A 55,455-nucleotide genomic window follows, 5' to 3' on the forward strand; every position below is an offset into this window, starting at 1 on the left:
GCTTCAGGTGCTCGGTTTTTGCGTACTAATGCACACCGATCCGACACTCAGTGATGCGACAGATCAGCTGGGAACGCTGGGGCTCAACCGTGCAATAAAAGTGCTGTCCGTACTATTGGGTCTGCCCCTGCCGGAGGTCGAGGCTTGCCTGGCGCATAACAGCGCACTGATGCGCACCGGACTGCTGGAAATAAGCAATAACCACCGTTCTGTCATGGCGTTGAGTTCGATGTTGTCGGTTAGCAACCCGGATCTGCCTGGCCTCCTGCGCTTCAGCAAAGGCACGCCACTGGAGCTGTTCGCCTATGCGTTCCGTTTGAGTCCACCCGGCAGCTTGAGCTGGGAACATTACAGTCATGTCCGACAGCCACTGATGATCGCCGAGCGTTACCTGAGCAAATCCTTGGCCCAGGGGCGTCAAGGCGTGAACATTCTGCTGTATGGACCGCCCGGTACCGGCAAGACTCAACTCAGTCGTCTGATCGCTAAAAACCTCGGCAGTGCTCTGTACGAAGTCGCCTGCACTGACAGCTATGGTGACCCGGTGTCCGCCAAGCAACGCCTGTGCTCACTGCGGGCGACCAACAGCGTGCTGCATTCTCAACGCGCCTTGCTCGTACTTGATGAGATCGAAGACATTTTTCAGACCGCCAGCGCAGACGCCGATAGTCGCTCGCAGAAAGGTTGGATCAATCGCATGCTGGAAGAAAATAAACTGCCGTGTTTCTGGCTGAGCAACAGCATAGAGGCTATCGACGCAGCCCATATCCGACGCTTCGATATGGTGATCGAGGTCCCCAACCCGCCACAGGCACAACGCAAGCGGATGCTGCGCGAGTGTGGCGGTGGCAAATTGAGCGATCAGTTGATCGAACATCTCAGCGCACACGAACGAATGACGCCTGCCGTGCTGGAGCGAGCAGTGCGGGTAGGACGCAGCGTGTCGCAGCGCGCCAGCAAGGCGTTGGATAACACCATTCGCTGCATCGTCGACGGCACTCTGAAAGCTCAAGGCTTCGAAAAACTTCAGCACACCGACAGCGCCTTGCCAGCTCTCTACTCTCCCGAGTGGATCAACGCCGACCTCCCATTGGTGGGACTGGTTGACGGTTTGCGCACTCATCCTCAGGCACGGTTGTGTTTCTATGGACCACCGGGCACGGGCAAAACCGCATTTGGCCACTGGCTGGCGCAAGAGTTGGGCAAGCCTTTGATGGTCAAGCGAGTCTCCGACCTCGTTTCCCCTTACATGGGAATGACTGAGCAGAACCTGGCGGGCGCCTTCGAGCTCGCGCAACGAGAAGACGCCATACTCCTGCTGGATGAGGTCGACAGTTTTTTGCAGGACCGGCGTAAGGCGCGGCAAAGCTGGGAGATCACAACCGTCAATGAAATGCTCACACAAATGGAGAGCTACCGAGGGTTGTTCATCGCCTCCACTAACCTGATCCGCGATCTGGATGAAGCCTCTCTGCGGCGCTTCGACCTGAAGGTGCACTTCGGCTACCTGGCAGCCACTCAGGTTCAGGCATTGTTTGCCGCACACCTGAAGGCACTGTCGCTCAAGGATCCACAAAACAAGGCTGCGACTCGCTTGCGGACCGAGGCATACCTGACTCCCGGTGACTTCGCAGCGGTTGCGCGCCGGGGGCGTTTCAAGCCATTCGCCAGTGCTGATGAGTTGGCAGGGGCACTGCTTGCCGAGTGTCGATTGAAGTCCACCGGGCAGCAGCGCCCCATCGGTTTCATACATTAACCAAACTAAAGGTTGCCGGGTTGTCGCCGATAGGCAGACAACCGGCTTACTAGAAAGCCAAAGGTCAGTTTCAACACTACAAGGATGAACCTCTTGCCTTCAGCCAAGACCCATACCGCGTTGAGTCGTCAATGGGAGCTGCTGCAACAGCTGCCCAAACGCGCCCCTGGTATCACCGTGAGTGAGTTGCTGACCCGCCTGACGGCCGCAGGCTACTCCATCAGCCGCCGCAGCATCGAGCGCGACCTGCGTGACCTGTCTCTGGTGTTTCCATTGCAGTGCAACGATGGTGGAACACCATTCGGTTGGTATTGGAAACCTGGCGTGAGCGTCGAATTGCAGGGCATAACTCTGACTGAAGCCGTCAGTCTGGCGCTGGTCGAAGATGCCGTGCGCCCGCTGCTTCCGGGCAGCATGTTGAGCGTGCTGGAACCGCGCTTCGAGCATGCCCGGCAAAAACTCAAGGGCCTCGAAGACGGTAACCCCGCCGCCCGCTGGCCCGACAAAGTTGCGAGCGTTCGGCCGGATTTCAATCTTCAGGCGCCGGAAATCCAGGCAGAAATCCTGGAGGCACTGCAACACGCCCTGATCAGCGAGCAGCAAGTTCACTGTCAGTATTACTCGGCACACACCGACAAGCTCAGTGAGCTGACTCTCAACCCCCTGGCGATTGTCCAGCGAGGGCTGATCACCTATCTGATCGCCACTGCCGCGCCGTATACAGATGTCCGTCAGTTCGCGGTTCATCGCTTTCGGGCGGTAACGGTGCTCGACACGCCATGCCAGGGGCTGGAGACGTTTGAACTGCAAACCTACCTGGCCACCGATGCCTTGCAGTTTGGCAAACCGGAGAAGATCCGACTCAAGGCTTGGGTAAGCGAACACCAGGCGAGGTTGATTCGAGAGACGCCGTTGAGCACGGACATGGCGCTGGAAGAAATGTCGGATGGTTTTCAGGTGCAGGCGACCGTCAACAATACGTGGCAATTGCACTGGTGGATTTTGTCGTTGGGCGACTCGTTGGTCGTGCAGGAACCAGCAGCACTGCGTCAGCAGGTAGGCGATACATTGCGCCGCGCCGCTGCGGCGTATGAGCCAGAAATTTAGCGTGCTACAAGCAACCGACGCGACCGGCCAATTTTTTGCTCGACTGCTCAACAAGGTAGAAACACATGCTCACACCCTCCACCCTGACCGACATCGCCAGCCATCTGCGTGATCTGGCCAGCTACGTCGAACGCACACCTATCGATAGCCTCCATGAGGTGTGCATTCCTTTCAGTGAAATCCGCAAAGACTATCCCGCTCAAGCGTTGGGAGCTCTGAAGACCTGGTCCTCTTCCAAAGCGCGCTACATCTATCAGTTTTCAGTCGAAGACGATGTATGCGAAGACCTCTATCTGGCATTTGCAGAGGCCAAGGACGCCCGGAAGAATGGTCGGGCCTATTGCCGCCTGAATCCTGTATCACGTCTGCTGTATGTCGGAAGCTCCGCCAATCTGGATGCGCGGATCAAGCAGCACTTGGGCTTCGGCAATAAAGGCACCTACGCCATGCAGCTGTGCCACTGGCTGCCAGAACGCGAGGGAATGTTGCGCATTCAAGCCTGGCGATTCAGCAAAGAGATCGACGGTGCCGTCGTCCAGGCGATAGAAGATGGTTTGTGGGCCTCGAACCGCCCCATGTTCGGCAGACAGGGCGCTCGTTAAGCCGTTCGCTGACCGTTGAAGACGCCCGCTACTCGTTAGCCTGAGCAAGCAATCGCGGCAGTATTTCTGCCGCTTTGCCGACGAGACTGAACTCCCTTTCTCCCTGGACCGATTCTCGCTGCAGGTTGACATGCACAACGACAGCGCCATGTTCCCTGGCGATCCGAGGAATTTCCGCCGCAGGCTGTACCCGTCCCGAAGTCCCCACCGAAAGCAGCAGATCGCAATCTCTGACAGCCGCCAGCGCTTCACGCCATGCCTGCTCCGGTAGCGACTCACCGAACCAGACCACACCCGGCCGGACCTTGCCGTTGCAATGTCGACAGCGAGGAGGCTCGATCCGCGTCCGTCTTCAGGTTCATTCATTTGATCCGTGGCCTGCTCATATGGCCGGGCACACGCAAAGCAGCGCGGCGAGTGAAGGCTACCGTGCAAATGAATCACTCCATGACAACCCGCACGCTCGTGCAGATCGTCGACATTCTGGGTAATGACCGTCAGCCTGGTGACTAGCCGGGCGAGCTCGGCAATAGCCAAATGGCCGGGATTCGGTTTGGCGGCAAGTACCTTGGAGCGTCGCCATTCATACCATCCCCACACCAGCGCCGGGTCGTTGCGGAAGGCATTCGCAGTAGCCAACGCAGCAGGATCAAAACGTTCCCACAAACCGGTCATGGCGTCGCGGAACGTCGGGATGCCGCTCTCTGCGGAAACGCCCGCGCCAGTAAATACGACCACATGGGACGCATCACGCAACCGTTGCCCCTGAAACCCGATCATGACTTGCTCCTATCTGCGTAACCGGGCAAACCATTCAGCCAACGTACGATCGATCAGATTGGCCGGTTGCAAGGTTAGCGCTTCGTTTCCACATTTCTCACATCGATCGCACCAGTCCCCCGGTCCAAGGGCATCGCTTGGGGGGGCGACCGTTTTCTTCCAGCCACATTTGCCACAGACAAATGTGAAGGGTCTTGGTCTTATGGGCATGTCACTACTCCTCTGTTACGGGCGCTTTACGCCACAGGCAGCAAGGCCTGCAGAATTTCCACCTTGCGCTGTAGCTGTTCCACATGAGCCTTTTCCGCTCGCAGCGCCGATTTGAGCTCGCGATTTTCCTCGGCATGCCAATTCGCGCGCGTTTGACGCTCCTGCGTCGTGACATGCCAATAGCTGAGTAAACGCCAGGTTTTGCCGCAGCGCGTGTACAGCGCAACCAGCACTGAAAGGATCAGCCCCAGCATCACCATCGATGCCCAACTCTCAAAACCCATGGCATTTTTCTCCTGTCGCAAATGCAGTTCCAGCAGCCAGCCGGTACCAGTGCGTGGCCTTGGCAAAGTCTGGCGCCTGGCCATCCATTCCTTTTTCATGCAAACGCCCAAGCGCTCGCGCCGCGCACATGACGCCGCGTTCATAGGCCTGTTCGTAGTAACTGGCCGCAAGGTCCTGGTTAACGCACATGCCCCGGCCGTACCAGGCTTGCTCGCCAAGATTGAATGCTGCCTCACCCGATCCCAGCACATACGCAAGCTTGAACAACCGCCGGGTGAGGACGCTATCGAAAGGGACGCGACGACCATTGATCCATAGCCAGCCGAGATCATTGAGCGCATTTGGGTTTGAGGCGAGCGCGTCATCGCGTAGCGAACGATACAGAATGCGCAGCAAAGCGGGATCGGCCATGGTGGCCAGGGGGCTCGCGGCCTTGATCGTGAGATAGGCAAGCTTGCCGTCGACAGGCGCTTTCAACACTCTCAAGGACGGCATGCCAATGTCTGCATCCGCAACGCAAGGCGATCGCGACTCGACAAACCGCATGCTCTCGGCATCGGGCAACAGGGCATCCAGAAACTGGAATACTTTTTCATCAGGGCTCATTCGGACAGCCTTCTGGTTGATCATTCGATAGGGCTCATTATCGAAATGACAACGACATTTTGTGTCGTACACGCATCTCGACACATCCTGTCGCGACTGATCACAACACTGAAGGCTCATCAACACTATCCAGAGCCAGCCCTCATGAAAACCTACAGCGCCTTCATGCAACGATCCATCGCCACTGCAGGCCCTCAGGCCAATTTCACCATCACCGTACAAGCCGTGAGTTCGGCCATGGCCAAGATCACTGCCGAGGCCCAGTATCCCGGTTACAAGTGCTTGAATGCTCCTACTCAGGTTCGCTGACGCTTCTCCATCTCGGCTTGCAATTGCAGCGTCAGCTCGCCGGGGCGCTGCACATGAGGACTCATGCCCCCCATTAATGCACCCAGCCTGGCCCCTACGGGCTGAACCAGAACCTGTCACGTGCGTATGGAAACTCCCTGGTCCGCGCGGGATTCAGCGCATCAGAAAATGCCCGTGCGGTCGATGTCGACGCATAGCCAAACGTACGAAAACCTCCTGGCGTGCCCTCCTGTGGATCCCTCCCCTCACAAGTGATAGCTTATCGCCACACCGTGCGAGAAAGCGCTGGACTGAGTATCCCCGAATGCTCAAGCCAAAGCCTAAGCCGCCGATACCGCCTCGATAGTCAAGGCCAAGCGGACATCCACTGCCCCAAGGAAACTCCTGGAATGGATTACCAGTCGCTCAAGACTCGCCACCGCAATGAACGCGACGCCCACCACCCCAACCTCGCCTTACGAATTCATCGAGCCCTGAGTTGGCTCAATCGCGCCGAGCAGGCGCAAGACGTCGACGGTTGTTTCATCTTCCTGTGGATCGCCTTCAACGCGGCCTATGCAACCGATATCGATGAACAGCATCGACTGTCCGAACAGGAAGCATTCAAGGCTTTTCTACAAAAACTCTGCGCTCTGGATAAAGAGCACTTGATCGAGAAGCTGGTGTGGTCGGAGTTTCCCGGCAGCATCCGCGCCTTACTGGATAACCCTTACGTCTTTCAGAGCTTTTGGGACTTCCAGAACGGCAAGATCACTGAAGCCATGTGGGAAGAGCGCCTGCGCAGCGGCAAACGCAGTGCACAGGCTGCATTGGCCAACCGCGATACAGCGAAAGTGTTGGGGGTAATGTTCAACCGCATCTATACCCTGCGTAACCAACTGATGCACGGTGGCGCCACTTGGGACGGTAGCGTCAATCGCAGCCAGTTGCGCGATTGCGCCAAATTGCTCGGCAAGCTGGTGCCGCTGGTGATCCTGCTCATGCTCGATAATCCGAAAACACTTTGGGGCGATGCCTGCTACCCGGTGGTCAAGACGTAGTGCGCTTTTTTGTCCTCCACGTTCCTGCTACACCATGACAACTTCGTACCCACAGCCAGAAGTCGCAAATATGGCGAGAACAGCGCCTTCGCTGACGCAAGTGTCGACCACGACGCAATCCGTCGCACCTCGTTTGTACGGTAGCTGCCAGCCGCTAAATGAGTTCCGTCTTTAGGTCGCTACAACGACTCACCAATAGCGGTGTGTTGAACCCTCATCGTTCACAAGGAGCGTCAACGTGTCTGAAATGCTCATCACGTTCGGTATGCAACTCGATGGTCAACGGGCAACCCGGGCGAGCAATCAACTGGGCGCTTTGACGGTCGGACCACAGGGGTTTCTGGATGTTCTGGAAACTCAATTGGGCCTGACAGCACACCGGCCTTGCGCAGCGCAGCGTACAGCGGCGTATCGGGATTGCCTGGCACACTGCAACAACGCACAGCGTTTCTACAACGCCAGTTTTTCCACCGATGAGCTGGGTGTTTCCGCTGCATTGCTGGCTTGGCGAGATTACTTGTATCTGTACGGTTGGGGTGGGCGCGTGGAGGCAGATGCCAGCCAGCGCCTAAAGGACCTTACCGAGGTAGAGATGAAAGCCCGCGAGGTAGTCGCGCCTTCGATTGGGCAACGCCTGCACAATGTTGCCGCGGCTCTGGCTGTGCGGCGACCACCGATCAAGAATGTGCTGCTGACTGACGATTGGGAGGTATACCCACTTGGTTGGCAAGCGGTGCTGCATCACCTCCCACACGAACGCCTCGAGGTGCCCTTGGGCACGGCGCAAGGCTTCCTGGGCCAGTTGCAGACGCAACTGCGCAAGAGCATTGCCGGTGAGCGCGTGACACCAATGCCGTGGCAAGAGGACGGCACGGTAAAGGTCGTTCAGGCACAGACTCGAGTGTTGGCGGCGAGCTGGTTGAGCCGCTCGCTGGATGAACGCGTGCAGACCTTGCTGGTAGCCGGTGCTGAAGGCGGCTGCCTTGATGGTTATTTGGTCGGTGCAAACCAGGCTCGCCATGGCCTAAATGGCAGCAGCGATTTGCGGCCGGCCCTGCAGGTATTGCCTTTAGCAATGGAGTTGATTTGGGCGCCAATGAATTACCCGGCGCTATTACAGTTTCTGACCCATCCGATATGCCCGATTCGACTGTTTGCCCGTCGACAGTTGGCGACCAAGGTATCGAGTATGCCGGGTATTGTCGGAGCCGAATGGGAGGCAGTCCTGGAGCGCATCGCAGAACACTACGGTGCCGAAGCGCCTCGTGTTCGGACATCCATTGGCGACTGGCTCGAAGCTTCCACGTTCAGTGTTGATGAAGGCGCGCCGCTGAGCGAAGTGCTGGTGCGTGTCCAGCGCTTGATGGCGTTCTTTCAACCGCGCCTGGGCCACGAAGAACCCGCACACAGTCTGGCTGCCCGGGCGGGTTATGCGCAGTGCGAAGCTGCTTTGGAAACACTAGAGACGCTTCAACTTCAAGGCGTCGAGCGGTTGCGTGCGCGGCAGTTGCAGCAGGTGATCGAACAGGCCACTGCGAGTGGCACGGATAATCCGTTACTGGCCGCCCAGGTTGGCGCTCATTTGACCGTTTCCCGCCCGGGGGCCGCCATTGAGAACTCGGACACAGTAGTGTGGTGGAATCTGGCCATGCCGGCACTGCCTGCCATTTCGCCGTGGTCCAAGGCGGAACTGCTGCAACTCGCAAATGCAGGAGTGGCGCTGCCCGACGGTGGAACGCTGCTGGCTCAAGCGGCCCAAGACTGGCTACGGCCTTTGCTGGTCGCGAACCGCAATCTAACGCTGGTGCTGGCGCCGCCACACGAGGAAAGTCATCCACTTTGGCAGATGATCGAAGCGGTTGTGCAGTATCCAAAGGTACACGTGCTGGAGGACCTTCTGCTTGCGCCAAGCCCACTCTGCCACCCTCGACTGTCGAGCCCCCTACCGGTGCGCAAGCGCTGGTGGAAGCTGCCCGCAGACGTGCCACTGACTCTACCGGAAAAAGCCTCTTTCTCGAGTCTCAACCTGCTGCTGTTCAACCCTTACCAATGGTTGCTGCAATACGGAGCCAAGATTCAGACCTCCAAGAGTCTCAGCCTGAGCGACAGTTTTCTTCTGAACGGTTCGCTTGCTCACCGTTTGGCTGAACACTTTTTCAGCAGAACCGACGCGTTGACCATGGACGCAGCAGACTTCGCCGCATGGTTCTCGATTCATTTCCCGCGCGTGGTGCGTGAAGAAGGGGCAGTGCTGTTGATGGAGGGGCGCGGTGCCGATCTGTCGACCCTGCGCCACCGAGTGTTGCGTGCAATGACCCAGCTGCGAGTGCACTTTGCCAATGCCAATGTCCATGCCGTAACCGCAGAGCAGGTGTTGGATGGGCAATTCGCTGGAGGCGCTCTGGCGGGCTCTGCCGACCTGGTGCTGACCACAGAAGACGGGCATCGAGCCATCGTCGACATGAAGTGGGCCGGGGGCAAAAAATACCCCGAACAACTCAAGGCGAACCGCCATTTGCAACTGGCGATTTATGCCGAGTTGCTTCGTCAGGAGACCGGCTCATTGCCGTCGGTGGCGTACTTCATTCTGGAGTCCGCCCGCCTGCTGACACCAGATGACCGCGTATTTGCCGACTCTGAGCGGGTGCCCGCCAATCCACCAAGCACCACGCCCGAACTTTGGCTGAGCTTTATCGAGGCCTGGAAATGGCGACAGGCGCAAATCACTGCGGGCCTCTATGAAGTGGCGCTGGAAAGCATTGAAGAGGATGAGGCTTCGACACCGCCCGAGAAAGCAATGCCAATGGAATACCTCAAGGAAGCCTACAACGACTACCTGGCCCTGGCCGGATGGGAGCAATGACAATGCCTAAGAACGCGCACATCACTTTTATCAGCGCAGGCGCCGGCAGCGGAAAAACTCACCGGCTCACAGAGATTCTGCACCAGGAATTGCTCAGTCAGCAGGTCCAACCTGCAGGCGTTATTGCCACCACCTTCACACGAAAAGCGGCGGCCGAACTTCGCGAGCGAGTACGCAGCCATTTGCTCAAAAAAGGTGAGATTGGCTTGGCGACCTCTATGGGGCAGGCCCGGATAGGCACCGTCAACAGCGTTTGCGGCCAATTGCTTGAGCGCTTCGCATTTGAAGCAGGCATGCCACCACAACAGCGAGTACTGGAAGAGAATCAGGCGAAAGTGCTGCTCAATCAGGCGGTAGACCGGGTCCTGCATGGTGAAAGCATGGACACGTTCCTTGCCATCGCACGCCGCCTGGGCTTGGAAGTCACCCATCAACAGGGCGACTATGCGAGCAATAACTGGCTCGATGAACTGCGCCGACTGTTAGATCAACTACGCACCAACGACATCGACCTCGATCTGGCTCGTGGCTTTGCTGTCCGCAATGCCGAGGACATGCTTGAGCATTTCCCCACCGCAACCAAAACCGACTTGAGTGGTCAGCTCCTAGGTATTATTCCCGATGCGCTCGCTCAACTGGTCGCCGCTGATAGCGACAAAAAAGTAACGGCTGACTATGTATCCCTGCTCATGGATTTCCACCGTGAGCTACTGCAAGGCAACGCGCGCTGGAGTGCCTGGGCAAAGTTGGCCAAATCAGCCCCGGAAGCCAAGCTCAAGCCTTTGGTTGCAAGCCTGACCGAAACGGTCGAGCGCTACACCGAACACCCAGACTTGCATCGCGATATCACGGTGTATCTGGAACAGGTGTTCACCTTGGCCATTGATGCATTGCACGTGTACGGCCAGAGCAAACTTGAGCTCGGCGTGCTGGACTTTGCCGACCAGGAACACGCATTGCTGAAACTGCTGGACAACCCCGCCGTGATTCAGGTGCTGGAGCATGAACTTGACCTGGTCATGGTTGACGAGTTCCAGGACACCAGTCCTATGCAGTTGGCGATTTTCCTGAAGCTTTCTCGCCTTGCTAAACGAGTTTACTGGGTAGGCGATATCAAGCAGGCCATTTATGGCTTTCGTGGTAGCGATTGTGCATTGATGCAGGCCATCCTGAACGCCTTGCCCGAACTGGGTGGAGAGAAACAGGTGTTGCCCAACTCATGGCGCTCACGACCGGAGTTGGTCGAACTGGCCAACGAAGTATTCAGTCAGGCGTTCGCCAACAACTTGCCGCCCGAGGAAGTCCGGCTGTTACCCACCCGCGAAGATCAGTTGCCTGGGCCCGCCTTCACCAACTGGTTACTCGATGGCAGCAACGCCGAGCAGCAGGTGAGTGCGTTGGCTGAAGGGATTGACCAACTGGTGAACAGTCGGCATCAGATATTCGATAAAGCCACCAAAGAAATCCGTGACGTCCGGTTGGGCGATATCACTGTACTTTGCTACTCCCACAGCAACGTCGCGAAAGTGGCTGCCGCCCTTGCCGCCGCAGGCATGCCCTGCTCCACCGCTCAGCCGGGATTGCTGTCTACCGCAGAAGCAACCCTGGCGCTAGCGTGCTTGCGTCGCTTGAATGATCCCTCCGATACACTGGCTACCGCGCAGATTGTCTCGCTGGCTGAGGCCGAAGAGCCAGAGAGTTGGGTTGCGGAACGCCTGCGTTACTTGAATGCGGGTCATCCAAAAGCGATGTGGCGCGAGCAAGACGTCGACGATTATCGGGCGCACCCCTTGGTTGCGGCAGTGGCGCGGCTGCGCGCTGACCTACCATTGCTGACGCCTGTGGAAGCGTTGCAGCGTTTAATCGCTGAGTGTGACTTACCCTCGCGCGTCACGAGTTGGTCGACCTCGCCAGCACAGGCTCAAAAGCGCATGGCCAACCTCGACGCAATAATCGACTTGGCGCAGCAATATGAGGACCTCTGCCGAAATGGGCTGGGAGCTGCATCTATCTCCGGGCTGGTGCTCTGGTTGGGCGAAACGGCCAGCGCCAACAATGATGCATTGGCCACACCGGCTTTGGACGCCGTTCAGGTGATGACCCACCACGCCAGCAAAGGTCTCGAATGGCCGGTCGTCATCCTGATGGATTTGGCTCGCGATATTGGCGACCGGTTATGGTCGGTCTCGGCGCACTCCAATAGCGCGTTCGATCCGCACAAACCATTGCACGACCGCTTCATCCGCTACTGGCCTTGGCCTCTAGGCAAACAGCAGAAGGTCCCGCTGGCCGAAAAGTTCGAGCAAACCAGCCTGGCCCAAACGTGCCGAGAAGAAGCTGTTGAAGAAGCAAAACGCCTGCTCTACGTGAGCATGACCCGTGCCCGCGACCTGCTGGTGATTGCACGCTCCGGCAAAAAAATAACCGGACAGTGGCTCGACTGCGTCCAGGCTCCATGGCTGATGACAATCCCAGGCGAGCAGGTTCTACGCTTACCCAGCGGAAAAACGCTGCCGGCCGACTGTCGAACACTGACCGCCGGCAATGCGTCAGAACCTATCGCAGTTGTCGTGCAAAATCTGCATTGGTTTTCCCCACTGATAGTTGCCGAGCCCCGTATGCAACTGAGCTTTCATCCGTCCAGTAGCGTCATCCGATCGGTGACAGGCGCCGGCGAAAAATGCCAAATCGGCACCCGCATTGCCTTGCAGGGCAGCCCGGAAATGAGCGCATTGGGAAACGCGATTCACGCCAGCTTGTGCCTTTCGTTTACAGATCCAAAACGTCCCATCGTCCTGGACGAAGTGCAGAGCTTGTTGCTCGGGCACGGAGTGCACGAGCATGTAAGCGCCAGCCAAGTTATGAGCCAGCTGTTTGCGTTGCATTCCTGGATCGAGTCCCGGTGGCCGCAGGCTAAAGCCATGGCCGAGTACCCGGTGCAACAGTTACTCACCTCGGGGCAGGTACTGAATGGACGCGTCGACCTGCTGCTGGATACAAAAGAGGGATGGGTACTGATTGACCATAAATCCAATCCTTCTCCCGAGGCACAGTGGGAGCGGCTGGCCGAGGAGCATGCAGGCCAACTTGACGCGTATGCCCAAGCGATTGAGGCGGCATCTGGTCGGCCGGTAAATGAAGCGTGGATCTTCCTGCCTACGGCGGCCGGCTCCGTTCGGGTTTTCTAGCTGTAAGAGTGTTTGCGCACTTGTGTTAAACGATCAATCACGGCGGCCGGGTTTCTCTTCGGCCGCTGACATTCTAAGGAAAAATGCATGACGTTGTATGAGTCAATCTTGTTGGAAGTGCGCAATGGCGTACTGAGCAACCCCTTTGAAGTTCAGGAACTGACCTCGGAGCGTCGCCAGGTGATGTGTCTTGTGAACAAGGAGCTTGTTGAAAAGTACCGGATAGGTTTCGATTTTTTCATGAAGTCGGCGATTGGTACGACCATCGCCAACAAAGCCAGTGACGGAAAGACCGGTGCAGGTGGAAACAGTGTCAGCAATGGCGCCAAGGCCCAATACCTGCGGGTAGCGCCCGGCGTCTATAAGGTACTGGAGCCTGCCCAGTAAATACCAGACAGTGCTTCAAATCCGCAAGTAGCCCAGCAATCGTATCAGTTTCGCCACGGCCATTTCCCTGGCCGTGGGTTGCTCCATGCATACAGCCTCACTTCCACAACGCGGGCAAACCGCTGGGCAGTCCTCGTACCTCAACATGTCGCTGTTCGGGATAACCGTGGCTCCATCACCTACATCTGATCTGGTGATCAAGGAGCTCGACCTGACTTAAAGGAGGCCTTAGGGGTTGCTGCTTCACTTGGATAGGGCTCGAAATATGGCAACCGTCAGTTCCGCCAACGCCACTGACCACATGCGCCAGATCATGAGTCGTCGCGAAAATTGCTGGGAGGCTCCGCTGGAGTGCGTGTTCCGGAGAATGGATACCGAACGTGGGCTACATGACGGGCTAGAATGCTGAATGGGACATCCAGCCATCAACTAATGCATCGATACAATTGGATTCGGCCCATCAATCCAATGACGGACTGACACCTGCTCCGTTAGAGAAAAAACTTAACGTCGTGTCCGAGATTAGTTGGCTACTACAGATTGAGTGAAGCTCTAAATACAAACCGATGCAGGCTAAACGTAAGGTATAATTTTGCCAAACTCATAGCTAAGACCCCCCATGAAACTCCTCAACACCTATGACGACCGTGACGACGCCGAAAGCGCTGCCGAGAAGCTAGCCGGAGACAAGCGCCTGGCTAGCGAGCGCGACTCTACCGTAGTCATCTATAACCTGTTCGGCATCCCCAACTGGAGCAATTTCTATCGTTTGGGCATGTACAACCTAGATGAGCTGAAGACGCTACTAGATCGCCGGGCTGGTTGGCAGGTTGTCGATCAAAGTAGACATGCCGAGATCATCGCCACGCTGATGATCGTGGCCAAAAACTACACGATCGAAGTACCAGGGCACTGGCTGTAGGGCCGCGTTTCAAGCACCCTCACGCAAGGCAATGAACTGGTTGTGCGGACCTTCGCTGCGCAGCTCAATGTGAGCGCTGCCGGATGCCAGAAAGGCCAGTGAGCCCTCGAGGCTGAACGGGAACAGCACAGGCAAGGTTTGCACAGAGCTCAGTGCAAGCGGTTTGCCAAGGCAACGCAAGGCAGCCTCGATCAACCAAGTAACCAGTTGTGGATCATCAACGCGGATTGCCGGTCGACGCCGCAGACGCCGCCCTTTCTCAATACGTTCAATGACGCCCCAATTCTCGTGAGTTTGCAGCACCGCTTGCCCAGCACGCCGGGTGATTTCGCGCTCACCGTAAACCTCATTCATACGGCGGTGAACCTCCGCAGTTGAGCAGTCATCCTGTAAAGCTGTCAGCCGGCCCACCTGTTCGGCGAGTTTGGCGAAGAATGGATAGCTGGCCAGCGCCATTCCCCAGGTCAGGGCAACTGCTGATGTAGCAGGAGATGCCTTGAGAATCGCGGCACCACGATCGGCAAAATCGAGCAGTACCGACCTAGGGGCAAGCCACAAGCCGTTCAGCTTGGTTTGGGTTTTACCCAGAGCTTCTTTTCCCAGGTTCTCACTGGCCAGGAGAGCATTCAACTCATCAATGCTGGTCAAGCCAGCACGCACCTTTAAGGCGGTCGCTGCCCATTCGAGCTTAATATAGCGATCAAAACCAATGTGAGGTAAAGATGTAGTCATGGAGCCCAACTTGTGCGAGATATTTTTACAAAGGGCACGATCAGCTCTTCCACCGAAATGCCGCCGTGAACTACCAGTTGCTCCCCCTGAGTGACAAACGCTGTGCGTTCAGCAGCAAACACAGGTAGGAAGCTTTCTGGCAAGCCTGGTATTTTAAGTTCAACTGCAGTCGGGCAGGTGACTAATGCCTGGTCACGAAGAATTTCATTACGATAAGCACGCGCCCGCTCACCCCGCAGGTCAGGCAACGCACCTTCATTGATGCGACCGGCACCCACCGCTTCGACGTTACCGTGATCCGCTGTCAGGTAGACATGGTAGCCATGGCTCAACAACAGCTCGAACAACTGCTCAACAAAGCCAGTCTCACACCAACTGGTGATCAGACTGGCGATACCGCGCTTGCCCAGCACTGCACCATGCACGATCTCATCCACGGTATCGATCACCAACCCTGCCACCTTGATTGCAGAGTTTGAAAGTTTGTCAGCCAGCCCCGGTAAGTCGTCCACACGCTTGATGCTCTTGTGATACATCACCTCGTTGGCGCGCAGGTTTTCCCCTTGCCAGAAAGCAGACCAGAGCACCGGCTCTTTACTAGTATGTTCAATCGACCCTTCAAATTCACGAGGGCGCAATCCGGAGAACAGCGCCTGACGCGACACTGATGTCAGCGTCGGAAGCCAGGCAAAGGTGGTGCTCTCGTCATAGCTCAATGCGGGCGCGTACTTGGTTAGGTGCTCACGAATATGCACCCACTGATCGACAGACAAACCATCAAATACCAACAACGCCACACGTACTTCGCCATTATTGCGGCACCTGGCCAGGTAATGTGGAACATGGTGAACCATCACCGGTCCTTTCACCGCAGGCAAAGACGGCAAGTCAGCGTAGTGCTGTTTTACCCAAGCCAGTAACCTCTCGTCGATCAGCTGCTGCAGCGCCACGATCTGATTGTGTATGCCATTGGCCCGCTCAATTTCCAGTCGATGGAAACGAGCCAGTAGCTCGCCGAAGCGCCGCGCAAACTGGCTCCAATCTCTGTAGCTCGCATCCAGCGCCGGCAGGGTTGTTTCCAGGCTTTTCATGCCCTCAACAATCAGGTTACGCATGGCAAAAGGATCTTCCACCACCCCAACTCGGGCCCACGCTGGGATTCCGCTAGCGCCACCACTGATCTCCAATGGATGCAGTGCGCCATCCAAAAACAGCGAGTCGATCACTGCCCGTATCTGTGGGCGGTCAAAAGGAACATCGATAATTCGCTCATATTGCACGTGCGGCTCAGCCACACCCTGGCGAATTACCCCCAGACCATGCAGGTAGCAATACCAAGCTTCCTGCAATACCCGTAGAAAATAACTGCGCGAACTGAACAGTTCCGCGAGTGGCAAATGCCGAAACGCCTGCTCTTCAGCCAAAATGTGCACCATATGCCGAACGAGATCCTGCGGTAGTTCGGTCTCGTCATAGTGCAAACGCAGCAGATTGCCCCACAGATCCTCAGCTTTTGACAGCAAATGTGGATTTATCTTGTAGATATGGGTAAGCAGAAACTCCTTGGTCAAGCGCTCCCCATGCATCTGTTTGGCAAACTTGTCCTGGGCAGCAAACAAGTTCTGGCGATGCTCGGGAGCCAACTGACGCACTACACTGTAGCTAAGCTGTGGAAACAGCTCCGCCAGGCTCAAGCGTACAACTCTCGCCTGATTCAGGTAATCCCATGGCAGCTCACTGCTGTCAGCGCGCGCCAGATGCAAGATCAACGCTTTGGCCGGGCCTCGCCCGCCGCGATCCCAATCCTCACGGTAACGCGCTTCGAACTCGGCACGGAAGACCACCGAGTCCTCGAACGGCAGCAGATCGAAACCACGCTCACGCAATTCAGCCAGCACCTGCTCATCGAGCAGGACATCATCCGGGTCAGCAGCAACCCAAAGGCGCACCATATCTGCAGGAAACTCTTTGAGAATCGACTCAATCCATGGGTTCAACTTTGGACTCCTTAGCTCAACCATTTACCCGCAATAACATCACAGCATTCAGCTCCGGCACACAGGCTCTGGCTTCATCCAACTGCGCTATGCGCGCTTGATGTTCTTGCTCCAAGCGCTTGCGCCGGTGCTCACGCACGGCAGGTAGGCCAATACGACCGATCGCCTGCAGACGTGCGTTGTAGGCATACAACACTCGCTCAGTCTCTTCCTGCAGACGCGTTAGGTAATCCTCTTTCAGTTCACTGAACAGACTGCGACCCTGTTGATAGGCGGCGGTCTCAACCTGGCTAAAACTGTTTGTTGCGTCGACGTTCACCCTGGCGGGTAGCAACTCCAGTGCCTCTGTCAGCAGCAGATCCCAAATGCGCTTGGCCGTCGGAACAAAGCTGCGCCCGTCATCGGTGACAAATACCGGCAGAAACCTGCGGCGTTGCAGACTGTTCAGTGCCGCAGCCCCACCCAGCGTCGCCAGGCCGACTTCCCAAAGAGACCAGACACCTTTCACGCTATCAGGCAGGCCATTGATGCGCAGCACCGGCAGAGGCTGCCCTGACACACAGCGCGGTAGTTCGCTGATGAGCGCCCGGGCACGCGGGTCTTCCAGGGTAATCCACTCCCAGTCTGGGTTGGCCTCAGCGCTGCGCGCATCGAAACAAACCCGCGCCGACTCACTGCCATCGCCCCAGCGAATACGCCAGGCATCACCATTCCTCTCGACGTTGCCACCAAGCGCCGGCAAGCCCTTGATGATCGCCTGCTCCAGCCAGTACTGCGCTGGGTGATCGCGCCACTTGCGCGCCTCGTCGGCATCCAGCGTGTGATCAACATTCAGCAGCTCGGTACTCTGGCGGGCTTCGGCAATCTTTTCACGCACCTGCAGTACCACCGCATCGCACTCTTGCTCGATGCGGTTGGGATCCTGCAAACCCTGGATGAACAGCTCGTCGAACAGTGGTTCGACTTCCGCCGAATCCATCACATCGGCGGCCTTGTCCACGCCAAACTCCTCGGCAATTTTTGCCAGTTTCTCTTCCAGAACCTCACGCACCCGATGCTCGACGGTATCCTCCAGAACAAAGTTGATTGCCCGCACCACGTGAGGCTGGCCGATACGATCCACCCGGCCGATACGCTGCTCGATGCGCATGGGGTTCCATGGCATGTCAAAGTTGACAATGACATGGCAGAACTGGAGGTTGAGCCCCTCACCGCCCGCATCAGTGGAAACCAGCACGCGAATTTCACCAGCAAAGGTCTGCTGAGCGCGAGTACGAGCTTCCAGATCCATGCCGCCGTTGAGCTGAGCCACGCTGAAACCACGGCGTTCGAGAAACTCGCTGAGCATTGCCTGGGTCGGCACAAACTCGGTGAAGATCAGCACCTTCAACTGCAGGTCGTTTTCTTCTTGTTGCAGCTTATAAATCAACTCAAGCAGCGCTTCGGCCTTGGCATCACTGCCTGCCGCCTCGGTCGTCTTGGCCAGTTCCAGCAGCGCCTCGACTTCCGAGCGCTCGCGCTCCAGTGCTTCACGGGTATCCGCTTCCACTTGTACCGCCAGATCGACCTGAGCCTGACCATCAAGATCAGACCAGTCTTCCTCATCCATTGCCTCGAACAGCGACTGTTGGGGCTGTGGCGTATCCAATGCCAATAGACGCCGCTCCAGGGTGGTTCGAATGGCTGCGGTACTGGACGTCACCAGACGCTGCATGAGGATCATCAAAAAGCCGATATGCCGCTGCTTGGCCGCCATGGCTTGGTTATAGCCATGGCGCACATAGTCGGTTACCGCTTCATATAGCCGGTACTGCGCATTGTGGCGCGGCTCCCAAGCGACGGCCTGCAGACGGGTCATCCGTGGTTTGAATAGTGGCTGGCCTTCAGCATTAATCGACAAGCGCTTTTCCGTGCGAATGACGAAGGGATGCACACGCTCACGAGTAACGCTGCCTTCGTGAGGAAAGGCTTCCCGGTCGAGCAACTGCATCAAGCGCATAAACTGATCGGTCTTGCCCTGGTGAGGAGTAGCAGAGAGCAACAAAAGATAGGGCGAAGCTTCAGCCAGCGCCGCGCCCAGTTTGTAACGGGCGACCTGCTCGGTGCTGCCACCCATGCGGTGCGCTTCGTCGATGATTACCAGGTCCCAGTTGGCCGAGATCAGATCTTCGAAACGCTCGCGGTTATAGTTGCGCAGCTGCTCCAGGTTCCAGCCTTTGCGTGCCTCCAGCGGCTTGACCGAATCCAGCGAGCAGATCACCTGATCGTGCTGTCGCCAGAGATTGTCATCACCATCACTCCACTGACGGAAGGCTGCCAGATCGGCGGGCTCGATGAACTTGAAGGGTTCGCCAAAGTGCAAGCGCATTTCTGCTTGCCATTGGCGAATCAGGCCCTTGGGCGCGACCACTAGAATCCGATTGATACGGCCGCGCAGTTTTAGCTCGCGCAGCACCAGCCCCGCTTCAATAGTCTTACCCAGCCCCACTTCATCGGCTAGCAGGTAACGGATACGATCACGACTGACCGCCCGATTGAGCGCATACAGCTGATGCGGCAACGGAACCACGCTGGATTGAATCGGAGCCAGCAGTAGGTTGTCTTCTAACGCGTCGAGCAGCTTGGCCGCCGCGGCAGTGTGCTGAATTTGCGGCAGCGACGGCAGCTGAGCAGCCAACGGACTCAGATCTGCCGCACGGGCGCGCACCACAGCATCTCGGGCTGGCAGCCAGACGCGGTAGCTCGTCTCGCCCCACATCTGCTGACAGTCAACTACCCGACAAGGTGAAGCCTGCCGGGTATGCCAGCACCAGTCGCCAAGGGCGAAGGTGACAGACGCAGACATCAGCTATCGCTCTCCGTACGGGTCAGCGCCATGTCATAGAGCGTTAGTAATTTTTCGTCTGTCTGGAGTGTCTCATCTGGCAGCTTGTTGGCCACGGCGATAATTGTCTGGTAGTCCTTGTTCGCCCAAGCGGCAGAGAAGCCAGTACGAAGCACCTCCAGGCGTGACTCTTTGATCTTACGACCAGCAAATATCTTGTAGCTCTCGAACTCCTTCAAAAGACCCTTCTCGCGCTTCTTATCCAGATCCTGGGCCTTATTCGGATCTGGTACGTACCAGCGCTCCTTGGCTTTACTGACAAGTGCAGGCGCATCCTTTGGCAAGCCACGCAGATCTTTGAAGTTACTAGATAAGTAGCTGTGAATCCGGCTCGGAATTTCGCCAGTTCCGTCGCACTGAAGGAAATTATCTTCGAGTAGCTCATCCAACTCGGGGATAATTTCACCCTTTTTCTTAGCTGCACCGATCTGCGGAATGTACTCCGTGTGAATCTCGGAACGAGTCGAAGGCCGTTTCCCAAGGAAATTAGTCAACCAGTCGATAGCACTACGCTCGTCGGAGACAAATAACTCGGCTTGTTTAACCTGTGGAATCCGAGCTCGCGCCATCTCGTACTCAACGAGCTGCTCCGGAAGAAACACCATTCCGCCGACTTCACGGAACCTCGTAGGCAGCTCTGCCAAGAACTCAGGGGTCGAAATTGGCACCAAAGCGCCGTGACGGATAAACCAAGATGCCATGCGGTCATATATCCGCCGAGGATCGCGTTCGACGATATTCAGTAGCTCCGGCGTATCACCCTTGGTCACTTTTGTAATTGGCAGCTGTTTCAGGTGGGTCTGAACGAAGTCCCAAGCGGACTCAACCGTCGCACCGTTGCGGTCGAAACGATCCTCCAGACCGCCGTTCGGCTTGTAGGCCGAGATCACCAAGTCCTGTTTCACCGCCGTGGTAGAGGTGACTTGGCGATAGCTGCCCTGCACTTTGTCGAGAGAGGTGACTTCTGCGACCACAAACCCAGCTTGCTGCAACGCGACTTGAATCGCGTTCCATACCGCCGCTTTGCTGTTGGAGAACACCACGGTCATCCAGCGACCCGGCTTGAGCACACGGTAGTACTCAGAAAAACATCTCTGCATCAGATGCTGATAGTCAGGCAACGCCTTTTTCTTAAAGCGATCGATGATTGCTTCGGGATTCGCATCAGTTGTTACACGATGCCAAGACTCAACCATAAAGTTCAGGTCAGCATAGTAGATATTTTCACCAAACGGTGGATCAGTAAAAACATAGTCAATTGAATTTGATTGCATAGCTATAGTGGCTGCAGTGCCGGTTGTTATAGCCGCTGTATTAGCATTTCTATTAAACTCCGAGAAGGCTTTTGCAAGGCGCTTATGCTTGCCCTCATTAACATACCAAGGTGAACACTCAGTATGCAAAGAAGCGACATAATACACTCCCTTCATAAACCTGCCAACTTGACTCGCATTTCCATCAGCACGCCCAAACTGGATTGGCTCATACTTATTCATAACGGACATTGACCATATAGATTGCTCTATCCAAAAGAGCATCATTCCCTTCAAGCGGACATCCGTTACCTCTTGGGCGTGCGCCCACATCACTCCAAGCGAAAGCAATGCTCTTCTCAAGAAAAAATGATGGATATATGTAATTCCTGAATAGTCCATCCGCGCACGCTCGTGAGTCATATGCATGGTGGGTATTTTGACTACTGGAAGTGACTCAGGAAGAGGCATCGCCTCAATTTTAGCCAGAACAGACAGATCATTTTCATCGGGAACTTTTGAATATCTTACACCTGCCACTATATAGCTAATTAAGCTAGGGAGACGCTTAGGTGTTTGAATAGCGCCCCCTGTAAGCTCATCATTTTTAGAGAGAAAAAGCCGCTCCATCCGTCTCTTAGAAATTTCAGAACTACAATGAGGACATGAAAACTCATCTTTCACCCGCTTGGTTTCTGCATCAAGCGCTTCAACTAAAAAATTCACTTCACCCGTGCAGTGAGGACATGTGTAAATTTGGCTCCAGACCGTATACTCAATTCGGCCTTTAGTCTTCCCATCTGAGTGCAAAGTCTCGTACATCCAACCAAATTTTTGCTCAAACTCCTCGAGTAGCTTTTTACCTGCCATGGCAAAAGCTTCTACATCGAACGGCAGGTTGTAGTTGGCAGCCATGAAGGTGGCAGCCGGTGACAGGTCGTTGAGAATGACTCGACGTGCCCCCCACTTAGGCGCAGCCTTACCCTCCTTCTTCCACCCCGATTCCAGTTCATGCCGGTAAGTCGCAGGGGCAGAGCCGCACCATTGCGCGGCAACACCTGTCATGCCAGACCCACCAAAGCCGTCAAGCACAATGTCGCCCGGCTCGGTGTAGTGCAGGATGGATGGCACGATTGCCAGATGAGGTACTTTGGTGTGGTACGAGTGCGCCCTATAGAGCGGATCAGTCTTACCTACCGACACATCAATGGCCAGCGGTTCGCGCGAGTACTTCTCACTCGGGTCATACGGCTTACCATAACAACGCATAAAATCGTCCAACCATGGGTTGGGGCAAGCGGTGTAATATGGCGGGTCGGACATCGCCAGGATGGCTTCATCCGTGCCAACTGGAAACCCTTCAATTTTGCGAAATACAGGATCTTTCAGCTTCTCAGCCAAAAGATTGAGATAATGTTCGCGACGCTTCTGCTCACTCGCAAATGTTTGGCCGAGGCATTCCACTGGACCACTAAAACCAATATCTTGATCGTGCAATAAGTCGTTCATAATCATCCAAATTATTTTTCAGAAGCGAGGCACTGCTGCAATCTAGGGTATGCATAACGAGCTGTCGGATCACCTAATTCAGCAATTCGCGCATCAACAAAATTTTTGCCAATACCCCTTAGTATCCGGGAGCAGATGAAAAGTACTATCAAATACAGTCTCCAATACAGCAGGGGGCCCTGCAGCCCAATAGATCTGCTCATTGCCATCTGCTGCCTCAAGTAACAAGCGAACATCGTCAGCAGTAAAATGACAAGATTTTAGGCCGATCAAGGTATTTCGCACGAATGTAAATTCCTATATCTGAAGCATTACCAGGAAATGAAGGACTCATCAGGTCAGCATCAAACCGTGCAATAGCGCTTTATCCTTGCAGCGGCGCATGAACCAGCAATTATTGGAGCGTATGCACGATGTGTGAGCGCACTGATTCAGGCGATGGCTGGTAAAGCTCATCTTCTACGACAAAAGCTGGGTGAGCACAAAGGTTCCGATCGTATTTCAAACGATCTAGCGCCATGAACTCATGAGGAGCAAGAATCTGAAGCTGCTCGTTCGCAGTGTTCAGAAGATCGCTTTCAATTCTCTGCATCTTGCCGATGTCACTGTTTACGATTGCAGAATCCAAATCCTGAACGAATGCGATCGGTGCCGCTTCCCCTTGCGACGCCAGCTCCCTAGCCTTCGCAACGATGCCAGAAGCCAAAGCGATCCAGGTTGACATGATTGCAGAGCGCAGCGCACCGCCTCGGTATGCGGCAATTGCCTCCGAGATCAAACGCTTCGACTCTTGATCGCGGATATTCAGGCACAGAGTGTCAACATCTGTGAGACTAGAATTATTCACCGGCACATCCTCATTCGACCACAAACCGCAGCTTGCTGGCATCTTTGCCCTTACAACGCTCGCTGAGCAGAACCTCAAAGCGTTTACGCAGATCATCTGGAGTCGCAGGCGAACCTCCACTGAGCAGGGCTTGCTTGATATCAGTACCGCTGACTGTGATTTTCTCCAGCCCTGACAGGGCTTCTTGCACCGCGCTGACAAAGGCCAGAGTGATTGGGTCTGACAGCGTGCGACTGACGACGAAGCTCTCAATCAATTCGCGGGCGCTGGCCTTGAGCAGTTCCAGGTTGGCCTGAATGGTCGGGTCCTCGAGGTTGTCCAGCAGCGTCTGTTGCCAGTTGGCCAGCAACTGATCCAGCTCATCATCCAGCTGAGCGAGCGCACTGGCCGCCACCCCCAATTGCAGTTGCTCATTAGCCGGCTTGAAGCTGCAATGTGGGCAGCAAGGGCTGGCGTTGAGCTCCAATTCAGTGAGCTGGTGGCAGCTCTTTAGGCTGTCGAGACGTTGATCAAAAGCACTTAGCTGGCTGGTGGGCATCAGCGAGATGCCGGCCAGTGTGCGCAGGTTCGCAAGTCGCGGATCCTTGCGCAGTGCCGCCTTGGTTTTGTCTTCCACCACGCCAAGGCGCGCTTTACTGTGCAGGCCGATGTATGCGTTGAGGTAGTCCTTTTTCAGGGTACTGAGTGCCTGGCGGTATTCACTGGCATGCTGCGCCGTCCGATTCTGGCTGAGCTTGCCCAGAATAGATGTTCGAGCAGCCTGCGCTTGTTTAACCCAGGCATGTTCACTCGGCAGCACCATTTCTGCCTGAGACAGATACGCAGCGATAGCCCCCAGCCCACTGACCAAATCGAGCAGACGCTCGACAGATTCCAGCACCAGCAGATTCTGTTGCTGGACGTTGATGTCGTCGGAGCTGATGCGCAGGTTCTTCAGCTTGCCTACCGTATTGAACGGTGAAATCCCTTCAATAAAGCCCTTCAGGGACTCCAGACGTGCGCGCCAGTCCGCTGCTTCAGCACTAGTAAGCAGCGACTGCCCCCAAAAGCTGAGGCGATTTTGCATATCGGTAGTGGCCGAAAGCAGACGATTCACCAACTCGGTTACCTTAGTTTGCAACTGATTGACCGGTTCCTCAGAGCCTTGCACGGCCATCTGCGCCAGGCCGGGAGTCAGGCCAAGCAACTGAAACAGGCTGCGTAGCACCGCGACATTGATTTCCTTGGGTGCTTCCAGATGCTTGAAGTTCTTGAGCTCGTCCTGTGAGCGCTCGGCCAACAAGTTGAGTTTGCTAGAGTCGATCTTGTCGCCGGTAATAGCCAGAATAATGTCGCCGGAATACACCAACCCGGCCAACACGATCACAAGCAGCTCGGGCTCGAGACGGAATCGGATCGGATGGAAGTATTCAACCTCGCCGCCGCCCACCAGCAATTCGCTACGGTTGAGTACTTGGCCGTGCCCCTTGTCCTTGAGGCGCTTGAGCAATTCAAGGGCATAGCGCGAACTGCCCGCCTCAATACGGTCGCCATCGAGCATTTCCAGGGCATCGAGCATGGCATTGGCATCCTTGCTACGCGCACCACCGGCCAGCGCCTTGAGTGCACTACCGACCATTTGCTTGAGGTTGGCCTTAGTTACCAGCACTGGAAAGGTTGGGTATTCCGGCGCTGTCTCAGCGAATTGCTGACTCATTGCCAATCCTGAGACCACGTTGACCACATCGCGGAAGTTGATACGCTCGTCACTGCCCAAGCGCGCCCTGTCGCGCAGAGAAATGCCTTTGACCCAGTCCTGCAAGGTCGCCTTCTTACCCTGGTAGGTAATCTCGTAGGCGCTCATCTGCTTCTCTTGCAGCCATTTGCTCATGGCTTTGAGGAAGTCTTGCGCGCGCCCCTGGTAAATGCCTTTGGCAGCTCCACTGGTTGAGTTGGCTAGCTCCAAAGCAGCAGCATAAAAAGCAAGGTGTTTGCGGATCTCGTCATCCAGTCCCTTAAGGCGGAAGAACACTTCATCAGCCTTGCTCTCATCACGGAAGCGCGGCGGCTCGAACGGCTGGACGAAATAGATGTAGAAGTCACGCTCAGGTTGGGCCGTTGGGCGATCGTTAGGGGCACCGAAGAATAGATAACCATCACGCTCGGCACGACGCTCTTGCCACTCGATCTGGTATTGCCAGATCTGATGCCCGGTCACATAGCAGTTGTCATCTGCCTGCTCCATCAGCTGCTTGATGGCACCGAAGTATGCGCGATCCAGACTGTCATCGGACAGTACGTCGGCGCGCTTCTCAATCTGCGCGTCGTAGTCAATGTCTTTTTTCAGGTCAAGGTAGTACTGCTCAGTGTCCGCGGCCTTGGAAATAAATTGACCGTTCACGGTTTTTAGGATTTCACGCAAGGCGGTTACCACAAAACTGAGCAGATCCTCAGCCGGCTCGGGCATGTCTTCCAAGCCTGGCTGGTAAAGGCACAGAGAGTCGCGCAGCTCTTGGGCCCGAGGGCCAACCGGTACATAGATGTCACCGCCAGTAGTCAGACGATGCACCGACAGGGCATGAATGATACGCAACGCCATGGCCTTGTAGGTCGGACGGGTGAAGCCTTGTTGGATACGGGATTCCAGAACATCAGAGACATTGATCACCGGCCCGACACTCGGGTCGGCCTTGAACACCGAGTTGGATTTTACGGTTTGCCAAAAAGAATCGTAGGCAACCAAGCCGGGCCGATCTTTGGGCACCACATCATTGAGGATGGCTTGAATCTGGTCGCGCAGGGTTACCAGGGCGCCACGTTTCTCGGTGAATACCAGCTGTTCGAAAGTTTTCAGGTAGTCCGGGTGTACCGGGAACAGACGCACGTACTCGTCCATACGTTCGTTCATCGAGCTGTAGAACTTGGCAAAGGGGGTCAGATATGCGCGAATCTTTTCCTGCTGATCGACGGACTTCTTCAACAGCCGCTCGGCGACTACAAAGCTGACATCCTGGCGCGCCAATTGTACCTGGGTGAAGCGATCTTTTACGCGACGCAGACTGTCGGCAACGTGCTGGAAGCGGTTGCTGTCAAAAATCGCTTCCTGCACACCAGCAACGAAACGAAAGCGCAGGTGTTTGCTGACCTCGCCGATTTCACGCAGGAAGGACAGATCCAGAACCAGATCATGGTCCTTGCGCGAACGCAGGTAGTCGAGGAACTCGTCGACTACCAGCAGCACGCCCTTGCCCGGATGGGTCTCATCAAAGGCTGCCATCATTTCTTCGAAAGATGCCTTGTTGTTGACCACCTGATCGGCCGGCGGGAAGGCGTAACTCACATCATGCTTGGCGAGGAAACGCTCCAGCTCATAGGTAATGATGTCGCGCAGGGACATCTGACTGGAGACCTCGATCCGGTGCACTTTGAACTTGCCGGCGATCGCAGCAGCAGCCTCAGCGACCTTGGGGTGGCGAATCTTCGAGGCGTAATCGGCGTTTTCCGCCACCAATGAAATCACCGACATCAAGTGAGACTTACCAGTACCGTAGTTGCCCACCACTAGCAAGCCCTTGTGGTCGACCGACTCATCGAACGACAACTGGGGAATCATCAGCGACGCAATGCGCTCAGCCATGTCATCCGAGATGACGTAAGTGGAAACCAGTTTCTGCGCCTCATCAGGACGGTTGGCGTCCAGCAGCTGGATAACTGACTCAATTGGCTCAAACTGAATGAGATCGCCATACTTCATAGCTGTCGACATGCGTTCCTCGCGTTTTTCCTAGGCATCAATCTGAAGGTGAACCAGGCCGATCGCGGCATAGTCCTGATATTCGGGGTGGCCCATATGAGCGTAGGTCAGGCGGCCATCATGCAACGCGCCGGACCAGGCGGCTACTACGGGACGGGATTGGGCCTGTCGCTTGAGCAGATCAAGAGGGTCAAGCCGTAGGTGGCGATCAAATAGCAGCTCAATATTATCGAGTAGGAGCACACTGTTGCGACTGTGCTCATCGGCCATTTCGCGCAGCAGGTGGGTAGCTTCGAGTGATCGCGCCTTACCGGGCACGGTAGCTAAACGCGTTCCGAGAGCGGAGCCGACATTTAATAGCATGACGTCGCTATTCGACCCGCCGAGCCTTTTAGCCAGACCGAGTAATGCCGCAGTCTTTCCGCTGCCAGGAGGGCCAATCAACAAAATCAGCTGATTGTGCAGAGCCGGTACGTCTGCGAGCAGTTTTTCGAGTTCTTCAACTACTTCCATTCGCCAGGATCCTTCACGGCCGATTTCCAGCGGGATAATAGTTAGTGTGAGCAAGCCAATCTCAATTGGCAACCAATTGGCAACCAAATTAGAAAAATCACAGACATGAAAAAGCCCGGTCGTTTCCGAACCGAGCCAAGTCATTGAAAAATATGGTCGGGACGGAGTGATTCGAACACTCGACCCCTAGCACCCCATGCTAGTGCGCTACCGGACTGCGCTACGCCCCGACTAGGCGTTGATTCTGTCCCTCATCTCGAGGAACGCTCAAGAATATATCGCAAGCTTTTGAAAACTGGAAGTATTTAATAGCAGGAATTTATTTCTTGAGCACCACCAGAACATCTTCGAGCTCGGCGATCATCTGGCGGATCATTTGCTTGTATTGGGTGGTGTCGTCTTTGGCCTCATCACCGGACAAACGCAGGCGCGCGCCGCCGATGGTGAACCCCTGGTCGTAAAGAAGCGCGCGGATCTGCCGGATCATCAGCACGTCCTGGCGTTGATAATACCGGCGGTTTCCGCGGCGTTTGACAGGGTTGAGTTGAGGAAACTCCTGCTCCCAGTAGCGCAGCACGTGTGGTTTGACCGCACACAGCTCGCTGACTTCACCAATGGTGAAGTAGCGTTTGCCCGGGATGACGGGGAGCTCGTCGTTATGACTTGGTTCCAGCATAAGCCTCAACTCGGGCCTTCAACTTCTGCCCTGGACGAAAGGTGACCACACGGCGAGCCGTGATCGGGATTTCTTCCCCCGTTTTCGGATTGCGGCCAGGCCGCTGGCGTTTGTCCCGAAGGTCGAAATTGCCGAAACCGGACAATTTGACTTGTTCGTTGTCTTCGAGCGCGTGCCTGATTTCTTCAAAAAACAGTTCGACCAATTCCTTGGCCTCCCGTTTGTTCAGGCCCAGCTCTTCATACAGACGTTCCGCCATTTCAGCTTTCGTCAGAGCCCCCATACGTCACTTCCTTAACGTGGCGTTCAACCTTTGTTCGAGCGAGGTGAGGATGTTTTGCGTTGCGGTATTCACCTCATCGTCATTAAGAGTGCGCGATGGATGCTGCCAGGTCAAGCCGACTGCGAGGCTTTTTCTATCAGGATCAATGCCTTTACCCTGATACACGTCAAATAGCCTGAGGTCTGTCAGCCATTCGCCTGCATTTTCACGGATTACATCCAGTACAGCCGTGGCTGCGACGTCTTTGTGTGCAATCAGTGCAAGGTCACGACGCACTTCAGGAAAGCGCGATAACTCGTGGAATTCAGGCATTTTGCCCAGCGCCACTTCCGCCAGAACCAACTCGAAGACGAAGACCGGACGGTCGAGACCGAGGTTTTTCGACAATTCAGGATGGATGGCGCCAATGAAGCCGACCAGACGACCTTCACGCTCGATGCGCGCGGTTTGACCCGGGTGCAACGCCGGGTGCTTGCCCGGTACGAAAGTGAAGGAATCCAGCGCACCGGCAAAACCCAGAACCGCTTCGACATCGGCCTTGACGTCGAAGAAGTCGACGGTATCGCGACCTTGCGCCCAGCCTTCCGGCAGACGGCTACCGCAAACAACACCCGCCAACATCGGCTCTTGCTTCAAACCTTCGAGCTGGCCAACGAAACGCAGGCCGCTTTCGAACAGGCGCACGCGATCCTGCTGACGGTTCAGGTTGTGCTGAAGCGCCTTGACCAGACCTGGCCACAAGGACGAGCGCATGGCAGCCATGTCATTGGAGATCGGGTTCGCCAGCAACAACGGCTCCACACCCGGATTAAACAGTTCGAACTGTTTCGGATCGATGAAGCTGTAGGTAATTGCTTCCTGATAACCACGGGCGACCAGCAGGCGGCGCAGTTCAGGCAGATCGCTACGCGCCTCTGCTTTGGCTTGCGGCGCCAGGCGCGCTTGCGGATAACGAACCGGCAAACGGTTGTAGCCGTACAGGCGTGCCAGCTCTTCGATCAGGTCGACTTCCAGGCTGATATCGAAGCGATGGCTCGGTACGTCTACACGCCACTGCCCCGCCCCGTCGGCGGTAATGGTCAGGCCCAAAGCGCTGAGCAGACGCTCGACTTCGGCCGAATCCATTTCCATGCCCAGCATCTGGGTGATGCGTTGGGCGCGCAGGGTGATCGGCGCGATCGATGGCAAGTGTTGTTCGCTGACGGTTTCGACGATCGGGCCCGCTTCGCCACCGGTGATTTCCAGCAGCAGGCCGGTGGCGCGCTCCATGGCTTCACGGGCCAGCTTCCAGTCCACGCCACGCTCGTAGCGATGCGACGCATCGGTGTGCAGGCCGTAGGAACGAGCCTTGCCTGCTACGGCGATCTGGTCGAAGAAGGCGCTTTCAAGGAATACATCACGCGTGGTCGCGGACACACCGCTGTGCTCGCCACCCATGACACCGGCAATGGCCAGCGCTCGGGAATGGTCAGCAATCACCAGCGTATCGCTACGCAGGCTGACTTCCTGACCGTCGAGCAACACCAGTTTCTCGCCTTCTTCGGCCATGCGCACACGGATGCCACCGTTGATTTCGGCGAGATCGAAAGCGTGCAGCGGCTGACCCAGTTCCAGCATCACGTAGTTGGTGATATCGACGGCAGCATCGATGCTGCGCACCTCTGCACGACGCAGACGCTCAACCATCCACAGCGGCGTAGGCCGGGACAGGTCGACGTTACGAATCACACGGCCCAGGTAGCGCGGGCACGCGGCGGGCGCCAGCACGTCTACCGAGCGCACTTCGTCGTGCGCGGCAGGAACCGCAGCTACGACTGGACGCACCACCGGAGCGGCGTACAGTGCACCGACTTCACGCGCCAGACCGGCCAGGGACAGGCAGTCGCCACGGTTCGGGGTCAGATCGACCTCGATGCTGGCGTCTTCCAGATCCAGGTAAACACGGAAATCCTCACCCACCGGCGCATCGGCCGGCAGTTCCATCAGACCGTCATTACCTTCACCCACCTGCAGCTCGGTTTGCGAGCACAGCATGCCGTTGGATTCAACGCCACGCAGCTTGGCCTTCTTGATCTTGAAGTCACCTGGCAGCTCGGCGCCGATCATGGCGAAAGGAATCTTCAGGCCCGGGCGCACGTTTGGCGCACCGCAAACAACCTGGAAGGTTTCCGAACCGTTGCTGACCTGACACACGCGCAGCTTGTCGGCGTCCGGGTGCTGCTCGGTGCTCAGCACCTCGCCAACCACCACGCCACTGAAAACACCGGCGGCCGGCGTAACGCTATCGACCTCAAGACCGGCCATCGACAGACGAGCAACCAGCTCGTCGCGACTTACCTGCGGGCTAACCCAGCCACGCAGCCATTGTTCACTGAATTTCATCCTGCTCTCCTAAGAATTCGTTACGACTAGCGAAATTGCGCGAGGAACCGCAAGTCGTTGTCGAAGAACAGACGCAAGTCGTTCACGCCGTAACGCAGCATGGCCAGACGCTCTACGCCCATGCCGAAGGCAAAGCCCGAGAACTCTTCCGGGTCGATACCGGACATGCGCAGCACGTTCGGGTGAACCATGCCGCAGCCCATCACTTCCAGCCAGCCGGTCTGCTTGCAGACGCGGCAGCCTTTACCGCTGCACATCACGCATTCCATGTCGACTTCAGCGGATGGCTCGGTGAACGGGAAGTAGGAAGGACGGAAACGCACCGCCAATTCCTTTTCGAAGAACACCCGCAGGAACTCTTCGATGGTGCCTTTGAGGTCGGCGAAATTGATGTCGCGATCGATCAGCAGGCCTTCGACCTGGTGGAACATCGGCGAGTGGGTGATATCGGAGTCGCTGCGGTATACACGGCCTGGGCAGACGATGCGGATCGGCGGCTGTTTCGACTCCATGGTGCGGACCTGTACCGGCGAGGTATGGGTGCGCAACAGCATGTTCGCATTGAAATAGAAGGTGTCATGCATCGACCGGGCCGGGTGATGGCCTGGGATGTTGAGCGCTTCGAAGTTGTGATAATCGTCTTCGACCTCAGGGCCTTCGGCGATGCCGTAGCCAATACGGGTGAAGAACTGTTCGACGCGTTCCAGAGTGCGGGTGACCGGATGCAGACCTCCGGAGGTCTGACCACGGCCAGGCAGGGTCACGTCAATGGACTCGGCAGAGAGTTTGGCAGCCAGGTCGGCTTCTTCAAACAATGCCTTGCGCGCATTAAGGACCTCTGTGACACGCTCCTTGGCAACGTTGATCAGCGCACCGACCTGCGGACGCTCCTCTGCCGGCAAATTCCCCAGGGTCTTCATCACCTGAGTCAATTCACCCTTCTTGCCAAGGTAGTGAACCCGGATTTGCTCCAGGGCATTGATATCTTCAGCGCTTTGCACAGCCTCTAGAGCTTGAGAGACGAGCGCATCCAGGTTTTCCATGTACAGACTCCAGATACAAAATAGGGGAAGAGCTTGAAGGCTCTTCCCCTATTTATGACGTTTAACACCTGACCCCACAGATGCGAGGCCGGGTGACTGTCGGGGGTACTTAAGCCAAGGTGGCTTTAGCTTTCTCGACAATCGCAGCAAACGCCGCTTTTTCGTTCACTGCCAGATCAGCCAGAACCTTACGGTCGATCTCGATGGACGCTTTTTTCAGGCCGGCGATGAAACGGCTGTAGGACAGACCGTTGATACGAGCACCAGCGTTGATACGAGCGATCCACAGAGCGCGGAACTGACGTTTTTTCTGACGACGGTCACGGTAGGCGTATTGGCCTGCCTTGATTACCGCTTGCTTGGCAACACGGAATACGCGGGAGCGTGCGCCGTAGTAGCCTTTAGCAAGTTTCAGAATTTTTTTGTGACGCTTACGGGCAATGACGCCACGCTTTACACGAGCCATGAGTTACTTCCTCTATTCTTGACTAAAATTAACGAAGGCGCAGCATGCGCTCGACTTTTGCCACGTCAGACGGATGCAGCAAGCTGCTACCGCGCAGTTGACGCTTACGCTTGGTCGACATTTTGGTCAGGATGTGGCTCTTGAAAGCGTGCTTGTGCTTGATACCGTTAGCAGTTTTCAGAAACCGCTTAGCAGCACCACTTTTGGTCTTCATTTTTGGCATGTTCGGATACTCCGCATTCAGTTGATAAACATAATCAGAAGGCCTGCCGTGCCCTGTTGATTACTTCTTCTTTTTCGGGGCGATGACCATGATCAGCTGGCGTCCTTCCATCTTAGGATGCTGTTCGACCGAACCGTACTCGAGCAAGTCACCTTCAACTCGCTTGAGGAGTTCCATCCCCAGCTCCTGGTGGGCCATCTCACGGCCGCGGAATCGCAAGGATACCTTGGCCCTGTCCCCGTCACTCAGGAAACGTACCAGGTTGCGCAGTTTTACCTGGTAATCCCCTTCCTCCGTCCCTGGACGAAACTTGATTTCTTTAACCTGAATCTGCTTCTGGTTTTTCTTGGCCGCAGCAATCTGCTTCTTCTTTTCGAAGATCGATTTGCCGTAGTCCATCAGTTTGCAAACAGGTGGTACTGCATCGGCGGAAATCTCCACCAGATCCAGCTTGGCCTCTTCAGCCTTAAGAAGCGCGTCTTCGATTGACACAATCCCGAGCTGTTCACCTTCAGCCCCAATTAACCGAACCTCGCGTGCCGAGATATTCTCGTTGATCGGGGCTTTCGGTGCAGTTCGTTTATCTTGTCTCATTTCACGCTTAATAATAATTACTCCGAATCTTGGCGACCACGCCGGGAAACCGCTTGGGCGAGGAACTCAGCGAACTGGGCGACGGGCATCGAGCCCAGGTCAGCACCTTCACGAGTACGCACAGCGACAGTCTGCATCTCGACTTCCCGATCTCCGATAACCAAGAGATAAGGAACCTTGAGCAAAGTATGCTCGCGGATTTTAAAGCCGATCTTTTCATTTCTCAAGTCGGACTTGGCACGAAACCCGCTTTCGTTGAGAGTTTTTTCGACTTCGGCGGCAAAATCTGCCTGTTTATCAGTGATATTCATCACCACTGCCTGAGTCGGAGCCAACCACGCCGGGAATGCGCCCTCGTAGTGCTCGATCAGAATTCCGACGAAGCGCTCGAAAGATCCCAGGATCGCCCGGTGCAACATGACCGGGTGCTTGCGACTGTTATCTTCGGAGACGTATTCGGCCCCCAGACGGACAGGCAGGTTAAAATCGAGCTGCAGGGTACCACACTGCCAGACACGACCGAGGCAATCTTTCAGCGAGAACTCGATCTTCGGACCGTAGAACGCACCCTCGCCCGGCTGCAGATCGTACGGCAGGCCCGCGCTATCAAGGGCTGCGGCCAATGCCGCTTCGGCGCGATCCCAAAGCTCGTCGGAACCGACGCGTTTTTCCGGACGAGTGGACAGCTTCATCTCGACATCTTTAAAGCCGAAATCGGCGTAGACGTCCATGGTCAGCTTGATAAACGCGGCGGACTCGGCCTGCATCTGCTCTTCGGTGCAGAAGATGTGGGCGTCGTCTTGAGTGAATGCACGCACGCGCATGATGCCGTGCAGGGCACCCGATGGCTCGTTACGGTGGCATGCACCGAACTCGGCCAGGCGCATCGGCAACTCGCGGTAGCTTTTCAGGCCCTGGTTGAACACCTGCACGTGGCAAGGGCAGTTCATTGGCTTGATCGCGTAGTCGCGGTTTTCCGACTGGGTGGTGAACATGTTGTCGGCGTAGTTGGCCCAGTGCCCGGATTTCTCCCACAGGCTGCGGTCAACGACTTGCGGCGTCTTGATTTCGAGATAGCCGTTGTCGCGCTGAACCTTGCGCATGTACTGCTCGAGCACCTGGTACAAAGTCCAGCCATTCGGGTGCCAGAACACCATGCCCGGCGACTCTTCCTGGGTGTGGAACAGGCCCAGGCGCTTGCCGATCTTGCGGTGATCGCGCTTTTCGGCTTCTTCAATGCGCTGGATGTAAGCCGCCAGTTGCTTCTTGTCCGCCCAAGCGGTGCCGTAAACGCGTTGCAACTGCTCGTTCTTGGCATCACCGCGCCAGTAGGCGCCGGACAGCTTGGTCAGCTTGAAGGATTTCAGGAAGCGGGTGTTCGGCACGTGCGGACCGCGGCACATGTCGACGTATTCTTCGTGATAGTACAGGCCCATGGCCTGTTCGTTCGGCATGTCTTCGACCAGGCGCAACTTGTAGTCTTCGCCACGGGCCTTGAACACTTCGATCACTTCGGCGCGCGGAGTGACTTTCTTGATCACGTCGTAATCTTTCTCGATCAGCTGCTGCATGCGCTGTTCGATGGCCGCCAGGTCGTCCGGAGTGAAAGGACGCTCGAAGGCGATGTCGTAATAGAAACCTTCGTCGATGACCGGACCGATGACCATTTTGGCGGTCGGGTACAACTGCTTGACCGCGTGGCCAACCAGGTGGGCGCAAGAGTGGCGAATGATCTCCAGCCCCTCTTCATCCTTTGGCGTGATGATTTGCAGCGACGCGTCGCTGTCGATGATGTCGCTGGCGTCGACCAGCTTGCCATCGACCTTGCCGGCAACGGTGGCCTTGGCCAGGCCTGCACCGATGGATGCGGCGACCTCGGCTACGGAAACCGGGTGATCGAATGAACGTTGACTGCCGTCGGGAAGAGTAATAGTTGGCATGGCGCCTCCTCTCCTAGTGGTGACCCCTACCAAAGGTCACGTGGGTTGGGATGAGCCAGTACAAGATCCGGTCCAGGCCATTCAATGACGAACGCCTGCCTTACAGCGGCAGGAGCCTTGCGGCCAACCGGAAAACCGAACCAGAGTGACTGGGATTCAAATCAGGGTTAATCGCGCATCTGCCGCTACCGGGACTGAAGGTCCGTCGGAGCCTGCAAACGCCCGAGCGGGGCATGCTAGCACAGATGAACGGTTGTCGACTTGCACGCATTCAGACCGCGAAGATTTCCTTACTCTTTTGGCGCAGAGTGAACTTGAGATGTACGAGTCGCCTCAAATTGACTGAGAATCGCCACAGATACCGACCCCAAGGAGTTCATGTCATGCGCCTTATCCGTCTTTTTGCCGTTGCCGCCCCACTCGCCCTGCTGCTGCCGCTGAGCGCCCACGCGGCCTGGCCTGCGGGCGTGAAAGCGCAATACATGGGCGATTGCACAAAAGCCGCAAGCCAAAGTATTAATCCGGCCGAAGCAAAGAAACACTGCGCATGCGGCGCCGATGTGCTGGAAAAGAAATTCACCACACAAGAGATCGCGCAACTGATGGACAAAAACAACCCGCCCAGCGCTGAACTGGGCCAGCGCGCCCTGAAAGAAATCTCGGTGTGCAGAGTCCAGAAATAGAGCTTCGCAGGACGTTTTTTGAGGAATCCGGGGGCCTAAAACAGCCAAATATCGGCTGATTCACATAATTTACGCAGCTTTTATGGGTTTTTTTAATCCCCTATTTTGCAGCGCAAACCCCCTGAAACCGGGGCTCACAGCCATTCATGACGGTGAAAGACGTGCAATATGAAAGCAAACAACGCGTCTGGGGGGCTCCCAAAGCGAACATTTCGACTATGATACCCGGGTGTGCCCAGTTGGCCTGAGCAGCACAGTACTACTGAAAATATATGTTTCTTGGAGATACACCATGTCTAATCGCCAAACCGGCACCGTTAAATGGTTCAACGATGAAAAAGGCTTCGGCTTCATCACTCCTCAAGGTGGCGGTGACGACCTGTTCGTACACTTCAAAGCTATCGAAAGCGACGGTTTCAAAAGCCTGAAAGAAGGCCAGACTGTTTCCTTCGTGGCTGAGAAAGGCCAAAAGGGTATGCAAGCTGCTCAAGTTCGCCCAGAGTAATTTCCAGGCGCACTAAAAAAACCCCGTCCATGTGACGGGGTTTTTTATGGGTGAAACAAAAGCCGAAGGATCAGCCGCAGTTGACGCGGGTGACCACCCTATTGGCATCGGTGTTCAGGTTCAGGCGATCGGAACGGTACTCCAGCGTCACCATATCGGTTGGCAGCAGGAACCGTGCGTGTTGCGCCCCTGCGCGAGTACGCGCCTGCTCAAGCAGCTGCGGCGATGCCTGTTTGCCGATGGTGAACTCGGCAGCCTTTGCCTCACAGCGACTGTGTCCCGTGTCAGTCGTCGCAACATCAGCGGTTGCCGACTCCGTAGAGGCAGTGCTGCAACCGGCCAGCGTGGCAACGGCCAGCAAAGTACCCAATGACGCGAGCTTCCAAGGCATGAAGCCTCCTTATTCAATGATTAAGCTGAGATCGTGCGACAACCAGACTGGCGTTTGGTTTCACAGGGAGCACCGGCACCCTGCCCATGATCCGGACGAGCCGCGATTCTGCCTGAGCGTCGCCCTGCCCTTGATCACTGAATCGTGACTGAATATGAACGAAGCTCAATAGACGTCGATATAGTCGTAAGGCGGATTGGGCCAGTTCTCTTTCAAGGCATTGAATATCTGCATGACCCAGACCTCATCGCTGGCCGCGACCCGCCCGACATAACCGGAACCTTTGGCCCAGGTTTCGAGACGAAACAACAACCCGTCGATATCGGTACCGCCCACGACACCCGAGGAGATATAGGCAATGCCTCCTTTGGTGACCCGCAACTGAGTATGCTCATCGTCACTGGCACCGGCCAGCAACTGACGCACGGCCTCAAGGGTCAGGCCATCAGGAGAGTTCAGATCGATCTGCACAGCGCGTTCCTTGAATATTCGTCAGAGACCAAGTGTCGCATAGCCCACCTTTGCTGCCTAAGTCGGCGTGTCAAAAGCCCCGCAAAATGGTTAACTCGGCACTCAGACTTCCCGATTTAACGAGTGCCAATATGACCACCGTAAGCATCGACGCTGACATCAAGGCCAAATGGCAGGACGGCCACAGCTCCTACAGCCCAAGCAGCACGGAAGAGCTTGCCATTATCGGTATCGACCTGCTGGTCAGGGATCTTGGAACCGAAGCCGCCCAATCGTTCATCGAGCAGATTTTCGAGAAACACCTGTCAGACCAGAAGGCCTGAGCTGTCAGCGGGCGGGAGTGAAACCCGCAGGCACGCACCTGCGGGACATGGCGCTTACTTCAGACGAGCCAGACGCTCGGTCAGCAGGTCGAAGAAGCCCTGGGCATCGCCGCTTTCAACCCAGAAGGCATTCCTTGGCGCTTTCAAGCCGTCATACCAGTCAACGATGGTTTGTCCAAAGGTCGGTCCTTCGCGGCTGTCGACAACCACGTTGACCGAACGACCGCTGAACAACTGCGGCTTGAGCAGGTAAGCGACCACCGTGGCGTCATGCACCGGGCCGCCCGGAATGCCGTAGTGCTCCATGTCGCCCTTGATGTATTCATTGAGAATGTCGCCCACCAGCCGGCCGGCATTGTTGTTCAGTGCCGCAATCTGTTTCAGGCGCGCTTCGCTGGTGAGGATCTTGTGGGTCACATCCAGCGGCAGGTAGGTCAACTTCACGCCACTCTTGAGCACCACTTCGGCGGCGTGCGGATCGGCGAACAGGTTGAACTCGGCCACCGGCGTGATGTTGCCGCCATTGAAGTGCGCACCGCCCATGACCACCACTTCCTTGATGCCCTGGACGATACCCGGCTCCTGGATCAGCGCCAGGGCCAGATTGGTCTGCGGGCCAAGCATGGCGATCGTGATGCTGTGGGGCCTGGCCGATTTAAGGGTATCAATCAGATAAGTGATGGCGCTGCCCTGGGCCAGGCCTTGCCTGGGCTCATGCACGGCAATGCCCGACAACCCTTCCTTGCCATGAATGTCCTCGGCGTAGATGGGGGAACGCATCAGGGGCTTCGGCGCCCCCGCATAGACCGGCACCTCTTCACGCCCCGCCCATTCCCGGGCCAATCGCGCATTGCGCGAAGTCTTGTCCAGGCGAACGTTGCCCGCAACGGTGGTCAATGCCCGAACATTCAGCTCGTCAGGCGATGCCAGGGCGAACAACAAGGCAACGATATCGTCAGCCCCCGGATCGGCGTCGATGATCAAATCGATCTTTTGTGCCGCCTGGGCGCTCGTAGCGGTAATCAGGGCCAAAATCAGCAGACTCCGGAGCAGTTGGTGCAGTTTCTGAGCATAGCGATACATGGCGCACTCCTTGTGCATGGAAAATCAAAAAGCAGACAGCCAGTCAAAACGTAACCCCGGCGACCAGCACAATGTTGCAATACGGCTGGCACTCGCCCGTACGAACAATCGCCCTCGCCTGCCGGCTCAGGACCTTGAACTGGTCATGGGTGAGCACCTCACGCCGCCCCAATGCGCCTTCGCCGTTCAGTTCTTCCAGCGCTATCAGGGGCGACGGTTTTTTATCGAAGATTTCCTGCGCCAGTGCGTGGCTTTCGACTTGCATCTCACTGAGCACGACCTTCAAGGTGCTGACAAAATCCGGAATGCCATGGGTCAAGGCCAGGTCGATCAATTCAACGCCCGGAGGAACCGGCAGCCCCGCATCCCCGATAACGACCTTGTCGCCATGCCCCAATGAGGCGATCAGCCGCGACAGTGCAATGTTGAGCAATGGTGTCTTTTTCATGGAGTTTTAAACGCCTTTACATCGCTCAAGGCGGGAATCGAAGGTTGCGCGCCGGCACGGGTGACCGACAGCGCCGCAGCCACCTGCCCGAAGCGAATCGCCTGTGCCTCGTCTTTACCCGCGGCCAGCGCCGCAGCGAAACCGCCCACGAACGTATCGCCCGCCGCCGTGGTATCGACAGCCTTTACGGCGGGTGCGGGGAAATGCTCGAAGCGCTGGCCATCGGTAAACAGCGAGCCTTGCGCACCGAGGGTGATGATCACCTTGCCGGCGCCCAGGGCAATCAGACAGCTTGCTGCGGCTTGCGCGGTCTCCAGGGAGTCCACCGACAGACCGCTCAGGGCCGACGCTTCGCTCTCATTAGGAATCAGGTAATCGATAGACGCGTACCAGTCCGATGGCAGCGGACGGCTGACCGGTGCCGGGTTGAGGATAACCGTCTTGCCCAGCTCGCGGCCACGCTTGAGCGCATGGCCAACAGAAGCATCGGGCACTTCCAGCTGACAGATGAGCACGTCCGCCGCCTGTATCACCGAATCAAAACGGTCAATGGCCTCAGCGGTCAATGCACCGTTGGCACCGGGAACGATCACGATGGCGTTCTGGCTGCTGTCGTCGACCACAATCAACGCCACGCCGCTGGAGCCGTCGACGGTGCTGACCGCCTGACAATCGATCCGCTCGACCAATAGCGCCTCGCGTAGCGCCTCACCATACGCGTCATTGCCCACGCACCCGATCATCGATACCTGGGCCCCCAACCGCGCGGCAGCCACGGCCTGATTGGCGCCCTTGCCGCCGGAGACGGTGGCAAAGGAATCACCAATCAGCGTTTCACCCCCCTTGGGCAAGCGCGGCGCCCGGGTCACCAGGTCCATGTTCAAACTGCCTATTACCACTACTTTTGCTGGCATACATTGCTACTCATCGATTCTGTTTCGGCGGCGCTGTTGGTTTAGCGGCTTTCTATTTTCAACGGCTCTCTGTTTTCAACGGAATTGGGCAAACACACCGGCCAGTGGCGCAGTCGATTCACGTATGACAATACTCGGCGTCACAATCCGCTGATCGGTCATCAGGTCCGGCGTGGCAATTCGCCGTAAAAGCACTTCGGCGGCCATTTCGCCGAGTTGCAGGATCGATTGCCCCACCGTGGTCAACGACGGATAGACATACCGACTCATCTGGATATCGTCGAAGCCGATCACCGACAACTCGCTCGGTACGCGAATATTGCGCTCGGCGGCGGCCCGCAGCACACCGATGCCAATCATGTCGTTGGCCGCAAAAATGGCGCTAGGCGGATTGCTTTCCAGCAAAACCGTGGCAGCACTGTAGCCGCCGGTGCTGGTGAAATCGCTTTCCAGCATGCGCCCGGGAGAGACTTCGACGCCCGCCTCTTTCAAGGCCCGGCAATAACCCGCCAGACGCATCTGCGCCACACTGGTGTTTTCCGGCCCACTGATCGTGGCGATATCCCGGTGCCCCAACTCCAGCAGGTGCCGCGTCGCCAGGTACGCGCCGTATTCATGGTCGATGCGCACCAGGTCCGCATCGACACCGTCCAGTCCGCGGTCGACGAACACCATGGGTGTGCGGACGCCTTTCAGGCCTTGCGCCAGACCACTGTCTCCGCCGGCCGAGGCGACAATCAGGCCGTCGATGCGCTTTTCCAACAGCACACGCAGGTAGCTGCGCTGCTTGTCCGGATTGTCGTCGGAGTTGCACAGGATGACGCAGTAACCATTTCGCTCGCAGTAATCCTCGATGCCCCTGGCCAGTTCGGCGAAATACGGGTTGAGGCTGTTGGGCACCAACAGACCGATGGTCGCTGTGGTTTTGGCCTTGAGTGAACGGGCCACGGCACTGGGAACGTAGTCGAGGGTCTTGATCGCCGCCTCGACCTTGATCCGCACCTCTTCACTGACCGGGCGGGTCTTGTTCACCACATGGGACACCGTGGTGTAGGAAATGCCCGCAAGAGCTGCCACATCTTTGATAGTCGCCATGACTCAGGTCCGCCGGCTTGCGCGTTGACTGCGATAAGTGTCCAGTACAACCGCCACCACAATCACCGCGCCGGTAATGATGCGCTTGGTCGGCTCGGTTGCCCCGATCTGCGCCAGCCCCGCGGCCAGTACGGAAATGATCAGGACGCCAAAAAACGTGCTGATCACCGAGCCGCGCCCGCCCATCAGGCTGGTCCCGCCGATCACCACGGCCGCAATCACTTGCAACTCAAGACCGGAACCGGCGTTCGGGTCCGCGGCTTCCAGGCGAGAAATCTGAAACAACGCGGCAATACCGGCCAGCAACCCCATCAGGCTGAAGACCAGGATCTTGTAAGGCTTCGGATTGATCCCCGCCAGCCGTACGGCCTCTTCGTTGGTGCCGATCCCTATCAGGTAGCGACCGAATACCGTGCGGGTCAACACGGCCTGAGCGATGAAAATGATCAGCAACGCGATGATGAACGACGGCGAAATGCCGAAGGCGATCGGATTGGACAGCCAGGCGAACGCATCGCCGATGTAGGCCGTACGCGAACCGGTCATCTGGTACGCCACCCCGCGAGCCATTTCCAGCACGCCCAGGGACACGATGAATGACGGTATCCGCCATGCCACAGTGATCGAACCGGTGATGGTACCGGCGAGCGCCGCGATGGCCATGCCCAGCAGCGCCGCCGGCAGAACGCCCCAGCCCCAGCCAAGAATCGCCACGCTGACGGTCGAGGCCGCCAGCGCCAGCACCGAGCCTACCGACAGGTCGATGCCACCGATGATCAACACGAAGGTCATGCCGACCGCCAGCACCATCAGGTCTGGAATCTGGTTCGCCAGGGTACTGAAAGTGTCGTACGAGAGGAAATGACTGCTCAGCACCGAGAACAGCACGATCATCGCCAACAAGGCACCCGCCAGGCCCAGATAGGTGCCCAGGCCGTAGAAGCTGGCATTGCGTTTGCCGGCGAAAGAAGCGGTATTCATGGAAGATCCCTAGGCGCGGCTTCAAAGAGCTGCGCATCACGTTTTTGGTAGCCGGCGAAAGCCGCGGCAAGCAACTCATCCTGGGTCCAGCTGTCGCGATCGAATGTATCGATCAGGCGCCCCGCCGAGAGCACACCGATCCGGTCGCAGATCAGCATCAGCTCACGCAAGTCGCTGGAGACCACCACCAGCGCCTTGCCCTGGCGGGTCAACTCACCGAGCAGGTTGTAGATATCGAACTTGGCGCCGACGTCGATGCCCCGGGTCGGCTCGTCGAACAGCAGCACCGAGCAATCACGCTCCAGCCAGCGGCCGATGACGACTTTCTGCTGATTGCCGCCGGACAGCTCGGACACCAACTGTGCCGGACCGGAGCTGCGAATGCGCATGGCGTCAATCTGACGCTGGGCCAGGGCGCTTTCCTTATCGTTGTCGACAAAGCCCGCACCGGAGATGCCGGGCATGTTGCCCAAGGCGATATTGGCGCCGATCGATTGCGTCAACAAAAGGCCTTCGCCCTTGCGATCCTCAGTGATCAACGCGATGCCATGACCAACCGCATCCACCGGCGAGCGAATGCTGACGACTTGCGCCGGCGCGCCCAGGGCGATCGTGCCGCTGTCGGCGATATCGGCACCGAAGATCAGACGCAGCAACTCGGTGCGCCCCGCGCCGATCAAACCGGAAATGCCGAAAATCTCACCGGCCCGGACTTCGAACGACACGTCGCGAACCTTGTCGGCACGGGACAGGCCCTTGACCGTCAACATCGGAGCGCCAATCTTGCGCACGCCCATATCGATGTGTTCGCCGAGCTCGCGCCCGACCATCAAGGTGACCAGTTGCTCGCTGCTGTAGTTGGCCATCGGCGCAACACAGACCAGGTTGCCATCGCGTAGCACGGCAATGCGTTGCGCGACCTGCGCCAACTCTTCGAGGCGATGGGAGATGTAGATGATCGATACGCCGCGAGCCTGCAGGCGGGTGATCTGCTCGAACAGCATTTCAACTTCGCGCGCAGTAAGCATCGCCGTCGGCTCATCGAGAATCAGCACCTGACAATCGCCAATCAGGTTGCGGGCGATCTCGACCATTTGCTGATGGCCGATGCCCAGCTCACCGACCAGGGTGTCCGGGTCAATGGCATCGAGCCCGACCTGAGCCATGGCCTCGATGGCAGCCTTGCGTAACTGCTTGCGACTGATCCAGCCACCGTTGCTGGGCAGATTGTGCAGAAACAGGTTTTCCGCCACCGACAAGGTCGGCAGCAGATTGAGTTCCTGCATGACCATGCGGATACCCAGCTCTTCAGCCTGAGCCCGGCTACCCGGACGATAGTCCTGCCCTTGGAACTGCATCTGACCGGTGGTCGGTGTGACCAGCCCGCCAATAATCTTCGAAAGCGTGCTTTTGCCTGCGCCGTTCTCGCCAGTCAACGCCAGCACTTCACCGCGCATGAGCGTCAGGTCGATGCCGGCCAGAACCGGTTGGGCGTAGGTCTTACCGATACCGCTGACCGAGAGAACAGCGCTCGGAGTGGAAGCTGACATAAAAACTCTCCATGCGCTCGTCCGGCTGGACGAACGCCATTGCGTCGCCAGAAGGCTACTTGGTGACCAGCTCTACCGGCGTTTCGATCACGCCATTGGCGCCGCCGTCGACCTTATCGCCCTTGAGAATTTTCAATGCCGTCTCGATGCCGAACACCGCTTGTCTGGCCGCAAACTGGTCCGCCGTGGCCAGCACACGACCATCCTTGAGCATTGGCTGGATCGCGTTGATGTTGTCGTAGCCGACCACTTGCACCTTGCCGGCCTTGCCAGCGGCGCGCACCGCAGACACCGCACCGACCGCCATGCTGTCGTTGCCGGCCAACAGGGCCTTGGTTTGCGGGTATTCACTGAGAATCGACGCGGCCACCTTGTTACCTTTGTCGATCTCCCAGTCACCGGATTGCAGGGACACGACCTTGATCTGTGCCGCTTCCATCGCATCCTTGAAACCCGCGGTCCGCTGCTGGGCGTTGGTGGTGGTGGACACGCCTTCGATGATGCCGACTTCGTCACCGGCCTTCAGTTGTTTGGCCAGGTAATCGCCCACCAGTCGTGCGCCCTTGCGGTTGTCCGGGCCTACGAACGGAACGTTGATGTTTTTGCTTTTGACGACGCTGGGGTCCAGCTGATTATCGATGTTGATCACGGTGATGCCGGCATCGATGGCTTTCTTGATCACCGGAACCATGGCTTTGGAATCTGCCGGCGCAATGACCAGTGCATTGACCTTGGCCAGGATCATTTGCTCGACGATGCGCGTCTGGCCTGCGGTGTCGGTTTCATCCTTGATGCCGTTGGAGATGAGGTCGAATTCGCCGGAGTGATCCTTCTGGTAGGCCTTGGCGCCGTCCTCCATCGTCAGGAAGAACTCGTTGGCCAGGGATTTCATGACCAGTGCGACTTTCGGTTTTTCAGCGCTTTCAGCAAAAGCCGAAGAGACAGGCAGTGCAGCGGATGCGGCAGCCAGCATAGCGACAGCGAGAAGACGTCCAGCGAATGGCAGCTTCATGGGTTCACTCCGATCTTATGATTATTGTGAGCAACGCTTGCGCTGGCGTGAGCTTCACGACCCACTGCGATGAATAGTCATCATTGGAGCCGCGCAAACGTTTGCGTGAACCGAACTATGCGAACCCTGCCACTATTTGTCAACGACCTGAAAAATGCTTTCAAAGATGTTCTGCGAAAAAAACCGCATTCAGCTCATGCCGTAGTGTTGACCACCGATCCCGTGCCAGAACCCTTGGTCAGCTCTTTGATCAGACTCGCACTCACTTGCAGGATGGCGCCGTTGGTTTCGGCAACCTGCCCCTGAATGGCCGCTACCGCGGTGGTCTTGGCTTGCGGAGTCGGATAGGACGCCGCCTGGGCCTGCGCCAGTTGCTGCTGTTGCTCACGCAATTGCTGCTGCAGCTCCTTCAGACGTTTAAGCAAGACCTTCACCGCAACACTGGTGTTATCGCTGGTTTCCGTTTCGGCCTGTGCGCCGGCACTTTCTCCCAGACCTGGCGGGCCCGTTTTAACCTGGGTGCCGCCTTCCTTTGCACCCAGCGCTTGAGCAGCCACATCCTCTGTCGCATCGCCCAAAGCACGAGTGGTTGTCGCAGACTTTCCCCCGATGGTGATGCCCGCGGCATTTGGGAAACCAATAGATAACGACATGCGAACTCCTGCAAAAAAAGATCCCTTGAAGGAGCATCGACCGACGCACGCATTTCTTTAGTCGTTAACGACGATTCGATGCGTTGGAGTTTTAAACAGGGCTGCCTTCAGTTTCGGAGAGCCGAACGTAAAAGCCAAACATGTTCGGCGATCCGAACATCCAGACTCGAAATCACATCGGACACAAACAGCAATACCATTACAAATCATTAAGTTACGCGTGTTTTTCGATTCAAAGTATTGCTGGTACGGATCCTGCTCTTCCCCTTGCACCCCAGCGTTCAGATTCGCCTGGGGCGTATCTAGATGAACTTGCATCAGCACCGTCTCACAACTAGAAGAGAAAAATAATGACATCTGCACTCAAGACCTTTGTTCCGGGCGCCTTGGCCCTCCTGCTGCTTCTGCCCACTGCCCTTCAGGCCAAAGAAGCCGAAACCCGACAGAAACTGGCCAACGTGGTGATCCTGGCCACCGGCGGCACCATTGCCGGCGCGGGCGCCAGCGCCGCCAACAGCGCGACCTATCAAGCGGCGAAAGTCGGCATTGAACAGTTGATCGCCGGCGTTCCCGAGCTGAGCCAATTGGCTAACGTTCGCGGCGAACAAGTCATGCAAATTGCCTCCGAAAGCATCACCAACGAAAACCTGCTGCAGCTGGGTCGCCGCGTAGCCGAGCTGGCCGACAGCAAAGACGTTGATGGCATCGTGATCACCCACGGCACCGACACCCTGGAAGAAACCGCATACTTCCTGAATCTGGTGGAAAAAACCGAGAAGCCGATCATTGTCGTGGGCTCCATGCGCCCGGGCACCGCGATGTCCGCCGATGGCATGCTGAACCTGTATAACGCTGTGGCCGTGGCCAGCAGCAAAGACGCACGGGGCAAAGGTGTGCTGGTGACCATGAACGACGAAATCCAGTCGGGTCGCGATGTCAGCAAAATGATCAACATCAAGACCGAAGCGTTTAAAAGTGCCTGGGGTCCGCTGGGCATGGTGGTAGAAGGCAAATCCTACTGGTTCCGCCTGCCGGCCAAGCGTCACACCATGGATTCCGAATTCGACATCAAGACCATCAAGAGTCTGCCTGACGTCGAGATCGCCTACTCCTATGGCAACGTCAGCGACACTGCTTACAAGTCCCTGGCTCAGTCCGGCGCCAAAGCCATCATCCACGCCGGCACCGGCAATGGCTCGGTATCGTCGCGAGTGGTCCCTACCCTGCAAGCCCTGCGCAAGGATGGCGTGCAGATCATTCGCTCCTCCCATGTCAACGCCGGCGGTTTTGTATTGCGCAACGCCGAACAGCCTGACGATAAATACGACTGGGTCGTGGCTAACGATCTGAACCCGCAAAAGGCCCGGATCCTGGCGATGGTCGCGCTGACCAAAACCAATGACAGCAAAGAGCTGCAGCGGATGTACTGGGAATACTGATTTGCTCTCGCCCGACCGGACCCGGTCGGGCACCCAGTGCGCCACTCGCCAGCCCTGGCGAGTGGCTGCCACTCGATCTGACAAAAAAACTCCCTTCGCCTTACGCCAAATGCAACAAACCGCTGTCAGAGGATTTTCTTGATTTTTAAGCAGTTGCGAAATGGCCTACAGTTAAATACTGTATGCACGTACAGCTTAATAAGGATAATTCCGTGGACACCACCTCTACCTCTCCTGACACCTATGTACGCATGGGCCTGCGCGTTCAGAAAATCATCAACTCCCCCACTGCACAAAAGGCCAGGGCAGCGCTGATCTTCCGCCTTCCCGATGAGCCGGTGGATGAATGGGAACGCTTGCTGGAGGAAATCGACGAGAACGACAACGTCACCCTCGCCTATCGCGACGATGGCGGCGTGCAGATTTTCTGGGTTGTGCCGAAGGAAGATTGAGTCGATGAGTGTCCGCTGGTTTGCTTTGTTGTTTCTGTTTCTTGCCATGGGCGCGCAAGCCGACGCTCCGCGCACCTTCACCGAAGCGAAAAAGGTGGCATGGAAGCTCTACGCCCCCCAATCCACCGAGTTTTACTGTGGCTGCAAGTACACCGGCAACCGGGTGAACCTGGCCGCCTGCGGTTATGTGCCACGTAAAAATGCCAAACGCGCATCCCGCATCGAGTGGGAGCATATCGTTCCGGCCTGGCAAATCGGTCATCAACGCCAGTGCTGGCAAGAGGGCGGTCGCAAGAACTGCACCCTCTACGACCCGGTTTACCAGAAGGCCGAGGCTGATTTGCACAACCTGGTGCCCAGCATTGGCGAGGTCAATGGCGATCGCAGCAACTTCAGTTACGGCTGGCTGCCCGAGCAGTCGGGGCAATATGGTTCCTGCCTGACCCAGATCGACTTCAAGGCCAGGAAAGTCATGCCCCGCCCTTCGGTTCGCGGCATGATCGCCCGCACCTACTTCTATATGAGCAAGCAGTATGGCTTGCGCCTGTCGAAACAGGATCGGCTACTGTACGAAGCCTGGGACAAAACCTATCCGGTACAGGCCTGGGAGCGCCAACGCAACCAGAGCGTGGCGTGCGTCATGGGGCGCGGCAACGAGTTCGTCGGCCCGGTAGACATGAAGGCCTGCAGCTGAATCCAGACTACATCTGAATCAAAAAAGGCCTCGGAGCTGAACACCCGAGGCCTTTTTTGTTACGTCAACGTCTGCGCTACACAATGTTATTGAGCAGCCGGACGCTCGAGCACCAGCAATTCGATGTTCTGTTTCTTGGAGCGAGTGAGCGCCGCACGGACTTCATCCTGCTTGGCTTCGGCCTCGGCTTTCGAATTGAACGGCCCCATCAGGATTCGCGTACTGCCATTGTCCTTGACCACGCTGGACATGAAACTGTGCTCGATCAGCCAGCCACTCAGATCGCTGACCGCCTGCGGGGTTTCACCTCGCACTTCAAGATCCCATTGCGGGCCGGACACTGGCGCAGGTACGGCAGCCATGGCCGACTTGGGCTTCGGCGCATCTACACGGCTGCCCTCGCCACATCCCGCCAGTGCCAATATCGCGATGACCAGAACCATTTTGCGCACGACGCTTCCCTCCAAATGCATAAAGCGGCGATTTTAACACCCATGAATACTTCAGGAGTGCCGTAAAATGGGCTCAAAACTACGAGAATGATGGTTGCGGCCTCTGTATAGTTACGCCTTGGGAATTAATGTCGCATCTGCGCGTCAGAAAGAGGCACCCAAACCGTGAAACTTCGCACTAATCTATACATACCACCGACCTCTGCACTGTCCGAATCAGGTGCCCCACATAGCAATCAAGGAGAAGACCATGCTGATACTCACCCGCAAAGTCGGTGAAAGCATAAATATAGGTGATGACATTACGATCACCATCCTGGGCGTAAGCGGCCAGCAAGTCAGGATCGGCATCAACGCTCCGAAGGACGTTGCAGTGCATCGTGAAGAAATTTACCAGCGCATTCAGGCCGGCCTGACCGCCCCGGAAAAGCCGCAATCCTGAATTCTGTTGCAGTCAGTAGCCAGCCCGTTCAGTCCGGAATCACGGCTGGCTAAAGATTCAGCATCGCTTCGCTTTCCCACACATGCTTCCAGGGGTCGATACTAGCGACAAACTCAACGCCTTGGTTGTCAGACTTTTCTGGTTTTTTCCAAGGAAGGACGCGCGCTCTCCGTGGCTAACCGAACATCACTCCACGCGCCATGCCAGTCGCCGCCACGACCATCAACAACACCAGCAGCGCCTCGACATGACTGATCCGTGCAAACAGCTTCGCACGTCCAGTATCGACAGCCACTTTACGGCCCAGCGCTATCCGCCATTTGATCAACGTCACCATTGGCGCAATTTCCAGTAGCAGGATCAGGACGAACAGCGTCATCTTCAGATGAAACAGCGGCTGATGCAGGTAATAGTCCGTGCCTTTCTCGTACCCGCCAAAGGCCCGCATCACCCCGCTGATCAGTAAGACGACAGCTGAAATACCCCAGATATTGTCCGCTATCAGAACACTGCGCACTTCTGCGGCCCCATCGGCCAAACGCCGAAAAGCGCTGCCTCGAACCAACACCGCCCACACCCCCAAGGCAACTGCCAGAAGATGAACCGCCGCTAGTAACCAGTGAGTCAGCATCGAGAAGCTCCTGCCAGATCGAAGTTGTATGAGCCTGTCAGTAGTAGCCCATGAAATGGCTGCTTGCACGGCATCCGCGGACAATGCCCGGAACACAATATGACAGACCAACTAGACTCCACTGCGCTGGTATTGAGCATCCGCGGCAGTAGCAGCCCCCAACAGCAACTCACTCTCACCTCATTGAACTGAGTAAACAAAATCATGTGTAAATCATGTGATTCAAGCTCTGCTTCAAACACAACAGGCCGTCGTCGCTTTCTTCAATTTGCCGGATTGAGCGCAGGCGCCCTGCTGCTGACCGGTACTCTGCCCGGCCAGATCATCCAGGCAGCCGAAAAAGCGTCAGCCCCACCAAAACCTCAAAACGTAATCAGTCCCGATATGGCGTTGAAAAGACTGATGGAGGGCAATGAACGATATGTAAGCGGTACTTCCACGACTCATGATTTCAAGGCTGAGCGAGAGGCCCTGGTATCCGGTCAAAATCCGTTTGTGGCAGTACTGAGCTGCTCTGACTCACGGATCGCCCCGGAATACGCGTTTGACACCGCGCGCGGCGATCTTTTCTCCATCCGCGTCGCGGGCAACTTCGTGACTCCGGAAGGCCTGGCCAGTCTTGAATACGGGGTTGCCGTACTTGGCGCCCCGTTGATTCTCGTACTGGGACATGAGAGCTGCGGCGCCATCGAGGCAGGTATCAAGGCTGTGAAGGATCATACGGTTTTCCCCGGCCATATTCCGAAACTGACTGATGCACTCAAGTCCGCTATCGAGACAGTGCTGAAGCAACCCGGGAGCCTGATGGAAAACGCCACCGCACAGAACGTCAAAAACTCTGTCAACAGCCTGAAACAGGCCTCGCCCTTGCTGACCGATGCGCAGAGCAAGGGCATGCTGAAGATCGTGGGAGGTATCTATCGCCTGGCGAGTGGCAAGGTAGAGCTGATCGCCTGAACCGCAATACGCACATCGCCCGCATCGGAGCACACCCTCCCATGCAAAGAGCCCAGCGCGGTGGCTGGGCTCTGTTTATCTTCGGTTTTCCATCATTTTGTCAGCAAGGGTTTTGGCCCTCTCGATCAACAGGTTTTGCCTGTCTTCGTGAGTAGCCCCGCCAACAACCGGGGCAGTCAAATTGCTTTCGGCAATCAATGCAGCGCAGAAGTATTGATCCCAAACAGTCTTGTCCACAGATGCCTGCTTGATGATTTGATCGGCGTTCATGGGCGGCTCCTTTCAATGAGGCAGCACTATTAGTTTACGCCGGAATGACAAAGAAACCGGGCTATCACCCACAGTGGCCCGCCATTCGTCGCCTGCGAAAATCCAACGAAGAAATCACTCGCATCCGTGGCTTGAGGATTGCAAAGTACGCGCGTAGCCGCGCCGGAACGACATGATTCTGACGCAGCAGCCATTCAATCAATGCTTAAGGACTCCAGCGATACGCTTGGTCAGTCACCGGGAGATGTAACGTGTCAACGCTCAACGAAATCGCAATGAACCACGCGAGAATGGCTAAGGAAAAGGCAGCAGAGTCGACCGAGCTGAGCGAGCGACACCTCCAGATAGTAGGAAGCTTCGAGGTAGCGCCCATTGAAATACAGCAGAACATCCCGATGCACATGATCGCTGGAGCACAGGAGGGCCATCACGGCCTTGCGGCGACCTTTGCCCTCTGACCTTCCTGGAGGCAGGCGACGATCTGAACGATTTACACGGTCACCACTCCCACCCGGTTAATGCCCTGGCCCGACAACGCATGGATGTGGACATACTGTAAAAATTCGACGCAACAAAAAAGGGCCCACCTTTCGGTGAGCCCTTCCAGACCGCCCAGCAGAGCGGATTTTGTTTGGTAGGCGCGATTGGACTCGAACCAACGACCCCCACCCTGTCAAGGTGACCGGAAAATAGATCTAACATACTGACCTATAAGAGAAAACGTATATTTTCGATCACTTTCGAAACCGCCACATCACCCTATAAGAATCAATAAGTTAACGTTGTATATTCCTACAGCAGTCTTCCCCCCACGCTCTGCTACTACGCCTTAATGACTTTGATCAGCGAACTCTCAATCCTGCTATTACGTTGGTTTTCTTGGCTCTGATCCAATCCGTCAACGGCCCGGTCATTTTCATTGCTGGCCTCTCTATGAACCTAAAAGTCAAACCACAAATCAAAATCAACACAGGAGTTAGAGTTACGATCACTCCCCAGTACTGACTGGGACTCAACGCTTTCCCAAGCGAAGCACCAATCACCAATCTGAAAGCCACAAAAAGAACCAGTCCGTGGAGGAGGTAAATACTGTATGCCATTTCCCCCATCACTCGGGAGACTTTGCTATTCAGCACACCAAAAATACTATTACCTCCAGCAATAAAACAAAACACAATCACTAAAAGAAATTTAGCCTGCACATAATCATATACGGATGGATACATTGTTACGACATAGACAGCTAAAACAAGCACAATTAATGTAGCCCACCTCGAAACTGCAACAGCCCTAAAACTCTCAAATCTCACTAGAATCGCTGCAACCATACCCCCTAGAAATAGCCAATAAAAACTACCTGCCAGATACAAATAACCAAAGGCATACATCGACAGCACACTTAACAAAAGATATTTGACAGGCGGCCAAACCCCAATCGCGAGAGCAATAAGAGGAAGCGCCATATAAAAGGTCCACTCATAGGGCAACGTCCATGTCACGCCTGCGTTGACAACGTAAGTGCCTGGAAAACCATTAATATCCGGCACACCAAAATATATGGTAAAACCCAACCATTTAAGACACGCACCTATTAGCTCCGAAAAAGAATCTGTTTGATTTTCTTTGGTGACCCACCCCACAATCGAGAACAACAAGATCATCGAAAAAAAATAAAGCGGTGTCAGCCTTAAAAATCGAGATACATACAAGCGAAGCCAATCTACTCCACGCCCGCGATCATCCATTATCTTTGAAAAAAAGAGAAACCCCGTTATCATAAAAAACAGCGACACTCCCACCTGCCCGAAGTGAACAAACAAGCGCAACGGCGGAGCAACCCAAGCGCCAGTTTGCAAATAATAATACCAAATACAAGAGTGATGTAAGAAAACAAAAAAAGCCAGATACCCCCGCAAACCGTCAATCGTCAAAAAACGCCCATGAGAAGAAGGTGGCGGTAACTGACTAGATATAGCAAGAGTCGATAGCAACGCAAAAGCAACAGCTACTATCGCGGCATACGCGCTAATTATTTCCACTTAGATTATTCTCTCACTAAAATCGTAATAGGCGGTCTTTAAGATTATATTTTTACACCATCAGCGAATAGCCGTCCCTCGTTACATCACACACCGAAAAACGACGACATCTCCCAGTGCTTTGGACTACTTGCATGCTCGTAGCCGGCATGCACCAAAGCTTTTCGTAACAGTTTCTCACAACACCTCAACTCCCGTCGCCCCTCCAAACCATTCCACCCACATTTCAAAAACCGACTCACCCTGGAAGCCGCCACCATGGATCTGTCGAACCGGGTCGAGCAGGTAGCCTATGTTTTCGCCCCCCCCCGATATTCGCCGACTCCTAGCCCGCCCAGCTTCTGTAAGCCTCCAGGGGTTAGGGAGGCCAGCCAAGCATGCCACTTACGATGCTTTGATTGATATGAAGCCGTCTTGTCATGTGCTTGCCAAGGGTGAAGACCTAGCCCCTTCAAGCGGTAAGAGCGACACCCGTAAGCAGATGAGGAAGCGTGAAGGCTTCTTTCTCGTTCTCGGTACGCTCCTTGAGTCTCTCCACTGGTTTGGATGAGGTACTCACGAGCCTGTTTGCAGCAGTGCCTATGCCACAAACTCTTGCCACAGCCCCTCAGACTGCCTTCACAGGGATAAACACCATGACGCCCCCCGAACCAATCAAGCCTAAACCGGACACTTACGACGAAGCCCATGCAGCGAATGAGAAAGCAAAAGAGCAACTCAATCAGAAAATCGAGCAATGTCTTCACGCTGGGGGACTTTGGCCAACAGAGGCCGACTATAAGGTCTGGATAGATGCAGCAGATGCACTGCGTAAAGTCGGACAGGCGCCCCAGGAGGCGGTGGAATAGAAAAGTGACAGTTACACCCGGCCAATGGGATCTGCTATCAGTTCAAAGCTGCGCTCACCGTGAGTGAGCGTTTGATGTTGTTCAATTTCTCCCATGACACGCCATTCTTTCCATATTTCATCAATGTCCTCGGAGCATTAGCTTTCTTTAAAGACTTTGAAGACAAAGACTTTGAAGACCCAAGAGCATCCCCGACGCAATCATCGAAAACATTCAAGCGAACTGCATCCAAAGCTGCGACGCTCACATTGCCGAGTGTGAACGAACCCTATATTTTGTGAACGTTTTGATGAAATCCAAGACAACAAAAAAGGGCCCACCTTTCGGTGAGCCCTTCCAGACCGCCCAGCAGAGCGGATTTTGTTTGGTAGGCGCGATTGGACTCGAACCAACGACCCCCACCATGTCAAGGTGGTGCTCTAACCAACTGAGCTACGTGCCTGCTGTGAGGCGGCATTCTACGGAATTCCGGAGGGGTGTCAACACCTTTTTTCGAGCTAACCCTATGAATATGCAAAATATTTAATTTCACAGGTACAAAGAAGATTTTCCGGGTGGCTGGCGGCCGATTTTCAACTCGGGTAGGATCAACGCACTCGTAAAATATATTAAACAGAGGCTGCAGGATGGCGAACACCCCCTACCCAGAGTCCTACTACGCCGCATCGGCCAATGCGGTTCCGCCGCGCCCGGCGTTGCAGGATGACGTCGAGACCGATGTCTGCGTGATTGGCGCCGGTTATACGGGGCTGTCCTCTGCCCTGTTCCTGCTGGAGAACGGCTTCAAGGTCACGGTGCTCGAAGCCGCCAAGGTGGGTTTCGGGGCGTCCGGGCGCAATGGCGGCCAGATCGTTAACAGCTATAGCCGCGATATCGATGTCATCGAGCGCACAGTCGGCCCCAAGCAGGCGCAGTTGCTGGGACAGATGGCGTTCGAGGGTGGGCGAATCATTCGTGAGCGGGTCGCCAGGTACAACATTCAGTGCGACTTGAAGGACGGTGGCGTGTTCGCCGCGATGACCGCCAGGCAGATGGGTCATCTCGAATCCCAGAAGCGCCTGTGGGAGCGTTTCGGACACACCCAGCTTGAGCTGATGGATCAACGCCGCATCCGCGAAGTGGTGGCGTGCGATCAATACGTCGGCGGCATGCTCGACATGAGTGGCGGACACATCCATCCGCTCAACCTGGCACTGGGAGAGGCGGCAGCGGTCGAGTCCCTGGGCGGAACGATTTACGAGCAGTCACCGGCCATACGCATCGAGCGCGGCGCCACCCCGGTGGTGCACACGCCGCAAGGCAAGGTCAGGGCCAGGTTCATCATCGTCGCCGGCAACGCTTATCTGGGCAATCTGGTGCCGGAACTGGCCGCCAAGTCGATGCCTTGTGGCACTCAAGTGATTACCACCGAGCCACTGGGCGATGAACTGGCGAAAACCCTGCTGCCACAGGATTACTGCGTCGAAGACTGCAACTACTTGCTTGACTACTACCGCCTCAGCGGTGACAAGCGCCTGATTTTCGGTGGCGGCGTGGTATACGGCGCGCGGGATCCGGCGAACATCGAAGCAATCATTCGACCGAAGATGCTCAAGGCGTTCCCGCAGCTCAAGAACGTGAAGATCGATTACGCGTGGACGGGCAACTTCCTGCTGACCCTGTCGCGCCTGCCTCAGGTCGGACGCCTGGGCGACAACATCTACTATTCCCAGGGCTGCAGCGGCCATGGCGTGACCTACACGCACCTGGCGGGCAAGGTTCTGGCCGAAGCCCTGCGTGGCCAGGCCGAGCGTTTTGACGCGTTTGCCGACCTGCCTCACTACCCGTTCCCCGGCGGACAAATGCTGCGTACCCCGTTCGCGGCGCTGGGTGCCTGGTACTACGGATTGCGGGACAAGCTCGGCGTTTGAGGATTTGCAGGAGCTGGCTTGCCAGCGAAGGCGTTTCGTCGGCCAACATTGTTGTTGGCCATGACGTCCTTTTCGCTGGCAA

The 55,455-nt window shown here is 56.3% G+C and carries 52 protein-coding genes, 2 tRNA genes and 1 pseudogene (1 of these 55 cut by a window edge); 21 read left to right on the forward strand and 34 right to left on the reverse strand.

The annotated features are described in order from the left end of the window. From PMI31_RS03830 to PMI31_RS03840, 3 genes are all read left to right on the forward strand, one after another. Nucleotides 1-1,756, forward strand: partial view of an AAA family ATPase gene (locus PMI31_RS03830; protein ID WP_008016361.1) — the 3' portion only. 332 nt of this gene lie to the left of the window's left edge; only the last 1,756 of its 2,088 coding nucleotides appear in the window; the start codon falls outside the window, past its left edge; it ends in the stop codon at nt 1,754-1,756. 93 nt (nt 1,757-1,849) lie between these two features. Next, nucleotides 1,850-2,863 (forward strand): helix-turn-helix transcriptional regulator, encoded by a 1,014-nt coding sequence (locus tag PMI31_RS03835; RefSeq protein WP_008016362.1) that lies wholly within the window; start codon nt 1,850-1,852, stop codon nt 2,861-2,863. Between the two features lie 65 nt (nt 2,864-2,928). Further along, nucleotides 2,929-3,465, forward strand: a complete 537-nt coding sequence (locus PMI31_RS03840) for a GIY-YIG nuclease family protein (RefSeq protein WP_008016363.1) — start codon at nt 2,929-2,931, stop codon at nt 3,463-3,465. Between the two features lie 28 nt (nt 3,466-3,493). Here PMI31_RS03840 and PMI31_RS29690 read toward each other — a convergent pair. The 3 genes and pseudogenes from PMI31_RS29690 to PMI31_RS03855 form a co-directional block, all read right to left on the reverse strand. Continuing rightward, nucleotides 3,494-4,245 (reverse strand): annotated as a pseudogene (locus PMI31_RS29690) (SIR2 family NAD-dependent protein deacylase). Nucleotides 4,246-4,481: 236 nt separating this feature from the next. Then, nucleotides 4,482-4,739, reverse strand: a complete 258-nt coding sequence (locus PMI31_RS03850; RefSeq protein WP_008016365.1) for a hypothetical protein — start codon at nt 4,737-4,739, stop codon at nt 4,482-4,484. After that, entirely contained in the window at nt 4,729-5,370 is a 642-nt protein-coding gene (locus PMI31_RS03855; RefSeq protein WP_008016366.1) for a tetratricopeptide repeat protein, read from the reverse strand. Before PMI31_RS03855 ends, PMI31_RS03850 begins: the two co-directional genes overlap by 11 nt. 120 nt (nt 5,371-5,490) lie before the next feature. Between PMI31_RS03855 and PMI31_RS31030 the strand changes: the two genes are divergently transcribed. From PMI31_RS31030 to PMI31_RS03880, 6 genes are all read left to right on the forward strand, one after another. Beyond that, nucleotides 5,491-5,655, forward strand: a complete 165-nt coding sequence (locus PMI31_RS31030; RefSeq protein WP_008016367.1) for a hypothetical protein — start codon at nt 5,491-5,493, stop codon at nt 5,653-5,655. A gap of 389 nt (nt 5,656-6,044) precedes the next feature. Then, nucleotides 6,045-6,695 (forward strand): HEPN domain-containing protein, encoded by a 651-nt coding sequence (locus tag PMI31_RS03860; RefSeq protein ID WP_008016370.1) that lies wholly within the window; start codon nt 6,045-6,047, stop codon nt 6,693-6,695. A 544-nt stretch (nt 6,696-7,239) separates the two neighbouring features. After that, nucleotides 7,240-9,558: a PD-(D/E)XK nuclease family protein gene (locus tag PMI31_RS03865; protein WP_238539267.1), complete on the forward strand. Its 2,319-nt coding sequence runs from the start codon at nt 7,240-7,242 to the stop codon at nt 9,556-9,558. A 2-nt stretch (nt 9,559-9,560) separates the two neighbouring features. Continuing rightward, a complete protein-coding gene (locus PMI31_RS03870) occupies nt 9,561-12,746 on the forward strand; it encodes a UvrD-helicase domain-containing protein (protein ID WP_008016372.1) in 3,186 nt (1,061 codons plus the stop codon). 87 nt (nt 12,747-12,833) lie between these two features. Further along, on the forward strand, nt 12,834-13,133 hold the full coding sequence (locus PMI31_RS03875; RefSeq protein WP_008016373.1) for a hypothetical protein: 300 nt from the start codon (nt 12,834-12,836) through the stop codon (nt 13,131-13,133). Between the two features lie 619 nt (nt 13,134-13,752). Further along, on the forward strand, nt 13,753-14,055 hold the full coding sequence (locus tag PMI31_RS03880; protein WP_008016374.1) for a hypothetical protein: 303 nt from the start codon (nt 13,753-13,755) through the stop codon (nt 14,053-14,055). Between the two features lie 9 nt (nt 14,056-14,064). On the opposite strand, the gene PMI31_RS03885 is transcribed toward PMI31_RS03880, so the two are convergent. The 16 genes from PMI31_RS03885 to thrS all read right to left on the reverse strand — a co-directional run bounded on the left by PMI31_RS03885 (nt 14,065) and on the right by thrS (nt 35,130). Next, nucleotides 14,065-14,787, reverse strand: a complete 723-nt coding sequence (locus tag PMI31_RS03885; protein WP_008016376.1) for a hypothetical protein — start codon at nt 14,785-14,787, stop codon at nt 14,065-14,067. Continuing rightward, the gene (gene pglZ / locus PMI31_RS03890) at nt 14,784-16,784 is read right to left on the reverse strand and encodes a BREX-3 system phosphatase PglZ (protein WP_008016378.1); all 2,001 of its coding nucleotides are present in this window, start codon (nt 16,782-16,784) and stop codon (nt 14,784-14,786) included. Before pglZ ends, PMI31_RS03885 begins: the two co-directional genes overlap by 4 nt. Before the next feature lie 16 nt (nt 16,785-16,800). Then, the gene (locus tag PMI31_RS03895; protein WP_008016379.1) at nt 16,801-19,629 is read right to left on the reverse strand and encodes a DEAD/DEAH box helicase; all 2,829 of its coding nucleotides are present in this window, start codon (nt 19,627-19,629) and stop codon (nt 16,801-16,803) included. Next, nucleotides 19,629-22,430, reverse strand: coding sequence for a DNA methyltransferase (locus PMI31_RS03900; protein WP_008016380.1), 2,802 nt, complete (start codon nt 22,428-22,430; stop codon nt 19,629-19,631). The genes PMI31_RS03895 and PMI31_RS03900 overlap by 1 nt, the downstream gene beginning before the upstream one ends. Before the next feature lie 394 nt (nt 22,431-22,824). Further along, entirely contained in the window at nt 22,825-23,277 is a 453-nt protein-coding gene (locus PMI31_RS03905) for a hypothetical protein (RefSeq protein WP_043302183.1), read from the reverse strand. 10 nt (nt 23,278-23,287) lie between these two features. After that, entirely contained in the window at nt 23,288-27,022 is a 3,735-nt protein-coding gene (locus PMI31_RS03910) for a DUF6079 family protein (RefSeq protein ID WP_008016381.1), read from the reverse strand. Between the two features lie 18 nt (nt 27,023-27,040). Beyond that, nucleotides 27,041-27,667: a BREX-3 system P-loop-containing protein BrxF gene (gene brxF / locus PMI31_RS03915; protein ID WP_202949433.1), complete on the reverse strand. Its 627-nt coding sequence runs from the start codon at nt 27,665-27,667 to the stop codon at nt 27,041-27,043. A 9-nt stretch (nt 27,668-27,676) separates the two neighbouring features. Further along, nucleotides 27,677-27,753 (reverse strand) — tRNA-Pro (locus PMI31_RS03920). Between the two features lie 89 nt (nt 27,754-27,842). Further along, nucleotides 27,843-28,199, reverse strand: coding sequence for a MerR family transcriptional regulator (locus PMI31_RS03925; protein ID WP_003179985.1), 357 nt, complete (start codon nt 28,197-28,199; stop codon nt 27,843-27,845). Beyond that, nucleotides 28,180-28,482 (reverse strand): integration host factor subunit alpha, encoded by a 303-nt coding sequence (ihfA, locus tag PMI31_RS03930; protein ID WP_002553164.1) that lies wholly within the window; start codon nt 28,480-28,482, stop codon nt 28,180-28,182. The genes PMI31_RS03925 and ihfA overlap by 20 nt, the downstream gene beginning before the upstream one ends. A gap of 3 nt (nt 28,483-28,485) precedes the next feature. After that, the gene (gene pheT, locus PMI31_RS03935) at nt 28,486-30,864 is read right to left on the reverse strand and encodes a phenylalanine--tRNA ligase subunit beta (RefSeq protein WP_008016383.1); all 2,379 of its coding nucleotides are present in this window, start codon (nt 30,862-30,864) and stop codon (nt 28,486-28,488) included. 26 nt (nt 30,865-30,890) lie between these two features. Next, a complete protein-coding gene (pheS, locus tag PMI31_RS03940) occupies nt 30,891-31,907 on the reverse strand; it encodes a phenylalanine--tRNA ligase subunit alpha (protein ID WP_007975711.1) in 1,017 nt (338 codons plus the stop codon). Between the two features lie 109 nt (nt 31,908-32,016). Beyond that, a complete protein-coding gene (gene rplT / locus PMI31_RS03945; RefSeq protein WP_007905879.1) occupies nt 32,017-32,373 on the reverse strand; it encodes a 50S ribosomal protein L20 in 357 nt (118 codons plus the stop codon). 28 nt (nt 32,374-32,401) lie between these two features. Continuing rightward, nucleotides 32,402-32,596 (reverse strand): 50S ribosomal protein L35, encoded by a 195-nt coding sequence (rpmI, locus tag PMI31_RS03950; RefSeq protein ID WP_002553160.1) that lies wholly within the window; start codon nt 32,594-32,596, stop codon nt 32,402-32,404. A 60-nt stretch (nt 32,597-32,656) separates the two neighbouring features. Beyond that, on the reverse strand, nt 32,657-33,208 hold the full coding sequence (gene infC / locus PMI31_RS03955) for a translation initiation factor IF-3 (RefSeq protein ID WP_172435703.1): 552 nt from the start codon (nt 33,206-33,208) through the stop codon (nt 32,657-32,659). After that, nucleotides 33,208-35,130: a threonine--tRNA ligase gene (gene thrS / locus PMI31_RS03960; RefSeq protein ID WP_007975710.1), complete on the reverse strand. Its 1,923-nt coding sequence runs from the start codon at nt 35,128-35,130 to the stop codon at nt 33,208-33,210. The genes infC and thrS overlap by 1 nt, the downstream gene beginning before the upstream one ends. Nucleotides 35,131-35,513: 383 nt before the next feature. On the opposite strand from thrS, the gene PMI31_RS03965 reads away from it, so the two are divergent. After that, nucleotides 35,514-35,813, forward strand: coding sequence for a hypothetical protein (locus tag PMI31_RS03965; protein WP_008016384.1), 300 nt, complete (start codon nt 35,514-35,516; stop codon nt 35,811-35,813). A gap of 292 nt (nt 35,814-36,105) precedes the next feature. Beyond that, nucleotides 36,106-36,318, forward strand: a complete 213-nt coding sequence (locus tag PMI31_RS03970) for a cold-shock protein (RefSeq protein ID WP_003179963.1) — start codon at nt 36,106-36,108, stop codon at nt 36,316-36,318. A gap of 70 nt (nt 36,319-36,388) precedes the next feature. Here PMI31_RS03970 and PMI31_RS03975 read toward each other — a convergent pair whose 3' ends face one another. Together PMI31_RS03975 and PMI31_RS03980 are read right to left on the reverse strand one after the other, a co-directional pair. Then, the gene (locus PMI31_RS03975; protein WP_008016386.1) at nt 36,389-36,709 is read right to left on the reverse strand and encodes an I78 family peptidase inhibitor; all 321 of its coding nucleotides are present in this window, start codon (nt 36,707-36,709) and stop codon (nt 36,389-36,391) included. Nucleotides 36,710-36,874: 165 nt separating this feature from the next. Then, entirely contained in the window at nt 36,875-37,180 is a 306-nt protein-coding gene (locus PMI31_RS03980) for a hypothetical protein (RefSeq protein ID WP_007975706.1), read from the reverse strand. Nucleotides 37,181-37,311: 131 nt separating this feature from the next. On the opposite strand from PMI31_RS03980, the gene PMI31_RS03985 reads away from it, so the two are divergent. Then, complete coding sequence (locus PMI31_RS03985) at nt 37,312-37,503, forward strand: hypothetical protein (RefSeq protein ID WP_008016387.1); 192 nt, start codon at nt 37,312-37,314, stop codon at nt 37,501-37,503. Nucleotides 37,504-37,557: 54 nt separating this feature from the next. Here PMI31_RS03985 and PMI31_RS03990 read toward each other — a convergent pair whose 3' ends face one another. From PMI31_RS03990 to PMI31_RS04025, 8 genes are all read right to left on the reverse strand, one after another. Further along, the gene (locus tag PMI31_RS03990) at nt 37,558-38,586 is read right to left on the reverse strand and encodes a nucleoside hydrolase (RefSeq protein ID WP_008016388.1); all 1,029 of its coding nucleotides are present in this window, start codon (nt 38,584-38,586) and stop codon (nt 37,558-37,560) included. Between the two features lie 43 nt (nt 38,587-38,629). Next, the gene (gene rbsD / locus PMI31_RS03995; protein ID WP_008016390.1) at nt 38,630-39,034 is read right to left on the reverse strand and encodes a D-ribose pyranase; all 405 of its coding nucleotides are present in this window, start codon (nt 39,032-39,034) and stop codon (nt 38,630-38,632) included. Then, on the reverse strand, nt 39,031-39,948 hold the full coding sequence (gene rbsK, locus PMI31_RS04000; RefSeq protein WP_043302187.1) for a ribokinase: 918 nt from the start codon (nt 39,946-39,948) through the stop codon (nt 39,031-39,033). Before rbsK ends, rbsD begins: the two co-directional genes overlap by 4 nt. 75 nt (nt 39,949-40,023) lie before the next feature. Next, nucleotides 40,024-41,043: a LacI family DNA-binding transcriptional regulator gene (locus PMI31_RS04005; RefSeq protein ID WP_008016392.1), complete on the reverse strand. Its 1,020-nt coding sequence runs from the start codon at nt 41,041-41,043 to the stop codon at nt 40,024-40,026. A 3-nt stretch (nt 41,044-41,046) separates the two neighbouring features. Further along, on the reverse strand, nt 41,047-42,024 hold the full coding sequence (locus tag PMI31_RS04010; RefSeq protein ID WP_008016394.1) for an ABC transporter permease: 978 nt from the start codon (nt 42,022-42,024) through the stop codon (nt 41,047-41,049). Next, nucleotides 42,021-43,574: a sugar ABC transporter ATP-binding protein gene (locus PMI31_RS04015; RefSeq protein ID WP_008016395.1), complete on the reverse strand. Its 1,554-nt coding sequence runs from the start codon at nt 43,572-43,574 to the stop codon at nt 42,021-42,023. Before PMI31_RS04015 ends, PMI31_RS04010 begins: the two co-directional genes overlap by 4 nt. A 55-nt stretch (nt 43,575-43,629) precedes the next feature. Beyond that, nucleotides 43,630-44,586, reverse strand: coding sequence for a sugar ABC transporter substrate-binding protein (locus PMI31_RS04020; protein ID WP_008016396.1), 957 nt, complete (start codon nt 44,584-44,586; stop codon nt 43,630-43,632). 194 nt (nt 44,587-44,780) lie between these two features. Further along, a complete protein-coding gene (locus PMI31_RS04025) occupies nt 44,781-45,239 on the reverse strand; it encodes a hypothetical protein (protein ID WP_008016397.1) in 459 nt (152 codons plus the stop codon). 350 nt (nt 45,240-45,589) lie between these two features. Between PMI31_RS04025 and PMI31_RS04030 the strand changes: the two genes are divergently transcribed. The 3 genes from PMI31_RS04030 (at nt 45,590) to PMI31_RS04040 (ending at nt 47,824) form a co-directional block, all read left to right on the forward strand. Then, nucleotides 45,590-46,678: an asparaginase gene (locus tag PMI31_RS04030; protein ID WP_008016399.1), complete on the forward strand. Its 1,089-nt coding sequence runs from the start codon at nt 45,590-45,592 to the stop codon at nt 46,676-46,678. Nucleotides 46,679-46,860: 182 nt separating this feature from the next. Further along, nucleotides 46,861-47,130, forward strand: a complete 270-nt coding sequence (locus tag PMI31_RS04035; protein ID WP_043302188.1) for a DUF1654 domain-containing protein — start codon at nt 46,861-46,863, stop codon at nt 47,128-47,130. A 4-nt stretch (nt 47,131-47,134) separates the two neighbouring features. Next, nucleotides 47,135-47,824 carry an endonuclease gene (locus PMI31_RS04040; RefSeq protein WP_008016401.1) on the forward strand — a complete coding sequence of 230 codons (690 nt, stop codon included), beginning with the start codon at nt 47,135-47,137 and terminating at the stop codon, nt 47,822-47,824. An 86-nt stretch (nt 47,825-47,910) separates the two neighbouring features. Here PMI31_RS04040 and PMI31_RS04045 read toward each other — a convergent pair whose 3' ends face one another. Further along, a complete protein-coding gene (locus PMI31_RS04045) occupies nt 47,911-48,276 on the reverse strand; it encodes a hypothetical protein (RefSeq protein WP_008016402.1) in 366 nt (121 codons plus the stop codon). Between the two features lie 250 nt (nt 48,277-48,526). On the opposite strand from PMI31_RS04045, the gene csrA reads away from it, so the two are divergent. After that, nucleotides 48,527-48,718, forward strand: a complete 192-nt coding sequence (gene csrA / locus PMI31_RS04050) for a carbon storage regulator CsrA (protein WP_007975691.1) — start codon at nt 48,527-48,529, stop codon at nt 48,716-48,718. Between the two features lie 175 nt (nt 48,719-48,893). Here the strand turns inward: csrA and PMI31_RS04055 are convergent, their stop codons facing one another. Beyond that, nucleotides 48,894-49,349 (reverse strand): DUF2214 family protein, encoded by a 456-nt coding sequence (locus tag PMI31_RS04055; protein WP_008016403.1) that lies wholly within the window; start codon nt 49,347-49,349, stop codon nt 48,894-48,896. Between the two features lie 204 nt (nt 49,350-49,553). Here PMI31_RS04055 and PMI31_RS04060 point away from each other — a divergent pair, with 204 nt between their 5' ends. Then, nucleotides 49,554-50,306, forward strand: coding sequence for a carbonic anhydrase (locus PMI31_RS04060; RefSeq protein ID WP_008016404.1), 753 nt, complete (start codon nt 49,554-49,556; stop codon nt 50,304-50,306). A 75-nt stretch (nt 50,307-50,381) separates the two neighbouring features. Here the strand turns inward: PMI31_RS04060 and PMI31_RS04065 are convergent, their stop codons facing one another. Then, complete coding sequence (locus PMI31_RS04065; RefSeq protein ID WP_007993363.1) at nt 50,382-50,576, reverse strand: hypothetical protein; 195 nt, start codon at nt 50,574-50,576, stop codon at nt 50,382-50,384. A gap of 251 nt (nt 50,577-50,827) precedes the next feature. On the opposite strand from PMI31_RS04065, the gene PMI31_RS04070 reads away from it, so the two are divergent. Continuing rightward, nucleotides 50,828-51,034, forward strand: a complete 207-nt coding sequence (locus PMI31_RS04070) for a hypothetical protein (protein WP_008016405.1) — start codon at nt 50,828-50,830, stop codon at nt 51,032-51,034. A gap of 384 nt (nt 51,035-51,418) precedes the next feature. On the opposite strand, the gene PMI31_RS04075 is transcribed toward PMI31_RS04070, so the two are convergent. Further along, entirely contained in the window at nt 51,419-52,615 is a 1,197-nt protein-coding gene (locus PMI31_RS04075; RefSeq protein ID WP_008016406.1) for an acyltransferase family protein, read from the reverse strand. A gap of 635 nt (nt 52,616-53,250) precedes the next feature. Here PMI31_RS04075 and PMI31_RS30695 point away from each other — a divergent pair. Beyond that, on the forward strand, nt 53,251-53,463 hold the full coding sequence (locus PMI31_RS30695; RefSeq protein WP_008016407.1) for a hypothetical protein: 213 nt from the start codon (nt 53,251-53,253) through the stop codon (nt 53,461-53,463). Between the two features lie 59 nt (nt 53,464-53,522). Continuing rightward, nucleotides 53,523-53,744: a hypothetical protein gene (locus PMI31_RS30700; RefSeq protein WP_157213259.1), complete on the forward strand. Its 222-nt coding sequence runs from the start codon at nt 53,523-53,525 to the stop codon at nt 53,742-53,744. A gap of 84 nt (nt 53,745-53,828) precedes the next feature. Here the strand turns inward: PMI31_RS30700 and PMI31_RS04085 are convergent. Beyond that, a tRNA-Val gene (locus tag PMI31_RS04085) sits at nt 53,829-53,905 on the reverse strand. A gap of 184 nt (nt 53,906-54,089) precedes the next feature. Between PMI31_RS04085 and PMI31_RS04090 the strand changes: the two genes are divergently transcribed. Beyond that, nucleotides 54,090-55,373 (forward strand): NAD(P)/FAD-dependent oxidoreductase, encoded by a 1,284-nt coding sequence (locus tag PMI31_RS04090; protein ID WP_008016408.1) that lies wholly within the window; start codon nt 54,090-54,092, stop codon nt 55,371-55,373. Nucleotides 55,374-55,455: the final 82 nt, after the last annotated feature.

Origin of the sequence: Pseudomonas sp. GM55 (genome assembly GCF_000282395.1) — a bacterium.
Classification (GTDB): Bacteria; Pseudomonadota; Gammaproteobacteria; order Pseudomonadales; family Pseudomonadaceae; genus Aquipseudomonas; species Aquipseudomonas fluorescens_CC.

What these genes read in the sequence shown, in the direction of transcription:
- brxF (WP_202949433.1), bottom strand. Translation starts at nt 27,667, where the DNA reads ATGACTTGGCTCGGTTCGGAAACGACCGGGCTTTTTCATGTCTGTGAT.
- PMI31_RS04065 (WP_007993363.1), bottom strand. Translation starts at nt 50,576, where the DNA reads ATGAACGCCGATCAAATCATCAAGCAGGCATCTGTGGACAAGACTGTT.
- PMI31_RS04020 (WP_008016396.1), bottom strand. Translation starts at nt 44,586, where the DNA reads ATGAAGCTGCCATTCGCTGGACGTCTTCTCGCTGTCGCTATGCTGGCT.
- PMI31_RS03985 (WP_008016387.1), top strand. Translation starts at nt 37,312, where the DNA reads ATGACCACCGTAAGCATCGACGCTGACATCAAGGCCAAATGGCAGGAC.
- PMI31_RS03965 (WP_008016384.1), top strand. Translation starts at nt 35,514, where the DNA reads ATGCGCCTTATCCGTCTTTTTGCCGTTGCCGCCCCACTCGCCCTGCTG.
- rbsK (WP_043302187.1), bottom strand. Translation starts at nt 39,948, where the DNA reads ATGCCAGCAAAAGTAGTGGTAATAGGCAGTTTGAACATGGACCTGGTG.
- PMI31_RS31030 (WP_008016367.1), top strand. Translation starts at nt 5,491, where the DNA reads ATGAAAACCTACAGCGCCTTCATGCAACGATCCATCGCCACTGCAGGC.
- PMI31_RS04040 (WP_008016401.1), top strand. Translation starts at nt 47,135, where the DNA reads ATGAGTGTCCGCTGGTTTGCTTTGTTGTTTCTGTTTCTTGCCATGGGC.
- csrA (WP_007975691.1), top strand. Translation starts at nt 48,527, where the DNA reads ATGCTGATACTCACCCGCAAAGTCGGTGAAAGCATAAATATAGGTGAT.
- PMI31_RS04055 (WP_008016403.1), bottom strand. Translation starts at nt 49,349, where the DNA reads ATGCTGACTCACTGGTTACTAGCGGCGGTTCATCTTCTGGCAGTTGCC.
- PMI31_RS04090 (WP_008016408.1), top strand. Translation starts at nt 54,090, where the DNA reads ATGGCGAACACCCCCTACCCAGAGTCCTACTACGCCGCATCGGCCAAT.
- PMI31_RS03860 (WP_008016370.1), top strand. Translation starts at nt 6,045, where the DNA reads ATGGATTACCAGTCGCTCAAGACTCGCCACCGCAATGAACGCGACGCC.
- PMI31_RS30695 (WP_008016407.1), top strand. Translation starts at nt 53,251, where the DNA reads ATGACGCCCCCCGAACCAATCAAGCCTAAACCGGACACTTACGACGAA.
- PMI31_RS03875 (WP_008016373.1), top strand. Translation starts at nt 12,834, where the DNA reads ATGACGTTGTATGAGTCAATCTTGTTGGAAGTGCGCAATGGCGTACTG.
- pheT (WP_008016383.1), bottom strand. Translation starts at nt 30,864, where the DNA reads ATGAAATTCAGTGAACAATGGCTGCGTGGCTGGGTTAGCCCGCAGGTA.
- PMI31_RS03975 (WP_008016386.1), bottom strand. Translation starts at nt 36,709, where the DNA reads ATGCCTTGGAAGCTCGCGTCATTGGGTACTTTGCTGGCCGTTGCCACG.
- PMI31_RS04035 (WP_043302188.1), top strand. Translation starts at nt 46,861, where the DNA reads ATGCACGTACAGCTTAATAAGGATAATTCCGTGGACACCACCTCTACC.
- PMI31_RS03970 (WP_003179963.1), top strand. Translation starts at nt 36,106, where the DNA reads ATGTCTAATCGCCAAACCGGCACCGTTAAATGGTTCAACGATGAAAAA.
- PMI31_RS03885 (WP_008016376.1), bottom strand. Translation starts at nt 14,787, where the DNA reads ATGACTACATCTTTACCTCACATTGGTTTTGATCGCTATATTAAGCTC.
- PMI31_RS03895 (WP_008016379.1), bottom strand. Translation starts at nt 19,629, where the DNA reads ATGTCTGCGTCTGTCACCTTCGCCCTTGGCGACTGGTGCTGGCATACC.
- PMI31_RS03925 (WP_003179985.1), bottom strand. Translation starts at nt 28,199, where the DNA reads ATGCTGGAACCAAGTCATAACGACGAGCTCCCCGTCATCCCGGGCAAA.
- ihfA (WP_002553164.1), bottom strand. Translation starts at nt 28,482, where the DNA reads ATGGGGGCTCTGACGAAAGCTGAAATGGCGGAACGTCTGTATGAAGAG.
- PMI31_RS03855 (WP_008016366.1), bottom strand. Translation starts at nt 5,370, where the DNA reads ATGATCAACCAGAAGGCTGTCCGAATGAGCCCTGATGAAAAAGTATTC.
- PMI31_RS03910 (WP_008016381.1), bottom strand. Translation starts at nt 27,022, where the DNA reads ATGTCGACAGCTATGAAGTATGGCGATCTCATTCAGTTTGAGCCAATT.
- rplT (WP_007905879.1), bottom strand. Translation starts at nt 32,373, where the DNA reads ATGGCTCGTGTAAAGCGTGGCGTCATTGCCCGTAAGCGTCACAAAAAA.
- PMI31_RS04060 (WP_008016404.1), top strand. Translation starts at nt 49,554, where the DNA reads ATGTGTAAATCATGTGATTCAAGCTCTGCTTCAAACACAACAGGCCGT.
- rbsD (WP_008016390.1), bottom strand. Translation starts at nt 39,034, where the DNA reads ATGAAAAAGACACCATTGCTCAACATTGCACTGTCGCGGCTGATCGCC.
- PMI31_RS03880 (WP_008016374.1), top strand. Translation starts at nt 13,753, where the DNA reads ATGAAACTCCTCAACACCTATGACGACCGTGACGACGCCGAAAGCGCT.
- PMI31_RS04015 (WP_008016395.1), bottom strand. Translation starts at nt 43,574, where the DNA reads ATGTCAGCTTCCACTCCGAGCGCTGTTCTCTCGGTCAGCGGTATCGGT.
- pheS (WP_007975711.1), bottom strand. Translation starts at nt 31,907, where the DNA reads ATGGAAAACCTGGATGCGCTCGTCTCTCAAGCTCTAGAGGCTGTGCAA.
- PMI31_RS03900 (WP_008016380.1), bottom strand. Translation starts at nt 22,430, where the DNA reads ATGAACGACTTATTGCACGATCAAGATATTGGTTTTAGTGGTCCAGTG.
- PMI31_RS04005 (WP_008016392.1), bottom strand. Translation starts at nt 41,043, where the DNA reads ATGGCGACTATCAAAGATGTGGCAGCTCTTGCGGGCATTTCCTACACC.
- PMI31_RS03840 (WP_008016363.1), top strand. Translation starts at nt 2,929, where the DNA reads ATGCTCACACCCTCCACCCTGACCGACATCGCCAGCCATCTGCGTGAT.
- thrS (WP_007975710.1), bottom strand. Translation starts at nt 35,130, where the DNA reads ATGCCAACTATTACTCTTCCCGACGGCAGTCAACGTTCATTCGATCAC.
- PMI31_RS03990 (WP_008016388.1), bottom strand. Translation starts at nt 38,586, where the DNA reads ATGTATCGCTATGCTCAGAAACTGCACCAACTGCTCCGGAGTCTGCTG.
- PMI31_RS04030 (WP_008016399.1), top strand. Translation starts at nt 45,590, where the DNA reads ATGACATCTGCACTCAAGACCTTTGTTCCGGGCGCCTTGGCCCTCCTG.
- PMI31_RS03850 (WP_008016365.1), bottom strand. Translation starts at nt 4,739, where the DNA reads ATGGGTTTTGAGAGTTGGGCATCGATGGTGATGCTGGGGCTGATCCTT.
- rpmI (WP_002553160.1), bottom strand. Translation starts at nt 32,596, where the DNA reads ATGCCAAAAATGAAGACCAAAAGTGGTGCTGCTAAGCGGTTTCTGAAA.
- PMI31_RS04010 (WP_008016394.1), bottom strand. Translation starts at nt 42,024, where the DNA reads ATGAATACCGCTTCTTTCGCCGGCAAACGCAATGCCAGCTTCTACGGC.
- PMI31_RS03870 (WP_008016372.1), top strand. Translation starts at nt 9,561, where the DNA reads ATGCCTAAGAACGCGCACATCACTTTTATCAGCGCAGGCGCCGGCAGC.
- PMI31_RS04025 (WP_008016397.1), bottom strand. Translation starts at nt 45,239, where the DNA reads ATGTCGTTATCTATTGGTTTCCCAAATGCCGCGGGCATCACCATCGGG.